This is a genomic window from Microbacterium sp. NPDC056736 (genome assembly GCF_042790415.1).
Classification (GTDB): domain Bacteria; phylum Actinomycetota; class Actinomycetes; order Actinomycetales; family Microbacteriaceae; genus Microbacterium.
Window position 1 is genome coordinate 1 of the sequence record NZ_JBHTZE010000008.1, and the last position, 55,111, is coordinate 55,111.

The following is a 55,111-nucleotide window of genomic DNA, read 5'->3' on the forward strand; positions in this document are numbered from 1 at the left end:
GGGGCGTCGGCGCGGCCGCGGGCGTCGTCGGCGCGTCCGCCGGCGCCGTCGGGTGCTGCTCGGCCGGGGCGGCCGAGGGAGCCGCCGGGGCAGCGGGAGCGGGAGCGACGGCCGGGACGGGAGCGGCGGCGCGGGCCGGGAGCTCGGCGGGCGCGGCATCCGCCCCTCTGGCGAGCACGCGGGCGACCATGAGCTCGAGCTGCAGGCGCGGCGAGGTGGCGCCGGTCATGTCGTCGAGCGTGCCCACGACGAGGTCGGCGATGCGCGACAGCCGCGACGAGCCGAAGGCGTCGGCCTGTCGACGCATGCGGGTGAGGTCGTCGACCGAGACGCCCCGCAGGACGGCGGCGGCGTCCTGGCCGGTCGCGGCGACGACGATCAGGTCGCGCAGGCGTTCCAGCAGGTCGTCGACGAAGCGGCGGGGGTCCTGACCTGTCTGCACGACCCGGTCGACGGCGGCGAACGCCGCCGAGGCGTCGGATGCGGCGAAGGCGTCGACGACCTCGTCGAGCAGCTCGGCGTGCGTGTACCCGAGCAGGGCGACGGCCCGTGCGTACCGCACGGTCATCGCCTCGGACCCGGTGCCGGGGTCGGAACCGGCGATGAGCTGATCCAGGAGCGACAGCGTGTCTCGCGGGGAGCCGCCGCCCGCGCGGACCACGAGCGGCAGAACGCCCTGCTCGACCTCGACGCCCTCCTGCGCGCACAGCTGCTCGACGTACTCGAGCATCGCCGCGGGAGGCACGAGCCGGAACGGGTAGTGGTGCGTGCGCGAGCGGATCGTGCCGATGACCTTCTCGGGCTCGGTCGTGGCGAAGATGAACTTGACGTGATCGGGCGGCTCTTCGACGAGCTTGAGCAGGGCGTTGAAGCCCTGCGGCGTCACCATGTGCGCCTCGTCGAGGATGAAGATCTTGAACCGGTCGCGGGCGGGCGCGAACACGGCACGCTCGCGCAGATCGCGCGCGTCGTCCACGCCGTTGTGACTCGCCGCGTCGATCTCGACCACGTCGAGCGATCCGCCGCCGCCGCGCCCCAGCTCGACGCAGCTGTCGCACGTGCCGCACGGGGTGTCGGTCGGACCTTGAGCGCAGTTGAGGCAGCGGGCGAGGATGCGGGCCGACGTCGTCTTGCCGCAGCCGCGCGGGCCCGAGAACAGGTACGCGTGGCCGACCCTGTCGCTGCGCAGGGCGGTCATGAGGGGTTCGGTGACCTGCGACTGCCCGATCATCTCGCCGAACGACTCGGGCCGGTAGCGGCGGTAGAGGGCGGTGGTCACTCCCCCAGCCTACGGCGTGCGTCCGACATCCCGGCGGCCGGATCGGGGGCGGTCCCGTCGGCACGCGGGATCTCGCCGCGCCGGCACGACGCGTCTCGGCGCGGGCTCAGACGTCGACCCCCTGCTCGAGGTCCGCCGCCCCCACCACGATCGGGATGGACGAGGTCACGGTGGGCACCGACGCCGACAGCAGCGAGCCGTCCTCGCGACGCGCGTCGCCCAGCTCGCGCAGCGTCGGGCGTCCCGAGATCACCGGGCCCTGCCCCTCCAGCGCCACCACGACCTGCTCTCCGGCGCCGACCACGTAGCCGACGCCGCGCACGCTGAAGCCCACCGGGTCGCCGGCCCCCGCGCGCACCCGCAGCTCGTCGCGCGTGACCGTCACGGTCAGCGGCGTGCCGTGCCAGTGCACCACGAATTCCAGCGACGGCCACGCCGCGGGCAGACGCGGGTCGAACGACAACTCGCCGAAGTGGTCGCGCATGCCGCCGAAGCCCGAGACGAGCGCCGTCCACACGCCGCCCGCCGACGCCACGTGCACACCGTCGGCGGCGTTGTGGTGCAGATCCCCGAGGTCGACGAAGATCGACTCGCGGAAGTACTCCAGCGCGAGGTCCTGGTAGCCGACCTCCGCAGCGAGGATCGCCTGCACGACCGCCGACAGCGTCGAGTCGCCCGTGGTCAGCGGGTCGTAGTACTCGAAGTCGGCGAGCTTGTCCTCCGCCGAGAAGTGGTTCCCCTGCAGGAACAGCGCGAGCACGACGTCGGCCTGCTTGAGCACCTGGTACCGGTAGATGACGAGCGGGTGGAAGTGCAGCAGCAGCGGCCGCTTGTCGGGAGGGGTGTTCTCGAGGTCCCAGATCTCGCGCTCGAGGAACACATGGTCCTGCGGGTGGATGCCGAGAGTCGGGCTGAACGGGATGTGCATCGCCTCTGCGGCCCGCTCCCAGGCGTCGGGCTCGCCGGGCTCCAGCGACAGGCGGTCGACCATCTGGCGGTACACCTCGCCGTCGATCTCTGCCATCTCGCGCACGGTGCGGGCCGCGAATCGGAGATTGAACCGCGCCATGACGTTCGTGAAGAGGTTGTCGTTGACGACCGTCGTGTACTCGTCGGGGCCGGTGACGCCGTGGATGTGGAACGAGTCGCCCTCGCCGTCGATGACGCCGTCGTTCGAGCGCCAGAACCCGAGCGTCGCCCACAGCCTCGCCGTCTCGACGGCGATGTCGACGCCCTCGCGGAAGAGGAACTCCTCGTCTCCCGTGGCGCGCACGTACTTCGCCAGCGCATAGCTGACGTCGGCGTTGATGTGGTACTGCGCCGTGCCGGCGGCGTAGTAGGCGGATGCCTCTTCCCCGTTGATCGTCCGCCACGGGAAGAGCGCCCCCGCCTCGTTCAGCTGGAAGGCGCGCCGACGCGCGGCGGGGAGCATGAGGTAGCGCATGCGCAGCGCGTTGCGCGCCCACAGCGGGGTCGTGTACGCGAGGAAGGGGAGCACGTAGATCTCGGTGTCCCAGAAGTAGTGGCCCGAGTACCCCGACCCCGTCATGCCCTTCGCCGGCACGCCCTGACCGTCGGCGCGGGCCGACGCCTGCGCGAGCTGGAACAGGCACCAGCGGGTCGCCTGCTGCAGGTCGTCGTGTCCGCCGATGCGCACGTCCGACCGCTCCCAGAACGCGTCGAGCCACGACCGCTGCTGCGCGCGGATCGCGTCCACGCCCTCGGCCAGCGCACGGTCGAGGGTGCGACGGCAGCGGTCGACGAGCTCGCGCGACGGCACGCCGCGCGACGTGTGATAGCTGACGAGCTTGGTGACGCGGATCGGCACGCCCGCCTTCGCCTGCACACGGAAGACGTTCTTGGCGATGTCGGGCTCGATGAGGGTGCGCGAGGTGTGCTCGTTGGCGGTCTCGACCAGGTGATCGGCGACGATCGCGATCGTCATGCCAGACTCCGTCGCGCGGTACGACAGCGCGGAGCGCAGCCGGTCCTGCCAGTACTCCTGCGGCTGCAGCACGCGCTCGTGGAACCGCTCCGTCTTGCGCGGATCGAACCCGGCGCGCTTGGGCGCCGAGGGCGTGCCGCCGTAGACGTCCTCGCCGTCCTGACGGTTGATCATCTGGCAGCTCACGGTCACCGGGGCGTCGGCGTTGAGGACGGTGACGTCGATCGTCATGACAGCGAGGTGCTTCTCCTCGAAGGGCACCATCCGCTCGAACTCGATCTGCACCTCCTTGCCGGACGGGGTCACCCAGATGAGATGGCGACGCAGCACGCCGTCGCGCATGTCGAGGACGCGCTCGTACTCGCGCAGGTCGGCCACGTCGAGCGACAGCGGCTCGTCGTCGACGTAGACGCGCATGATCTTCGCGTCGGGCGCGTTGATGATCGTCTGCCCCACCTCGGCGAAGCCGTAGGCCTGCTCGGCGTGGCGGATCGGGAACGTCTCGTGGAAGCCGTTGATGAACGTGCCGTGCTCATGGGCGAAGCGACCCTCGGGGTGGTTGCCGCGCATGCCGAGGTAGCCGTTGCCGACGGCGAAGAGCGTCTCGGTGACGCCCGCGTCGTCGATGTCGAACGACTTCTCGACGAACCGCCAGGGGTCGACGGGGAACCGATCGCGGTTGATCATCGCGCGAACTCCTCCAGGTCCTGCACCACCACATGGGCGCCGGCGTCCAGGAGGTCGTCCTCCCCGACACCGCGATCGACGCCGACGACGAGCCCGAATCCGCCGGACGCGGCCGAGCGCACGCCGCTGATGGCGTCCTCGACCGCGGCGCTTCGGGCGGGCTCGACGCCCAGCATCTTGGCGGCCTCGACGAAGACGTCGGGCGCGGGCTTGGACGCCAGGTGGTCGCGCTCGGCGATGACGCCGTCCATCACGACGGTGAATCGGTCGCGGATGCCGGCGGCGGCGAGCACCTCCTCGGCGTTCTTCGAGCTCGAGACGACCGCGACCGGAGTCCCGGCATCCGCCAGCAGGTCCAGCACCCGCAGCGACCCGGGGTACGGGGCGATCCCCTCGGCGCGCAGCACGCGTTCGAAGACCGCGTTCTTGCGGTTGCCGATGCCGCACACCGTGTCGGCGGAGGGATCGTCGGACGGATCGCCCCACGGCACCTCGACGTCGCGGGAGCGCAGCAGGCTCGCCACCCCGTCGTACCGCTTCTTCCCGTCCAGGTAGTCGAAGTAGTCGCGCTCCGTGTACGCCGGCGTGATGTCCCAGGCCGCGAACAGCTCCTCGAACATCGTCTGCCACGCGTGCATGTGCACTTCGGCGGTGGGCGTCAGCACGCCGTCCAGATCGAACAGCACGGCGTCGAAGGCGGTCAGATCGGGCAGGGCGTCGGGAGCCACAGGACCTCCGGGGAGCGAGGGGAGCGGGTGGATGCGTCGGCACTCCGTCGCGCCGCTCAGCAAAGCGTAATGCGGGCGGGAGCCCAGCCGACACCCCGTGACGTTCAGGGACGGGCGACGCCCAGCGTCTGCCGGGCGATCTCGAGCTCTTCGTCGGTCGGCACGACGAGGACGGTCACCGCCGAGGCATCCGTCGAGATGATCCGGATGCCGCGCTCCTGCGCCTCATTGCGGACCGGATCGATCTCGACTCCGGCGAAGCCGAGGGTCTCCAGCGCGCCCGCCCGCACGTGCGGCGCGTTCTCGCCGACGCCCGCCGTGAACGAGATGACGTCGGCGCCGCCGAGCTGCGCCAGGTAGGCGCCGGCATAGGCGCGCAGCCTGTGCACGTACACCTCGAAGGCGAGGATCGCCCGCTCGTCGCCGCGTGCGACGGCGGCGCGGATGTCGCGCAGGTCGTTGGAGCCGGCGAGCCCGAGCAGCCCGCTGCGCTTGTTCAGCAGGTCGTCCAGCTCGTCGATCGACAGACCGGCGCGACGGGCGAGCTGGAACAGCACGGCGGGGTCGATGTCGCCCGACCGAGTGCCCATGACCAGTCCCTCGAGAGGCGTGAAGCCCATCGAGGTGTCGATGGAGCGTCCGCCGTCGATCGCGGTGACCGACGCCCCGTTGCCCAGGTGGAACACGATCTGCTTGAGCTCGCCCAGCGGGCGCCCGAGGAAGGCCGCCGCCGCCTCGCTGACGAACTTGTGCGAGGTGCCGTGGAAGCCGTAGCGCCGGATGCGGTGGGATGCCGCGACCTCGGTGTCGATCGCGTACGTGTAGGCGGCGGGAGCCAGCGTCTGGTGGAACGCGGTGTCGAACACCGCCACGTGCGGGACGTCGGGGAACGCGTCGCGCGCTGCCGCGATGCCCGCGAGGTTCGCGGGGTTGTGCAGCGGGGCGAGCACGGCGAGCTCGTCGATGTTGATCTCGACGAGCGGCGTGATGAGGGTGGGCTCGAAGAACCGCGCCCCGCCGTGGACGACCCGGTGGCCGACCGCGACGGGCGGCGTGTCGGTCAGCGAGGGACCGTCGGAGGCGAACGCGTCGAGCATGACGGCGAAGCCCGCGGTGTGATCGGGGATCGGCAGCTCGCGCGTGCGGGTGGCGTCGAGGAAGGTCGGCGAGGCGCCGTCCGTCGGCGCGGCGTACACCGTGTGCCGCGCGACGCCGACGGTCTCGCCGATCCGCTCGACGAGGCCGGACGCCAGCGTCCGCTCGGTGTCCATGTCCAGCAGCTGGTACTTGAACGACGACGACCCGCTGTTGATGACGAGCACCGGTGTCATGCGTTCACTCCCCCTGCGCCTGGATCGCCGTGATGGCGATCGTGTTGACGATGTCGTCGACGAGCGCCCCGCGCGACAGGTCGTTGATCGGCTTGTTCAGCCCCTGCAGCACCGGTCCGATCGCGACCGCGCCGGCCGATCGCTGCACGGCCTTGTAGGTGTTGTTGCCGGTGTTGAGGTCGGGGAAGACGAAGACCGTCGCGCGGCCGGCGACCTCCGAGTCCGGCATCTTCGCCGCGGCCACGGCCGCGTCGGCGGCGGCGTCGTACTGGATGGGGCCTTCCACGAGCAGCTCGGGGGCGCGGGAGCGGACCAGGGCCGTGGCATCCCGCACCTTCTCGACGTCCGCACCCGATCCGGACTCCCCCGTCGAGTACGACAGCATCGCGACGCGGGGCTCGATCCCGAACTGCGCCGCCGTCGCGGCGGACGAGATCGCGATGTCGGCGAGCTGCTCGCTGGTGGGGTCGGGGATGACCGCGCAGTCGCCGTAGACGAGCACGCGGTCGGCGAGGGCCATGAGGAAGACGCTCGACACGACCGAGACGCCCGGCTTCGTCTTGATCACCTCGAACGCCGGCCGGATCGTGTGGGCGGTGGTGTGCGCCGCCCCCGAGACCATGCCGTCGGCGAGCCCGAGGTGCACCATCATCGTGCCGAAGTACGAGACATCGGTGACGGTGTCGGCCGCCTGGCTCACGGTGACGCCCTTGTGGGCCCGCAGCCGGGCGTACTCCTCGGCGAACTTGTGCACGTGGACGGCGTCCAGCGGCGAGAGCACCTCGGCGGCCTTGATGTCGATGCCGAGCTCGATCGCGCGGGCGCGCACCTCGAACGGCTCGCCGAGGATCACGAGGTCCGCGATGCCGCGCTTGAGGACCGTGGCTGCGGCGCGCAGCACGCGGTCGTCGTCGCCCTCGGGCAGGACGATCCTCTTGCGCTGCGCGCGCGCCCGCTCGATGAGCTGGAACTCGAACATGAGGGGCGTCACCACGGTCGCGCGGGCGACGCCGAACGCCGTGAGCAGCTCGTCGGTGTCGACGCTCTGCTCGAACAGCGCGAGGGCGGTGTCGTAGCGGCGCTGCGAGTCGGCGGCCAGGCGGCCGCGCGTGCCCATGATCCGCACCGACGTCTCGTACGTGCCGAGCTCGGTGGTGATGATGGGGACGCTGGAGCCCAGGCCCTCCAGGAGCCGCGTCACCGGCTCGGGGATCTCGAAGCCGCCGTTGAGGACGATGCCGGAGATGGACGGGAACGTGCCCGACGCGTTGGCCAGCAGCGTGGCGAGCAGGACCTCGGAGCGGTCGGCGGGGATGACGACCACCGCACCCTCCAGCAGGCGCGGCAGCACGTTGACCATGGACATGCCCGCGACCACGACAGCCAGCGCCTCGCGCGTGAGCCGGTCGGGGTCGCCGCCGATCAGCTCGCCGTCGACCGAGCGCATGATGCCGCGGATCGACGGGGCGACGAGATAGCGGTCCTCGGGGAGGGCCCACACCGGCACCGTCTCGCCCGAGGCGCCGGCGGAGGTCTCGTGGGAGTGCGCCTGGATCGAACGTCGCAGCGCGGCGATGGTCTCGTCGAGCCGCTCGGGATCGGCACGGTTCGCGACGACGGCGAAGAGCTTGGCGCGGCCGTGCTGGAGCTCGGCGAGCGCCAGATCGGCGATCTGCCCCACCTCCTCCGGCGTGCGCGGCAGCGACGAGCCCAGCTGCTCCGGCTGGGTCTGGTTCTGAGCCGACCGACCACCCAGCACGAGCAGCACGGGGGCGCCGAGGTTCGCCGCGATGCGCGCGTTGTACGCCAGCTCGGCGGGGCTGCCGACGTCGGTGTAGTCGCTGCCGAGGATCACCACCGCGTCGCACTGGGCCTCGACGGCCTTGTAGCGCTCGACGATCGTAGCGAGAGCGGCATCCGGATCATGGCGGACGTCGTCATAGGTGACGCCGAAGCAGTCGTCGTACGCGAGATCCACCCCGTCGTGGTCCAGGAGCATCTCGAGCACGTAGTCGCGCTCGATCGTCGAGCGCGCGATGGCCCGGAACACCCCCACACGCGGTGTCGCGTGGCTCAGCGCGTCGAGCACGCCGAGCGCGACCGTGGACTTCCCGGAGTGGCCTTCGGCCGACGTGATGTAGATGCTCTGCGCCACCGGTCCAGCCTACGGGCGGGCCGGAGTGCTCGGCCAGGCAGGCGGCCGCATCGGGCGCCGGGGCGGGGGCGCCGGTGCGCTCGGCTACCCTCGGGACATGGATGCGCCCCGGCCCGGTATCGACGTCCCCGACCACCGCGGCAGGACAGGGCTCGACCGCACGGGGCGCGACCTCGACCGCAACCCGGACGTGCGGGTGACCGAGGTGGAGGTCCTGGCGTCCGCGTGGCACGTGCTGCGGCGCACGACCCTGGACTACCGCACCCCGTCGGGCCGCTGGGAGACGCAGCAGCGCGAGACGTACGATCGCGGCAACGGCGCGACCGTGCTGCTCTACGACCCCGCCCGCCGCACCGTGCTGCTGACGCGGCAGTTCCGCTACCCCGTGTACGTCAACGACCACCCGGACGGGATGCTGATCGAGACGGCCGCCGGCCTCCTCGACGAGGACGACGCCGTGACGGCCATCCGGCGCGAGACCGCCGAGGAGACCGGTGTCGACATCGGCGAGCTCGAGCACGTGTGGGACGTGTACATGAGCCCCGGGTCGGTCACCGAGCGCCTGCATTTCTTCGCCGCGCCGTACGACGCCTCGACGCGGACGGGCGACCGCGGCGGCGTCGAGGAGGACGGCGAGCACATCGAGCTGCTCGAGCCGCACATCGACGAGGCGCTCGCGATGGTGCGCGACGGGCGGATCCAGGACGCGAAGACCATCATGCTGCTGCAGTGGGCGGTGCTCGACGGCCCCTTCGCCGCCGCAGGCGCCCGGAAAAATTAAGACTCTCCGCGAACCCGGCAGAGCCTGGTTACCCTTGCTACGTTTCCGTCCTGGGGGAGTTGGCCTGGATGCCGCCTCGCGGAGAGCTGCCTACAGTCTAACCCGCTCGCAGCATGACGCGAGCCACGCGCACGGCCGCTCAGTCGGCGAGCGGCACCACCCGCACGCCGCCGGCGGACTCGGCCAGGACGAGCACCCGCGGCGCGGAGACCTGCTCCAGCGCGGCGAGCACCGGCGCGGGGTCCGCTGCCAGGGTCGCCTCCCCGTCCGCCGCCGGCCACACCGACACCGCGGCCCCCGTCGCCGAGCGGACCGCGACGCCCAGCGACGACACGTCGCCGCCCGAGACGAGGATCACCCGCCCGATCCGGCGCCGCGCCGACCGGGGCGCCGCGGCACGGTCGCGTCGCCAGATGGCGAAGTGGTACGCGAAGACGACGGCGGTCGCACTCAGCACGCCGAGGGGCGCCCGGATGTACTCCAGCAGGCCGCCGGGCTCCCCCTCCCCCAGCGCGAACTCGAAGAGGCGGTAGCCGATGAGCAGGAGCGTCACCACGGCCGCGATGGCGCTGGCACCGAAGATCACCACGAGATAGACGCGCCGGCCGGCGTCGGCCGCATCCGCAGCCCCGCCGCGGTCGGGCCGCCATGCCGCCCACCACGCCGCTCCGCCCACGAGGAGGGCGCTGATGCCCCCGAGCAGAAGGTTCAGGCTCTCGTCGTCGACGAGCGACGAGGCGACGCTCGCCAGCAGCGCGTTGACGATCACGCCGAAACCGCTCGCGGCCTGGATGAGCGCGATCGCCGAGACCACGAGACGCCCGGCCTGACGTGCGCCGTCGGGGCGCGAGCCGAGGACGCCCGCGTGGTACACCCATAGGACGGCTCCGACCGCGGCAGCCGCGACGGCCATGTCCAGCGGGGCGAGCACGTCCGCGGTGGCGCCGGAGACGAGCATCCTCAACACGGTGTGGAGGGTGTTCGCCAGCGCGATGAGCGTGGTGGCCGCCGCGGCGCCCACCACGATGACCAGGAGCACGGCGGCGAACAGCCCGGGCGCACCGCGCGCGCCCTCGCGGTGCCAGTGCCACCACCAGATCCCCGCGCCGAGTGCGAGCCAGACGAGCGACTGCAGGACGGTCTGCCACCAGAGTCCGCCGCTCGCGAGCAGGCCGGCTCCGCCGGTGAGCGCCCGAGCGATCAGGGCCGCGATCGCGGCGACGGCCCCCAGGGCGCCGATCACGAGTCCCCAGACCGCGCTGAGCTGCACGGGGAGGTCGGCGAGCCGTGTCGGCGCCGTGCGGGCGTGCCGGCGCATCCGCCGGTGCCACACCCACACGCCGCCCCACACCAGCGCCGCAGCGGCGTCGTCGGGCCGCCATTCGCCGTCGATCCCCCCGTTCGCCGTCAGCGCGAGCGACACGGTCGCGGTCACGAGCGCCGTCAGCGTCATCGCCGTCAGGTACAGCGTCCACACCAGCGACGCCCGCTCCGCCGGCTCCGCGAGGCGCCGACGCTGCCACCACCACAGCGCTGCGGCGAGGGGGGTGCCGATGACGGCGAAGGCGAGCGAACGGGCGAGGGATGCCTCCCCCTCCGCGATCACCTGCTCGAAGCCGATCGCCCGCGCCAGCAGACCCGAGATCCCGATCGCCGCCACCGTGATGAGGGCGAACAGGAGCGACAGGAGGATGATCCGCCGCACGACGGCCCCGGCGCCGCCGCCGGCGCGCGCGGGCGCGGGTGCAGGTGCCGGTGCGGGTGCGCCGGTCACAGTCCGAGCTCCCCGCACAGCGACAGCTGCCACGGCGCGCGCTCGATGAGCCACTCGCCGTCCTCCTGCACCAGCAGGAAGCTGCCCTCGGACTCCGACTCCCCCGGGCCGAGCAGGCCCGACCCGTATACGGCGGTGATGAGCACGTCGACCGTCGTGCCCGACTCGCGCTCGGTCGTGCGGACGAGCGCCACCCGGTAATCCTCGGCAGCGAACCAGTCCCGCTCGCAGTCGTCGGCGATCTCGGGTACGACATACTCGAGCGCACCCTCGAAGTCCCCGTCGATCAGGGCCTGCGAGTAGCGCTGGACGACGCCTTCCGGCGTATCGGCCGGGTACTCCTGCGGGCCGCCGCGCGCGACGATGACCACGACGGCGATCACGACCACCAGGCCGATGCCGATCAGGAGTGCCGGGAGCGCCCAGCGGCGGCGAGGGGCGTCTTCGCTCATGCTCACATCATGCTCCCCCCGGCGGTCGTGCCGCACCTGCGCGGGATCCGGCGCGCGGGACGGTATCGCCGGGCGCGCGGCGTGGCTCCTCGAGCCCACGGCATCCTCCCAGTGCCGCCCCGCCTGCGCGCGGATAGGATCGAGCCGTGGGCGAGGGAGCCCGCTCTCACCCGCCGAACCGCTCGGACGAGCGGACCAGGAGGCCTCGATGGTCGATACCGCCATGACGGATGCCGGACCCGGCGCGCACGGGGCCGGGCTGACGGCGGACGGGTTCGCGCGCATCACGGACGCGATCCTCGACGCGGTCGGCAGCGTCATCGACGGAAAGCCCGAGGCGGTGCGCAGCGCGCTGGTCTGCCTCCTCGCAGAAGGCCACCTGCTCATCGAGGACGTGCCGGGCGTCGGCAAGACGATGCTCGCCCGGGCGCTCGCGACGTCGGTGGATGCGACCGTGCGGCGGATCCAGTTCACCCCCGACCTCCTGCCGGGTGACGTCACGGGGGTGAGCGTCTACAACCCGGTCGACCGGGAGTTCGAGTTCAAGCCGGGTGCGATCTTCGCCAACATCGTGATCGCGGACGAGATCAACCGTTCCTCCCCCAAGACGCAGTCGGCCCTGCTCGAGGCGATGGAGGAGCGGCAGGTCACCGTCGACGGGCGCACGCACTTCGTCCCCGAGCCGTTCCTGGTGGTCGCGACGCAGAACCCGCTGGAGATGGAGGGGACGTACGCCCTTCCCGAGGCCCAGCGCGACCGCTTCATGATGCGCATCTCCATGGGATACCCCGACCCCCGCTCGGAGGCGCTCATGCTCCGCCAGCGCGACACCGTGAACCCGCTCGACCAGCTCGCCGCCGTGGTCTCGGCCGACGAGGTCTCGGGCCTCATCGGATGGGCGCGCGCGGTGCACGTGGCGCCCGCCATCGAGGACTACGCCGTCGGACTCGCTCAGGCGACCCGCAGTCACAGCGACCTGCGTCTGGGCGCCAGCCCGCGCGCGACGCTGCAGCTCGTCCGGGCCGCCAAGGTGTGGGCCGCCCTCGACGGGCGGGCGTTCGTCATCCCGGACGACATCACGGCGCTCCTCGCGCCCGTGTTCGCGCACCGTCTCATCCCCACCCGTGCCGCCGGCGGCGCGCGCGGCGGCAATGCGGCCGACGCGATCGCCACGATCCTGGAGCGCATCGCGGCGAGCGTGCGAGTGCCGATCGCCTCACGTCAGTGAGTCCGCCGATGAGACGAGTGTGGCCGCTGACAGTCCGGGGCACCGGCGCGCTCGTCCTGGCGATCGTCTGCCTCGTCGTCGCGCAGGAGGCGAGCCTGGCCGAGCTGATGTACTTCGGCATCCTGCTGCTTGCCGTCGTCGCGGCGAGCGTCGCGTCACTCTATGCCGGCCGCCGCACCGAGTCGGTGACCCGCTCGCTCTCGCCCGACGTCGTCTCGGTGGGGTCGGAGGCCCGTGTGGCCGTGCGCGTCGGCGTGCGCACGGCGCTGCCCACCGCGCCGGGGACGTGGCGTGACGCGCTTCCGAAGGGACTTCGCGGCAAGGCCGCCGGCGCCTTCCCCGCGCTCGGGTCGGGGTTCCTCGGCGGCGAGCGCGGCGGCGCCAGGAGCATCGACCTCGTCTACACCGTCACCGGCGCCAGGCGCGGGGTGCACTCGCTGGGTCCGCTCACGGTGCAGTCGTCCGACCCGTTCGGGCTCGCGCGGCGCACGGTGGTGTTCAGCCAGCGCACCCCGGTGACCGTCGCCCCGGCGGTCGTCGACCTCGCCCCGCTGATCGACTACGCCGGCGCGACGGGCGGCCTGCTCCATACGACGACGGACCAGCTGGGTCAGGGCGCCGACAACCTCGTCGCCCGCCCCTACGCCTCGGGCGACTCCATGCGCCGCATCCACTGGCGCGCCACCGCTCACCGTGACGAGCTCATGGTGCGCCAGGAGGAGCAGGAGTCCACGCCCGAGGCGGCGGTCGTGATCGACCGGGCGGCACGTCGGTGGTCGCCCGATGCGCTGCAGGCGCCCGGCGCCGACCCCGGCTTCGAGGCCGCCGTCTCCGCGTGCGTGTCCGCCGTCGCCCGCCTCGTCCACGACGGCTACGCGGTGGAGGTGCTCGACACCGAGGGCACGGTGCTCATCGATCGCATCGACGGCGGCGACATGATGTCCGTCGACGGACTGCTCGTGCAGTTCGCGACGATGACGGCCCGACGCGACGATGATCTCGCCCGGCTGCCCCGGCTGTTCGCGGGCATCTCGACCGGACCGATCGTCCTCATCGTCGGCCGCTTCGATCCCTCCGACGCGGCGGCGGTCGGACCTGTCGCCCATCACAGCACGCTGCCGGTCCTCCTCGCCGCCGCCCCGGCCGCCGGCGCATTGGACCTCGCCGCCGACCACGGCTGGCACGTGGCGGCCATCGACGCCGAACGCGACCTGGCGCCCGCGTGGGCGAACGCGATCGGGCGGGGGGCGCACCATGTCGTCGGCTGACGCGGGCCGCGCGACGCGCGCACGCGGCGGAGAGAAGCTGCTGACCTTCTCGATCTTCGCGGCGCTGCTCGCGGCCCTGCTCCCGGTCGTGCGCGTCATCGACTCCGGCTGGTGGCTGCTGGCGGCGCTGCTGCTGGCCGCGCTCATCCTCGGCGCAGGCTACACCGCGCGCCTCTACCGCCTCCCGGCGGTCGCCGTGACCCTCATCGAGGCCACCCTGTGGGCCGTGTTCCTGACGCTGGTGTTCCTCAGGGACACCGCGCTGCTGTGGGTCATCCCGACCCTCGACACGATCCGCAGCGTGCCGCTGCTCGTGGAAGCGGCGATGGAGGAGATCAGGCTCGGCGCGGCGCCCCTCGAGGGCTCTCTTCCGCTGGCCTTCGTGGTGGTCGGAGCGATGGGCCTGCTGACGATCATCGTCGACCACGTCGTGGTGACGGCACGGATGCCGCTGCTGGCGTCGGTCGGCATCGTCACGGTGTCGCTGATCCCGGCGATCGCGGCGCCCGCTGCCGTCGACGTGATCGGGTTCGTCTTCCTCGCCGTGACGATCCTGTTCCTGATCCGCTCCGAGACCCGTTCGCGCGAGAAGCCGATGGAGCGTGAGGAGGAGCGCACCGCCGGCGTGCCGGCCACGGCGCTCGGCATCGGCGCGATCGCCATCGTGGTCGCCGTCGTGGTCGCGCCGGCGCTGCCGCAGCCGGGGGCCCGCGCGGGCACGGGACTCGGACCAGGGCCGGGGATCGATGCCACCCTGCAGCTCGGCGACGACCTGCGCCGGCCGCAGGAGGTGGAGGTCATCCGCGTCCGTACCGACTCGCCGTCGGTGCCGTACCTGCGCGCGACGACGCTGAGCCGGTTCGAGGGCGGCATCTGGGAGCCCGACCGGGCGCAGACCGTCTCGCTCGAGAGCGACCGGGCGTTCGGCGAGATCGACAACACGGACGAGATCCGGATCTCGGAGTACACCACCAAGGTCGACGTGGTGAACCTGGACTCGCCCTGGGCGCCGGTGCCGTATCCGGCGGTGGGGGTCGCCGGGCTCAGGGGACTGTGGGGGGCGGTGCCCTACAACCACACGGTGGCGACGACGAGCGACTCGACGATGGGCCAGTCGTACGAGGTGCAGTGGACCCTCCCCCGCCCCTCACTGGAACAGGTGCGGGCGGCGACGGCCGTCGGCTCGCAGGTCCGCGACGAGACGACCGAGATCCCCGCCGACATCCCCCCGCAGATCGCCGAGCTCGCCGTGGAGGTCACCGCCGCCGCGACCAACGACTACGACCGCCTCACGGCTCTGCAGCGGTGGTTCCGGGGCGGCGACTTCGCGTACTCCCTCGACGCACCGGTCGAGGAGGGCTTCGACGGCAGCGGTGCCGAAGCGGTGGCACGGTTCCTGGAGGTGCGCCAGGGCTACTGCGTGCACTTCGCCTCCGCCTTCGCACTGATGGCGCGCACCCTCAACATGCCGTCGCGCATCGTCGTGGGCTACCTCCCGGGCACGCCGACGACGGACAGCGTCGACGGGCAGCCGGTGTTCACGGTGTCGAGCTCGCAGCTGCACGCCTGGCCCGAGGTGTACTTCGAGGGCATCGGCTGGATCCCGTTCGAGCCGACCACGGGTCTGGGCACGCCGACGATGTTCTCGTCCGCGGCGACCGCGCCGGGCGAGACGACCGACCCCGGGAGCGTGGGCTCGCAGCCGACGGCGACGCCCACCTCCCCTGGGGACCGCGCCGAGATCGATGCGGAGGAGCAGCAGTCGGCGAATGGGATCGGTGCGGCGCGCGACACCGTCGACCCGCTCCCCCTGCTCGGCATCGTGACCGCTGTCATCGTGCTCCTCTCCCTTCCGCTCCTGGCGAAGGAGGTCCGCCGGCGCCGGCTGGATGCCGCGGCCCGCGCCGGTGACGCCGCCGCGGCCTGGCAGTCGGTGCAGGAGGCAGCCATCGACGTGGCCATCCCCGTGCCGGCCAGCGAAACGCCGCGCGCCTTCGCCCGGCGACTGGTCGAAGAGCACGGGGTGGCGGCATCCGACATCGATACCGTCCTCACCGCGATCGAGCGCGTCAGCTACTCCCGTGCGGGGACCCGCTCGTACTGGATGGGGGATGCCGCGGCCGACGCGGCCGCCGCGGTGCGCGCATCGCTGCTGACGTCGGTGCCGGCGTCGCGGCGGATCCTGGCGCTCGCGGCCCCCCGATCCCTCATCATCCGTCCCGGCAGCGTCTATGCCGGAGCGGCTCCGGTTCGGGTGCGGTAGCCGAGCAGGGTAGGATGGTCGGCGGCCCTTCGGGGCCTCCTGGAGGATTCGCCTAGTGGCCTATGGCGCACGCTTGGAAAGCGTGTTGGGTGCAAGCCCTCGGGGGTTCGAATCCCCCATCCTCCGCACCTGTGATCCCAGTGTTTTCAAGGGATCGCGACCCGTTCGAAATCTCGTGGCACAGTTCGTGGCACAGTTATCGTTCACATTTCGTCTCCGAGAGGCCCGGAATTCCGCGGATCTCGACCACGCTGATGCGACGGTGGTGACATGACTGCCTCATGTCACCACCGGCGCTAGCGGTTTTCGGACTCACACCTCGCGCTGACCGCCGCGCCCGCCTCCTGCGTTTCGCGCTAAGGCCACGTGCAAGCCGCCGCCCGATCGGTCAATAACTGTTCAGCGTTCAATGTATAGTCAGCGTGTGCTGACTATTGCTTCGCGGCTCGATGTGATGAACCGGCTTGGTCGGGCGATGGCGGATCCGACCCGCTCGCGGATCCTCCTGACACTGTTGGACGGGCCGGGTTATCCCGCGGAGCTCGCCCAAGCCCTGGATCTGTCTCGCACCAACGTGTCGAATCACCTCGCGTGCCTGCGCGGGTGCGGTCTGATCGTCGCCGCCATCGAGGGCCGCCGCACCCGCTATGAGATCGCCGACCCCCATCTCACACTGGGCCTCATGCATCTGCTCGACGCGGTCGTCGCGGTCGACGAAGGCGCGCCGTGCATGAACGAGACCTGCGAGTGCTGCGAATGAGCGAGGAGTGCTGCGGGCCGGACGAGCCCCGAAAGCCCTCCACGGTGCGGCGCATTGAACTCACCGGGATCGAGCCGAGCGCGGACGCGTGCTGCGCGCCCGAGCCGGCATCGGCGCCATCCACCGTCCATGTCGAGGGTGATGCCTGCTGCGGCCCCGCCGAATCGTCTGGCCCAGTTGCCGAGCATGAGGTCCGCCCGCCGTGGTGGCGCGACACCGCGCTGCTGCCCTCTGCACTCTCGGGCGTCTTCCTGCTCACCGGCTACGTGCTCGGGTGGACCGGCCTGCTCATTCCTGCGGTGGTGCTGCAGGCCGTGGCACTGCTCGCCGGCGCGTACACCTTCGTTCCGGGCGCGATCCGACGCCTGCTCCGCGGCCGGCTCGGCGTCGGATTGCTGATGACGATCGCCGCACTCGGCGCGGTTCTTCTCGGGCACGTCGGCGAGGCAGCGGCCCTCGCGTTCCTGTTCTCGCTCGCCGAGGCGCTCGAGGATCGTGCGATGGATCGTGCTAAGGAGGGGCTGCGAGCGCTGCTGTCACTTATCCCCGACACCGTCCGCGTCTCGCGGCTCGCGGGCGAAGTGACCGTTCCGGCCGCCGACGTCCGCGAGCTCGACATCCTCGTCGTGGGAGCCGGTGAGCGCGTCGCCACGGACGGTGTCGTCGTCGACGGCCGGTCGAGCCTCGACACCTCCGCGATCACCGGCGAATCGATCCCGGCCGAGGTCGGACCCGGGGATGCCGTAGCCGCAGGCTCGGTGAACGGCTCCGGCACGCTGCGCATCGAGGCGACCGCCGACGGGCGCGACAACTCCCTCACCCAGATCGTCACGCTCGTCGAGCAGGCCCACGCACGCAAGGGCGATCGTGCGCGGCTCGCCGACCGGATCGCCCGCCCCCTGGTCCCCGTCGTGCTGATCGCCGCCGCGCTCGTCGCCCTGTTCGGCATCCTCGTCGGCGATCCATCGACGTGGTTGGAGCGGGCGCTCGTCGTGCTCGTGGCGGCATCGCCGTGCGCGCTGGCCATCGCGGTCCCCGTCACCGTCATCAGCGCGATCGGCTCCGCGTCGAAATTCGGCGTCGTGATCAAGTCCGGCGAGGCCTTCGAGCGGTTCGGAACCATCCGCACCGTCGCGCTCGACAAGACCGGCACCCTCACGCGGAACGAACCGACGGTCGTCGACGTCCGCACGATCCCCGGTGTGAGCCGGGACGACGTGCTGTCGTGGGCGGCAGCGCTCGAAGCGTCGAGCTCTCACCCGCTCGCGGGTGCCATCGTGGCCGCAGCGCCGACGGTTCTCCGGGCGAACGACGTCGTGGAGCGGGCCGGGCACGGCATCACGGGCACCGTCGGCGCCAGCTTGATCCGGGTCGGCAACGACCGCGCCGTCGACCCCGCGGATCTCCATATCGCAGCTGAGGCAATGGCCGCCCAGGGCATGACGATCGTCGTCGTCGAAGCAAACGGGGTCGCCTGCGGCGTCATCGGCGTGCGCGACCAACTGCGACCCGAAGCGCCCGAGACCGTGCGGATGCTCGCGGCACAGGGAATCGACACCGTCATGCTCACCGGCGACAACGCACGCACCGCCCAGGCCATCGCTCACGAAGCCGGCATCGCCGACGTGCGCGCGGAACAGCTGCCCGCCGACAAGGCGACGGCGATCGAGAGCCTCGTCGCGCACCGACCGACCGCGATGGTCGGCGACGGCATCAACGACGCCCCGGCACTCGCGACGGCGACCGTCGGCATCGCAATGGGTGTGAGGGGGTCCGCTGCCGCCGTCGAATCCGCCGACATCGCATTCACCGGACATGACCTGCGCCTGCTCCCGGGCGCGATCGCCCACGCGCGGCGTGGGCGCCGCATCATGACCGTGAACATCGGCCTCGCCCTCGCGATCATCGTCGTACTGTTCCCGCTCGCGCTGTTCGGCGTACTCGGACTCGCGGGCGTGGTCCTCGTCCACGAGGTCGCCGAGGTCATCGTCATCCTCAACGGTGTCCGCGCCGCACGCCGCCCGGCATCCGTCATCAACACCAAGCCTCAGATCCCCGCACCCGCAGCGACCGCCGCATAACCCTCCCGCGCGGCGGACTCGCCGCAGCATCTGACCCGAGAGACCCGATGAAGACCCCTGTGAAGGTGACGCTGATCACCGCTGCCGTCGTCGTTCTGCTCATCGTCGCCACGATCGTGATGGTGCTGGTCAGCCGACCTGCCACGACCGACGCTTCGACACCCGCTGGCGAACTGCCGGCGACGCGGGCAGACACGCACGTCTTGGACGAGGTCGGGGCCGGCGCGCCGACGCTGGTCGAGTTCCTCGACTTCGAGTGCGAGGTCTGTGGCGCGCTCTACCCCTACATCGAGGAACTCCGCGCGCAGTACGCGGGCGATATCAATTACGCGTTCCGCTACTTTCCGTTGCCTGGGCACGCCAATTCCATGAACGCGGCCCTCGCCGTGGAGGCCGCTGCCCAGCAGGGGCGCGTTGAAGAGATGTTCCACAAGATGTTCGAGACGCAGTCCGAGTGGGGCGAGCAACGCGAATCGAAAGCGGCTTTGTTCCGCACCTACGCAGAAGAACTCGGGCTCGACGTGATGGCGTACGACGACGCGGTCGCCGACCCAGCGACCCGAGTCCGCATCGAGAACGACTTCAACGACGGTCGCAAGATGGGAGTGGGCGGCACCCCGACCTTCTACCTCGACGGTCAGCGGCTCGAACTGAACAGCCTCGACGACCTCACCACCGCCATCGATCGTGCCTTGGGGCGATGACGCCGAGGCTTGGCCGTGCGAACGGGGATCTAGTCCCGTCGCTTGACGACACCCTGCCCGCAATGTCGGCTTCGGAGCATGATGGCGTTGTGAAGGTTGAGCTGCTCTACATCGATGACTGCCCGAACTGGGTCGCCGCAGCTCGCAACCTGCGCAAAGCGCTCGATGCCGTCGGGCTGTCGCAACTCGAGATCAACTACCGCATGCTGGGGTCCGGAGAAGAAGCGGATCAGGTTCCGTTCGCCGGTTCGCCGACGATTCTTCTCGACGGTGCAGATCTGTTCTCCGCCGAGGGCAAGTCCTACATGGCGGCGTGCCGCCTCTACTCGACCCCCAGCGGCCCCGCCGGGTCGCCGACGACAGAGCAGCTCGCGGAGGCGATCGCAATTCATGGACGCTGACGCTCCCGTCCATTGCGCCTGTTGCGGCAGGACGCTGCCGCGCCGCAAGGTGCACGCGCTGGGCGACGGCGCGACCTTCGTCTGCCGGCGGTGCGGCCTGTGGATCGCGCTGCGCCTTCATTCGGACCCGGGCACCCGGCACAAGCGCGGCGATTCGTGACCGTGCCAAGCATCCCGTGAGCGCCATGTCTGATTGGCTGATCGTCGCGCTCGGAGTCGTCGCCGGAGTCCTGCTGCTGTGGGTTGTCCTGATCGGGCTGCTGTGGATCCAGCAGCGTCGGACCGGATCGACCGTCGACTGGCGCGCGATGATGCGGCTGGTCCCCGACGTGATCCGGTTGGTGAAGCGGCTCGCGACCGATCCGACGGTGCCCCGGGGAACGCGATGGTGGCTGCTGGCGCTGCTGGGCTACTTGCTGATGCCGTTCGACCTGGTACCTGACTTCATCCCGGTGCTCGGATTCGCCGATGACGCAGTGGTCGTCGCGATCGTGCTGCGGTTCGCGATCCGCCATGCCGGAATCGATGCCATCCGGCGCCACTGGCCAGGTACCCCGGATGGGCTCGCCAGTGTGCTCACCCTCGCCGGCCTTCCCTCCACACCGCCGCCCAACTGACCAGGAGTGTGAGGGGCCTGCCTCCGACAGTGAGAGGGTGGCAGACGTCGAACGCCTCCGGTCCCTCCGCTCGCTCTTTGCAGACTCCGCCCTCCGCTGCGCTGCGGGCTGCGCATAGCAACCGCTCACAGCGGGCACTGCGCCGCCCCCCGCCTGCGCGATTGCTGATTGTCGGAGCGAGGGTCAGAACCGAGCCGAGGCCGAACTAGACCGGTTGGTCTACCGCCACCGGCGCGAGGAGCGCGCCCACGAGGTCTGCGGCGCCGCGCTGCAGCGTCTTCACGGCGTGCGAGTACGTGTTGAGGGTCGTCTGAATGTCCGCGTGCCCGAGGCGTTCCGACACGATCTTGGGATGCACGCCGGCGCGCAGCAGCAGCGTCGCGTGGGTGTGCCGCAACTCATGCAGGTGCAGAGCATCGAGATCCGGGTGCGTCTCGACAGCTTTGGCGACCCGCTCCCGCCACTGGCGCGAAAACTGCGTCGGATTGTGCGGCTCCCCGTATCGATTGCAGAAGATCAGGTGTTCGCCTCGGGCATGCTCTGGCGAGACGGCACGGAGCATCTCGTGCTTCGCGCGGAACGCGTCCGCAAGGCGGGCATCGATGTCGACGTTGCGGACACGACCGCTCTTGGTTGCTCGGAAGTCGATCACCGGCCTGCTGCCCGCCTCCTTCACGTACGACATGGCGCGGGCGATCGTGATCACGTTGTTGTCGAGATCGAGATCCTTCCATCGGAGGCCGAGGATCTCGCCACGCCGCATCCCGGTGCCGAGAAGCGTCAGCCAGGCCAGCCACAGGTAGTCCCCCGACGACTCGGACCAATCGAGGAAGAGCCGTGCATCCTCCGCCGACCACGTCGTCATCTCCGGTGGCGCGGCCTCGAGCTTCGTCGGCGGCGACGCACGCTTCGCAGGGTTGAAGCGGATCAACCCGTCCTCGAGCGCGTGCTGCAGGACTTGCGAGATCAGCACATGGACATGCCTGACCGTCGCAGCGCCAAGAGGGTCCCCAACGTGACCGCGATCCTTCCGGCCTGTCCGCTCGAGCTGTCGATAGAAACGGTTGAGCTGGTCCTTGGTGATGTCGGCGATGGGCGCCCGACCGACCGACGACGGAAGCACGTGGACACGGAAGTGCTTGCGGTAGCCGGCGAGGGTGGTCGGGCGCACGCGCAGCGAGTCGAAGTACTTCTCGGCAAAGGCGTTGAAGGTCTCGCGCGTTTCGTCGACGTGGACGCCGCGACGGATGTCGACTTGCACCTCGACGAGCGCATTGAGCGCGTCTCGCTCGTTAGCGAACCCGCGCCGGAATCTGCGGACGGAGTCGCCATCGGGACGCTCGACCCAGTAGGCGACTCGGTATCTCGTCTCCCCCGACTGCGTCGTGTACGACGACACCGTGCCGTCCTGATTCGATCGCCGCTGCATCCGTCTTCCCTTCAGCCGATCGTCGGACCACCCGGAGTCGGCGCGTTGATCACCGGCCCCGTCGCCGACGGGTCAGGGAGATCCACTCCCGGCGCGAGACCCGCAAGACGAGCTCGGTTCATCAGCCGTGTCGCGGTGCTCTGACTGACGCCGAGGCAGTCGGCGACGGCCCTCAGCGGTGGCAGATTTATGGTGGCCGCTAGTCGGTACGTCGTTGATGCGTCCACCACGCTCGCAATGAGGTCGCGCCCCTCGCGTCTACGCATGCGCCGAATGTAGTCCCCGCCCGAGCAGATCGCGTGGTCCGGCTCCTCAACTGTGGAAACCTTCAGGCCACTCACTTGCAGAGCGGTTTGGACACGAACCTCTCGTAGGGTGAGGCTCGTCACCTCGTCACCTTGACCACTGCGAGTCACGCTGACCTCTGTCGCCACGATCCGGCCGAGGGCTGCATCGTATGCGGCGCTGACACGGATCTCGCCAGGGACGTCGGGCTCACTCCGCAACACGACGGTCCAACTCGCCGGGACGCTGACGCCGTTGCCCACCGCGACGCGTTCGTCGCTGACGTCGACGTTCTCGAGGTCCACCATGCACGCCAGTATCGCAGGCAGGAATTCGCTGAACAAGGTACGACATGACGCATTCATGACTTAACTGGCTCACGTTCGTGCTACCGTGTGCGCATGCGATGACATTGGTGGCTCACGAAGGAGAAGCAGATGAACCGCTCGCCGAACTCACTCGCTCTCACGTACAAGGACGCGGCCGCACTGGTCGGCGTCGAGTACCGCACCATCAAGCTCGGCGTCGAACGGGGCACGATCCCCACCGTGCAGCTCGGGCCGCGCCGGATGATCCCTCGCGCCGCGCTGCTCAGGGTATTCGGCGTCGAGCCCTGACCTCGGCGGATCCGATCGTCATGGTCGACGCCCGCCTTCCCGCCGAGTGGCTGGGGAGCATTCGCATCGACAATCTGAGTGACCGCGCCTTCCGCGTGCTCGCCGGCGCGCTGATGTGGTGCAACGGGCAGGGCACGGATGGCGCGGTACCTGCTCGGTACCCCAGATACCTGCACCCCGACGGCGACGACCCGGCCGCGTTCGAAGAACTCGAGCGGGCGGGCCTCTGGGAGCACACAGACGATGGCTACCACCTCGTCGGCTGGACGAGCGCGCTCCGACAGTCCACGGCCGAGGAGGTCGAACGGTACCGCGATGGCGCGAGACGTCGACAGAAGGAGTATCGCGACCGGCAGCGCGCAACGACGGCCACTTCCCCGCCTCGCGGGATCGGTGGGCGATCGAGGCCGGACGTGACGCATAACGCGACGCGTGACGTGACGGCGAACGTAGGCTCAGGCTCGTTAACCGAGGCGATGAAGCAGAAGAGCGCCTACGCGACGCGTGACGCGACGGGCCACGTCACGCATAACGCGGACTCGCCGTTCTGCGCGAAGCACCCGGGCGGCACCTCCGAGCCCTGCGGCGCGTGCGCCCGCGCCAGGACCGCGCAGGAGGCGCGCCAGAACCGGCTCACGATCCGCGGCTGGGACTGCACCGTCGACGGTCACAAGCTCGTCACCGACGGAACCTGCGCTGTCTGTGCCTTCCGCCCAGACAGGTCAGTGGCATAGCAGGCCTGGTGTGGCTACCCCGGACCCTGCTGGGCCGGATCAGCCGAGGGAGCCAACTCGGCGCCGAGGGCTGCCGAGAAATCGAGGGACCAGCGCAACCATGACGACCATCGCGACGAGCTCGACGAGCGTCTGAGTAACCACGACCAGTGGGGCGACCGCGAATGACGATGGCAATGCGAGAGCGAGAGGGAGCACGACGAGCGAGTTGCGGGTGACACCACTGAACACGACTGCCCGCATGCCAGGAACGTCCAGGCGTGCAACCGATCCGACGAGCACGCCGAGCGGCCCAGCGAGCAGCACGAAGGCGACATAGATCGGAACGACACTGATCAGCTGACCAAGGGCACCAGCGACCGCGTACACCTGGGAGCCCACGACGACAGCGAGTGTCAGCATCATGAGCGGGACCATCGCGGCTAGTGCAGCGTGTTCGACGGCGCGGGCGGCTCGCCACCGCTTCGCGAGCAGTTGCGTGATCACGGCCATCGCGAGCGGCAACACGATGAGATGCAGGAACGCCTCGACGAACGGCCGGACCTCGAACGCCGAAACGACGTCCGGTCCCGCCATGAGCCACAAGTACACGGGCAGGAGCAGAATCTGCAGGAACATCAGAAGTGGCGTCGCCGCGAGCAATCGCTCCTTGGCACCACCCGCTAGCCCGGCGAAAACGATCACGTAATCGACACACGGCGTCAGCAATACGAACAGCACGCCAACGAGCAGGGCCTGATCGGTCGCCACGAAGCGACTGAGCGCGAAGACGACGACCGGTATGAGCACGAAGTTCAGCGCGAGCACGGCGGCGAGGAATCGCACATCCCGGAACGCCGCCCCGATCGCGGTGAACGGAACCCCGAGGAACGTCGCGTACAGCAGTAGGCCCAACGTCGGGTTGATCGCGAGTTCCAGCGGTTGGGCGAGGCCAGGCAGAACCAACCCCACGCCAACGCCGACGAGGATAGCGCCGATGTACAGCGCAATCTGACGGCGCTCCCACCAGGCGACGGCTCTCCTCATCTCCCCACCCTGCCGGGCCCGCCCTCCGCATTCAAATCTGCGGGATCACTCAACAGTTGCATCCCGCGTCACCGCAGCCGGAGGCGGCTGCCCGCGCGCGACGACGTGCGTGCAGCCACCACAGCCCCAGAGCAAGTGCGGCCGATCCCGCCGCTGCAGCGATGAGCATCTGCTGGGCGATGGCCGCGCCCGCAACGGTGAGGAATCCGGCCACGATCAGATAAGGCAACGCGCAGCAGCCGACGCACGCGACAAGCGCGAGCGCCCCGGCCAGCTTTGCGGGCAACGGTGCCCCAACCGAGACCTGGGTTCGCTCACATCGTGACGGGTTCGAACTCATACCTGGCCGCTCTCGGCGATCTCGACGAACGGAATGGGGCAGTCAGGGCAGGTGCAGCCCTCGAGACTGGTGCATCCCGCTACGACGACCTGCTGCAGCGCGTCACGGATCGTGACGAGATCGTCGATCCGGTGCTGAACCTCGAGGATCTTCGACTCAGCTCGCGCACGGAGATCGGGCGTGACATGTCCGCGCCGACGGGTGTCGATCAGCTCGGCAACTTCGTCGAGGGTGAACCCGAGTCGCTGTGCTGCCTTGATCACGCCCAGCAATTGGACAGTGTCGTCCGGGTACGTGCGATGTCCGCCCAGCGTGCGCAACGGCGGCGCGAGCAGGCCGCGCCGCTCGTAGTAGCGGAGCGTCTGAAGGTTCACTCCCGCACGACGAGCGACCTCCCCGCTGCGCATCGTCACCGCGCGCTCCCGGCAAGACTCGTAAGTGCGGTGAGCAGGTCGCTGTACTGTGCGGGAACGCGGATGGTCATCGCGGTGTGATCGCCATCGGGATCGACCGTGAAGTCGAAGAACGAGCAGCACGCCGCCTCTCGTGCGGCCAGATCCCGCGCCGTCTCTAGCCGGTCTCGCGGAAGCAGCACCCGAGCAACCGTTAGCGAGGTTCGCTCGACCCCCTCGACGGCTGTGGCGAACAGCTCGGCGAACTCGGTGACACGCAGCGGCCGCGCCGCCGTCGGCAGAGTGCACGCGTCCGGTGACTGCGCGAGGAGGTTCTCGAACTCGATCATGCCTCAACGGTAAACCTGTACCTGAGTACCGGATACAAGCGGGGTTCTCGAGATTGTCAGCCATGGTCTGGCGCGACGGCGGCGAGTAGATCCGCGCCGAGCTGCGAGCGCCTGGCGTTGTGCTCGCAGACGAATAGCACGGTGGGAGAGTTGGTTATGCGGGAGCCCAGCGGGGAAGGGTGGGCTCCGAACCACGCCTGCGTCGCCGACCGTGCGACGCCCCGTGTGACCCAGCCGGTGTGATGTAAGGCAGATCGTTGATCTGTCGATGGCCGCCGCACGGGTGGCTAGGACTCTGGGATCCCGCGCATCGATGGCGTTCGCGGTGGTAGTGGTTCTGCTCGTACTCGCGGCGGGATTCTCGTCATGCGCCGCTGATCCGTTTGTAGCTCCACCAACCGTGAGCCTGGCGCGAATCGGGCGCGCCTTCGGACCGTGCATCGGTGAACCTCACGGAGAGTTGATCTGCCGTAGGTGGTCGGCGAAGTCTGCGCGCGCGTTCCGTGCTCGAGATTCAACCGCGACGAAGCCGTCAGGCCTGACGAGGTAGCACCCGTCGGGGCGAAGTCTGTGGTTTCGTACGACGGGAAAGAACAGCACCCGCAGCCCGAGACGGGCGCCGACGCGGCGGAGCGCGCGGCGATCGACGCCGCCGTATCCGTGCACCTGCCAGGTCATCGTGCGCAGCGACTCGTAGTTGTCGCCGTTCCATGGGAGGCGACGGCCGACTACCCGTCCCCGCCGTCCGCGCGCGGCGGTTCGCTGCTGCTCACTCATCCAGTAGTGGATCCGTGTCTGCGACAGATACTCGAAGATGCGCGGCGATCGGACGACTCGTGGCACGAGCGACGCGCCGATGGGTGCTGCGAAGCGGACGACGAATCTCCGGAGAGCTCTCGCGACCGGCCGGTCGGATGTGATCATCGCGAACATGGCATCGGTCGTGGAGACGAGCCTTCGCGCAACCGGCCTGCGCTCAGCGGAGTACCGGTCGAGATAGGCATCGCTCGCCCTGCCCGCAACGACGTCGGCGATCTTGCAGGCGAGGTTGTGAGCGTCCTGGAGGCCCGTGTTCATTCCCTGAGCACCCACCGGGGAGTGGACGTGGGCCGCATCGCCTGCGAGGAACACAGGGCCGTCGCGAAACCGGGCCGCTACGCGGTGGTGGACGCGGTACGTCGAGAACCACCGCGAAGACCCGTACGTGACGGCAAAGACGCGCCGAAGCATGCTTCTCGCGGAACCCTCGGTGACGGCCTCTGCGGGGCCGCGAACCACGCCGAGCAGTCGATGGTCGGCCTCGCCGCCCATCGGAAAGGCGAGGAGGAAGTCGTCCACCCCGAATCGCAGATTGATCGCATCCGCGGGCAAGCCTTCGACCTGGGTGGCATCGGCGACGTAGAACGTGTGCACGTTCGTCTTGCCTTCGAACGGGATGTCCAACAGTTCCCGCACCGCCGACGACGCACCGTCCGCACCGACACAGAATCTTGCACGGACCACGCCCACCTCGTCCCCGTCGGTCACGCAGTCCAGACGGCCGTCGGCCGTCACTGTCATCGACTGAAGCCGATGGGACCACCACACGTGCCTGCCGGCCCGCTGGAGGTGGTCGACCAAGAGGCGCTCATTCCTGCTCTGCTCGAGCACGTAGAGGTGGGGATACGGCGTCGTGCCGGTCGCGAGTCGCTGAAGGTTGATCGCCCGAAACCTCCGGCGCTCGAAGCCGGGAACGATCTCGCTCGCGATCTCCGCCTCGGCAAGCACCTGATCAACGAGACCGATCTGGTCGTAGATCTCCATCGTGCGGGCCTGCAGGACGAGCGCGCGAGACTCGCGCGTCGGAGCCGACTTGCCATCGATGATGATGCAGCGCACACCTAGCGTCGCGAGGCAGGTCGCGAGCATGAGCCCGGTGGGGCCGGCGCCGACGACGAGCACATCCGTTTCGAGTGCGTCCGTCATGCCCGCCTCCTCCCTCGCGTCTCGCACAGCAAGTCAAGCGTGCTCCGGCGATGCGTGAAAGAACCCAGCGGCGGACCTCGGCGCTACTACGAGCCAACCGATCCAGCCAGCCCAACCGACGAATTGACCCACGTCGGCAGATGCGACTGATCACGAACGATCCTGGGAAGCGATTAGAGGCAATGCACGCAGGCACTCTGGAGTGGCACGCTCGGATACCTTGAAAACACTGGAATCGCATGTCAACCTGGTTACATGGCTCGCGGACGCCGGAACGCAAAGCGAGAGGCAGCCCTCGTCCGCAAGACCGAGGACGAGGAACATGCCGTCGCGGAGCGACACGCTGCTGACGCCAGAGCCGTGTTGGAACGGCGACTCCTCAAGCGCTGGGGTAGCGCACGCGGCGCTCTGGAGCGGCTCGGATCTGTCTCACGAGAGTTGGAGCGCCTGCACCGCGAAGAAGCATCGCTTCTGCGAGAACGCGATGACCTAGTCGATCTCCTCCGCTCGACTGGCCAGAGCTGGAACGTCCTCAGCGCACGAACCAGGCTCAGCCGCCAGGCTCTGATGAAGAGAACCACTAAGGCCTCGCCACCGGCAGGGTAGGACACAGCCGTCGGGAGCGTCCGGGGATCCATCCAACCCTGTCCGACTATGCAAGAATCTACGTATGAATGCAGATAGTCGACTAAGCAGCGGACTGGCCGATGGCGAATTCGTCGAACTGGCAGTGGAAGTGTTCGCGATGCTGGCCGATGCGACCCGGGTTCGCGTGATTCTCGCGCTGCGCGAGGCGGAAGAGCTATCCGTTAACGAACTGGCTGATGTCGTCGAGAAGAGCCCGGCGTCTGTGTCGCAGCATCTGGCAAAACTCCGGCTGGCGCGGATCGTCTCCACCCGCCAGGACGGCACCCGCGTGTTCTACCGACTCGAGAACGAACACGCGTCGCAACTGGTACGCGACGCCATCTTCCAGGCGGAACACAGCCTTGGTGGGGTCCCACGCCACCACCGCGGCGACGAGGCGAAGCAAGAATCAGGCGTGACCGCGTGAGGCTCGTCGCTCTCCGCAACGTCGGCGTGCAGGCTGCACTGGCCTCTGCCGTGCTGTTCGGCGCCAGCACGCCGCTCGCGAAGATCCTGCTCGGCGACGTGAGCCCCTTCATGCTTGCCGGACTGCTCTACCTCGGATCCGGCGCGGGTCTCGGCCTATACCGGCTCGCGCGACGCGCGCCCCGAGTGCGGATTCATCGACGTGAATGGCTGCCGCTGGCCGGGGCGATTGCCAGCGGCGGAATCGTCGCGCCCGTGCTCTTGCTGGTGGGCCTGAGCGCGATGCCCGCATCGGGCGCATCACTCCTACTCAACCTCGAGGGAGTGTTCACCGCGGTACTCGCTTGGGTCGTGTTCAGGGAGAACGTCGACCGCCGCGTGCTGCTCGGCATGATCGCTATCGTGGCTGGTGCCGTCGTGCTCAGCTGGGACGGCAGCGCATCCTTCGCCGACGTCTGGCCATCCCTCGCGGTGATCGCCGCGTGCCTGGCATGGGGTCTCGACAACAACCTCACCCGAAAAGTTGCCCTGAACGACGCCACCTGGCTGGCCGCAGCCAAGGGGATGGTCGCCGGGCCGGTGAACCTGGCCCTGGCGTTTGCGCTCGGCGCCAGCCTGCCGGCGATGGGTGTCGTGTTCGGGGCGATGGCTGTCGGGGTGATCAGCTACGGAATCAGCCTGGTGTTGTTCATCGTCGCGCTGCGACACCTCGGGACGGCCCGCGCGGGGGCTTACTTCTCAATCGCTCCTTTCGTCGGCGCCGCGATCGCACTCGGCTTCGGCGCACCCCTCACATGGCAACTCGGTGCCGCCGCCCTTCTCATGGGCATCGGTGTTTGGTTGCACCTGACCGAACGGCACGACCACATCCACACCCATGAGCCCATCGAGCACAGCCACTGGCACACGCACGAGGACGGCCATCACGAGCACGCCCACGAGCCACCGGTACCGGTCGGCACCAGCCACCGGCACGCTCATGTCCACGAAGCCGTCACTCACAGTCACCCGCACTACCCCGACGCCCATCACCAACACCATTAGCTCCCCATACCCCTGAGGGGTATGGTGAGGATGGGAGAGATGACTTGAGTACTCGAGCCGCACGACGCGTTCCACTGCCGAACCTCGGGCAGTGGGCGTTGACCGTGTTGTTCGCCGCAGCAGTGATCATCGGGCTGTTGGGCATGCATTCGCTGACATCGGGGCACTCGGGGTCGGTGGCAGCGTCGAGCATGTCCATGGCAGCCGAGCATGGTCACGTTGCCATCTCCCACTCGCCTGTGACAGCGGAACCGGCATGTGCGGACTGCGGATCCGGTGGGGCGCACGAGGCGATGATCATCGCGTGCGTGCTCGGGTTGCTGGCTGCGATCGTGTTGATCGCCCGCTCGACGCCGAGCGTCGTACGAAGCCGAGGCCGCACCAGCGTCCCCGCGATGCCGTACCCGTTGATCGATGCCCCGACGCGTCCCCCCTCCCTGATGGAACTGTCGATCAGTCGTAGGTGAATCCCGACTCTCCCGGCCTCCACGGGCCGGGCCTGAGCCATGCCCGCTCGCGGGCAGTATTCACCGTTTCGATTGAGAAGGACAGATTGCTATGAAGAACTTCCGTACGTCCGGGTTGGCGGCCGTTCCGCTCGCCCTCGCCCTCGCTTTGGCGGGATGCTCTGGGGCCGGCGACAATTCGATGCCCGGAATGGACCACGGCGAGGGAGACAACACGTCGTCGGCGTCACCCTCGGTCGAGGCACACGGCGAGTTCAATGCTGCGGACTCCACGTTCGCGATGATGATGATCCCGCACCACCAGCAGGCGGTGGAGATGAGCGAAATCATCCTCGGCAAGAGCGAGGTCGATCAGCGCGTGTTGGAACTCGCACAGCAGATCAAGGACGCGCAGGCTCCTGAGATCGAGCTGATGCAGTCGTGGCTCCGCAGCTGGGGGACGCCATCGGCGGGAGACATGGATCACGGTGACGGGATGATGTCCGAGGACGACATGACGGCGCTGGAAGCCGCGAATGGCGCCGGGGCGGCGCGGATCTTCCTCGAGCAGATGATCGTGCACCACGAGGGTGCGATCGAGATGGCGCAGGCCGAACTCGAGGACGGGATCAACCCCGATGCCCTCGCACTCGCGCAGACGATCATCGACGCGCAGACCACTGAGATTGCGACCATGCAGGACCTGCTGACCCAGATCTGACGCGCCCGCGAGGGGTGCCGCCGCCGTGCGGCACCCCTCGCTCATCTAGAGCGGCGAGTCGAACCGCGTCCGCATTGCTCGGTGTCCGCCCGTCGCTTCGGCTCGCAGACGGTGCATGCAGCGACACCGCACATGTTGACGTCAGAAGGCAGTACCAACAGCTGCACTCCTACCTGTTGGCATCGACTTCAGTCGAACAACGGTCCGCGCGATAGCGCGCCAGTTACGGTCCTGCTCGCAGACCGCAACAGTTACCAACACTTATTGCTATAAATGTTGGTATACTGACGAGATGCCTACACGTGCCACCGACACGATAATCCCCATCGACGGGGTCTCCCACGAGACCTACGACTGGATGCCCCGGGCGCCAGAGATGCACTCGCGCGCCGAGGTGCTTCGCCAGACGGGACCGTACGACGCGATCGTCACGGCACCGATCCTGGACTGGGATCCTCAAATTTCGAGCAGTGTCTCCGCCGATGTCGAGGACGCGACCCGGGAGCTCGTTGCGTTCGACAGGCACGCGCGGAGCCGGTTGGGCACGGACAACCCCGCGCTAGGGCCAATGACGGCGATCCTGCTGCGTACAGAGTCGGCGTCGAGCTCGCAGATAGAACAGCTGACAACGTCGGCGAAGCAGCTCGCCCTCGCGGAGATCGACGAAGGCGACAAGGCGAATGCGGTTACCGTCATCGGCAACGTACGTGCCATGGAGGCCGCACTGCGACTGTCAGACGACATCAGCGAGGACTCCATCCTCGCGATGCACAAGGCACTGATGCTCCACCAGCGGGGCTTCGAGCAGGACGCTGGTCGCTACCGCTCCGAGCAAGTATGGATCGGCCCCGGAGAGGCTGGCCCCCGCCTAGCGGAGTTCGTAGCGCCCCATCACGACCGCATTCCGGGTGCCATCGCGGACCTTGTGGGCTTCGTGAAGCGCCAGGACATCTCTGTTCTCGTGCAGGTCGCCGTCGCACACGCCCAATTCGAGACCATCCACCCATTCCCCGACGGCAACGGCAGGACCGGGCGCGCGCTCGCCCAGTCGATCCTCCGCAACAAGGGACTCGTCGCGTCGACCGCGGTGCCGATCTCGGCCGGGCTCCTCGTCGACACCGACCGCTACTTCGCAGCGCTGACAACGTTCCGTTCCGGAGACGCAGGGCCGATAGTCAGCGAGTTCGCCTCGGCGAGCCGAATCGCCGCCGCCACGGGTACCCGGCTCGTCGACGATCTCGTGGCGCAACTGGAAGACTCTCGCCAGAAGATGAACGGCCTACGCTCGGATGCCGCCGCGTGGAAGGTCCTTCCCGTTCTCGTAGGTCAACCAGCGATGAACACGAAGTACCTCATGAGCACCCTCGGCTTGGGTGAGATGACGGCGCTTCGCGCGTTGGACGCTCTCGCCGATCGGGGGGTGCTGACGGAGAGCACGGGCAAGAGCCGCAACCGCGTGTGGCAGCACCGCGGGATCTTCGACGTGCTCGACGGCTACGCCGAGACGATCAGGCGGATGTCGGCGCGCTGAATTTCGACGTCGTCGTCGACGACGACGACGACATCATCATGATCGTCGTCTTCATCGCGATCATCATGATCGTCATCTTCGTCGCGATCATCATGATCGTCATCTTCGTCGCGATCATCATCGTCGTCATCACCATCATCGACATCGCCGCAACGGCAGCGGCATCCCCTCGGAGGCTTCGCGGCGGCCTCGGCGTCGGCGGTCTCGGCGCCGGCAGCCCCGGCACCGGCAGGCTCGGCGTCGGCAGCCTCGGCGCCGGCGTCGGCGCCGGCGTCGGCAGCCTCCGCGCCGCAGGTCTCGCCGTCGGCGGCTCTGCTCGGCGTTCGACCAGGTTGCGTCCCAACAGCGCTCGGTGCAGGGCACGCAATCAGGCGACCGCGGGCAGCAGATCAAAAGTCGACGGAGTCACCGCGCGGACCCCATCGAGGCCGGAGAGCGAATTCGACAGCGCACCCCACTCTCCGCAGCCCGGGCAGGACCCGCACGCTCGCACCTGCTCAGCGAGCGATCGAGTTCGTGGCACAGTTAAGGCACATTAACCGGCGACACGCCGTGCATTTCGATGAAGGAACATGCTGGCGACCGTCAGTGGCGGCATCCCGAAAAGCGCGGAATTCCGCGGCAAAACGGCCCATTCGCGCCTCAGAGAATGAGAGTTCGAATCCCCCATCCTCCGCACCTGCGATCCCAGTGTTTTCAAGGGATCGTGCCTCATTCCAACTCTCGTGGCAGAGTTATGGTTCACTTTCAGGCGTCGAGAGCCCCGAATTCCGCGGATCCGGACCGACTTACTCGGAGACAGCGCCGTGTGCGCACGTCGGGTCGCGCCAACCCCTCGCCGACTCACGATTCGGGAGTGCTCGACGGACTCGGCGCTGGGCTCTCTGTCGGCTCCGCTTCTGCGAAGTCCGCGAGTGCTTGCTGGAAAGCGCTGACGGTGGCGGCGTCCACGGCACCCGTGGGCTCGACGCCCAACTCGATCTGGAAGGCCTTCACCGCCTCCGTCAGGGCGGGAGTCCACACTCCGTCGACGGGTCCATCCCAGAACCCGACGAGCTTGAGAGTCTGCTGAACGGCTGCGGTGGTCGCGATCGACTCCTGCGCGGCGGCACCTCCGAGCGCCAGCAGTTCCGCCTGGAGAGCGGCGGAGGTCGCGGCATCCATCGTGCCGGTGATCGGCAACCCGTTCGCTTCCTGCAGTGATTCGACCGCCCCGACGGTCTCCGGCCCGTACACGCCGTCGACGGCACCGGCGTAGTATCCGGTTTCGGCGAGATCCTGCTGCAACGCCGTTGTATACGCACTCGCCGCTGCCTGCGCGTTCACTGCTTGCTCGTCCGAGATGCACCCGGCATCCACGAACAGTCGCAGCCATGCGAACTCGAGAGCGACCGCGGCGCTGTTGAACTGCTCGGCTGCGTCCGCCAACGGCGTGTCGTCGGTGATCGCGCCCTGCGCGTCCGCGAACTCCGACTCCGCCTGCATGACCCGCTCGACGCTCAGGGCGGGGGCCAACGGGGCCGGCGTCGCCGGCGACGAATCGGATGGACTGGGTTCGCCCGAGGGGCTGGCCTTCACGCGCTCCAGCTCCGCGCGCGCCTGCGCCAACTCGTCCTCTGCGATCGCGACCTGCTGCTGGGCTTCGACGGCCGCCTCCGCCCCTTCGAACGCCTCGTCCTTCGGCTCCGCGAGATCCGCCCCCGCGTCTCTGACGTCGCCGACTGTGGGTGCCGTGTCGTTGAGCACGTCCCCGTAACGGTCGAGCGCCATCACGTACGTCTTGCTCGCGGCGCAGAAGTTCGCCGAGGCGTCGGCGAACTGCGCCTGAGCCTCGGCCAGCGCGTCCTCATTTGCAGCGACCCTCGACTCCGCAAGGTTGACGCCCGATACCTCGGCCTCGCAACCGGCGAGTCCGATCGTCAGAACCGCGATGCCGATCGCGATGGCGCCCGGAACAATCCGCCGCCTCATGCTCTCCGTGCTCACAGCAGCCTCCATCGAAGCGGTCGGTCCTTCAGCGAGTGGGCCTTTGCATCGGCGCTCCGTTCGTCGACCCTCAGCGTCGAGGATCGAGAGGCCGTTGAGATCAGACGATACCCAGCGCACTCCCTGACGCGCCAGGTCCGTTCCCCGCATACCCGCGGACGGCGCTCGTCGCAGATCTGCCCCTATCGCGGTGGATCTCCACGATGCCAGCATGGGTGGTTGATGGCGTGGATGCGCACGGACTTCACGCGCCGCGAGCGCAGGATCTTGTGGTGCGCCGCGGCAAGCGCCGAAGTCATCCTGCTCATTGGCGCCGGCGCGGCGGCGTCGGCATCCCAGCCCCCTTCGTACGCGACGGCGCAGACAGCGCTCGCGGTTGCGGACACGCCCGTCCCCTCGCCGTCCCCGTCGCCGAGCGACGAGCCGGCACCGACGCCCACGCCGACCCCCACACCGACAGCGGCAACCCCGCCGCCCGACGTGGAGCCGACCGCCTCCCCCGACCCGACGCCGGCGCCCTCCGCCACCGCGACCCCGGATCAGACGGCGACGCCGCAGCCGACGCCGACCCCGACGCCGGCGACCGTGCCGGCGATTCCGCCGGCCGTGGCCGGCTCGACGGCCACGCTGCCCACGCTGCTGATCGCACTCGGCGTGCTGCTCGCCGCCGCCGTGATGCTGTGGCTGCTGCTGCGGCGTGAGCGAGCGCAGGGCACTGCGGAGGCCGGCGATCGCGTGGTGGGCACGGATCCGCCCCCGGTTGTGCTCGATGCGATGGCGTCACTGGGCACTGCGATGATCGACAGCGGCTATCCCGTCGGGCTGGTGCGCAGCGCACTGGACGATATGGCGAAGGTGAGTGGTCTCACCGCGGCAGAAGCGGTCGTGTTCCCCACTTCCATCCTCGTGTCATCGGGTGACGGCGGCTCGGTGGAGACGCGTGCCGTCACCGCCGGCGACAGCTCGGCGTTGCTCTACCAGGTCGACGCGGTGGATCGCATCGCCGGGGTGGCGCGCACCCGCGCGAACAGCGCGACCTGGGTACGCAGGCAGCTCGCTCGCGTCAAGACGCTGCCGCCGCCGTTCACTCGTGTGCAGCGGATCGGTGCGTACGCGCTGCTGTCGGCCGCGCTCAGCGTCCTGCTCGGCTCCTCGTGGCCCGGGGTGCTCCTCGCGGGGGCGCTCGGCATCGGCGTGGGCGCATTGCTGCTCGCGACGGAACGCCTCGAAGCCGCGTACCAGGCGCTCATCGTGGTCGCCGCGTCTCTCGGCGTGGCCAGCGCCGTCCTGGCCGTGGCGCATCTCTTCGATGCGGGAGTGCTTCCTGCGATCGTCGCACCGCTGATCATGCTGCTGCCCGGCGGGCTGCTGACGATCGGTGTGATCGAACTGGCGACCGGGCACATCATCTCGGGCGGTGCCCGCCTCGCTGCGGGAGGGATGCGGCTCATTCTGCTCGCGACCGGGATCGTGGGCGCTGCCGCTCTGCTCGGCGTGCCGCCGCTCACCACGACTCAATGGCCGATCGGACCCGTCGCCCCGTGGGTGGCGGTCGCCGCCTTCGGCGTCGGCATCGGCATCTACCAGTGCGCCAAGCCTTTCTCCATCGGCTGGATACTGATCGTCCTGTACGTCGCGTACGGCGCCCAGGTGATCGGCGACGTGCTCTTCGACGGCGTGCTCTCGGCACTCGTCGGCGCCGCCGCGATGACGCCGGTCGCCGTCGTCGTCGCTCGTCAGCGCACCGGCCCGCCCGCGCTGGTGAGTTTTCTGCCCGCGTTCTGGCTGCTCGTGCCGGGGGCGCTCGGTCTCATCGGGGTGGCCAACGCACTCGAGGGCGATTCGTCGGGGACGAGTGCGATCATCACCACGATCGCGACCATGGTGTCCATCGCACTAGGCGTGCTGCTGGGGCTGGTCGCCTCGGGCTCCACCCGCGGATTCCGAAGCGCTCCCCTCGCGGATTGGATGCGCGAAGACACCGACGAACTGAAGTGACGGCTGCTCCGCCGCGGAAGTCGGCGCTGTACCGCTACGCGCGGGACGGACTCCGACTCAGCTGGACTTCCCGTACGCGCGGAGGAAGAGCGCCTCCGCGACCGCGAGCTTCTCGATCTCACTCGGGTCGACGCTCTCGTTGGGTGCATGAATGAGGGCGAGCGGCTCTTCGACCCCCATCAGGATGATCTCGGCTCCTGGGTAGGCGTCGGCGAATACATTGCACAGCGGGATCGACCCACCCTGCCCGAGAGTCGTCGGCTCCACGCCGTACGCCGCTTTCAGCGAGTCGGAGAAGATCCGATACGCCGGACCGTCGGTCGCCGCTCGAAAAGGCTCCCCGATGGCCTCGGTCTCGACGTCGACCTGCACATTCCACGGCGCCTGCCCGCGAAGGTGAGAGACGAGCGCGTCATGGGCATCCCGTGCGCCCATCCCCGGCGGCACCCTCAGATTCAGGCGGGCGGAGGCGCGCGGAACGATCGACGCCGTCGACCCCACGACCGGTGGGCAGTCGATGCCGAGAATCGTCAGAGCCGGGCGGGCCCACAGCTCGTCGGCGACGGAACCGTTCCCGAGGAGGTCGACCCCCTCGAGGACACCCGCGTCCGCCCGGAACTGCTGAGCGTCGTAGGGGGCCCCGGGCCAGGTCTGAGCGCTGTCGAGCCCTTCTACGACGGTGTTGCCGTCGCCTGTGCGCAAGGATGCCAGGATCGCCACGAGCGCGGCCAAGGCGTCAGGAGCCGGGCCTCCGAACATGCCTGAGTGGATCTCGGACTTCAGCGATTCGACGTGGACGACCACGTTCGCGAACCCTCGGAGCGAGATCGTGGCCGCCGGACGCCCGACAGCGGCGTTGCCCGTATCGCACACGAGGATGACGTCGGCGGCCAGAACCTCCGGACTCGCCTCGACGAAGCGCTCGAGCCCGCCCGTCCCCTGCTCTTCGCTGCCCTCGACGACGAGTTTGAGGTTCACCGGGACGTCATCGCCGAGTCCGCGCAACGCAAGCAAGTGCATGAGGATGTTGCCCTTGCAGTCCGCCGCGCCACGGCCCGCCCACCGCCCGTCGACGTCGGTGAGTTCGAACGGCGGAGTCCGCCAGGCGGACTCGTCCAGTGGAGGCTGCACGTCGTAGTGCGCGTACAGCAACACGGTCGGAGCATCCGGATCAGACGTCGAACGGGTACCCACCACCGCGTCGCTCCCGTCTGGGGTGCGCACCAGCCGCGCGTCGGCGAAGCCGACCTCTGCGAATCGGGCACGCACCCATTCCGCTGCTTTCGCGCACTCCTCCGGCGGGAACTGGCGGGGATCGGCGACCGATCGAATCGCTACGAGCTCGGCGAGTTCGTCGCGCACGGCCGGCATCATCGCGCGGATGCGGTCGCGGATCTGCTCGGTCACGTCCCGTCACCCACCGTTTCGAGGCTGTCGACGAATTGCTGGAACTCCTCCGCCTCCTCAGGACAGTACGTCTCGATGATCAGCAGCTGGCCCTGAAGCAGCCGGGACTCCACGATCGTCGCACGAAGCCCCGGTCCGCCCGCGCCGTTGGACAGGCTCGCGAGGAGCGTCGAGCGGGCCAGCGCGGAGTTCGGGTCGGCGCACGTCGCACCCCCGTCGTCGCCCAGAACCTGCGCGACCTGCTCGGGTGTGAACGACACCGCTATGCCGGCATCCGCGAAAGAGTCCAGCAGCTGCTGCGCCTTGTCCACGTCGCGGGCCTCCTGGCGCGCCCCGACAAACAGCACCGTGGCGATCACGGCCAGTGCCACGAGTACGACGATGGCCACGATCGTGATGACCGAACGCTCACGTGGGGTCTGGGTCTCGTTGGCGGTGCTCATGATTCACTCGCCTCCGCGTGCGCAGGCTGTTTCCACGACGGCTTGCGGAATCGGTAGAAGAGGAACGGCACCAGCAGCCCGAGCCCGAGCGCACCCCCGCCGACGATCAACAGGTAGGTCCACGGACTGTCACCACCGAACTGCGACGGCGGAATGAATCCGACCAGCAGCGCGGCGAGTGAGGCCGCGAAGCCGACCCCGCACAGTGCCACCAGCATCGGGGCGCGGTATCCCCGCGGGTGGTCGGGGTGCTTCCGCCGCAACCGCACCGCGGCTACGAACATCAGCAAATACATGATCAGGTACACCTGCGTGGTGATGACCGAGAAGATCCAGTACGCACTCGAGACGTTCGGAATGAGCGCATAGCCCAAGGCGATGATGGAGGTGATCACGCCCTGAGTCACCAGCAGGTTCTGCTGCACGCCGTTCTTGTTCAGCTTCTGCAGAAACGGCGGAAGGTAGCCCTCTTCGCGGGAGATGAGCAGCAGACCCTTCGACGGACCTGCGAGCCAGGTGAGCATTCCGCCGAGGGAAGCGGCGACGAGCATGATCCCGACGATCGGTGTGAGCCACGTGATGTCGAACGTCGCGAAGATCGCATCGAACGCCTGCATGATCCCCGCCGTGAGCGAGATCTGTTCGGCAGGGACGATCCAGCTGATCGCGAGCGCGGGGAGGATGAAGATGAGCAGGACCAGGCCCATGGCGAGGAAGATCGCCTTCGGGTACTCCTTGCCCGGATTCTTCAGCGACGACACGTGCACCGCGTTCATCTCCATCCCGCTGTAGGAGAGGAAGTTGTTCACGATGAGCACGAGACTTGCAAGGCCCGCCCACTGAGGAAGCAGATTGTCCACGGTCATCGGCGCGGCCGATGGGTTGCCCTGCCCGAGGAACAGCGCGCCCAGCAGCACGAGCACGGCGCCGGGGATCAGGGTGCCCACGATCAGCCCCCAGCTCGCCAGGCCCGCGACGCCTTTCGTCCCGCGCGACGAGACGAACACGCCGGCCCAGTAGCAGACCATGATCACGAGCGCCGTCCACACACCGTTGGACGCCAGTTCTGGATTGATCACGTACGCGAGCGTGGACGCGACGAAACCGAGCAGAGTCGGGTAGTAGAAGATCGTCATCGCGAACTGACACCAGATCGCGAGGAAGCCCATCGGCTTCGAGATCCCCTCCGACACCCACTTGTAGACCCCGCCCTTCCACCCCGACGCGAGCTCAGCGGCCACGAGCGATGTGGGCAGCAGGAAGACGATTGCGGGGACGATGTAGAGGAAGATCGAGGCCAGCCCGTAGACGGCCATCGTCGGCGCCGGACGCAGACTTGCCACCGAGCTCGTCGTCATCAGAGCGAGCGCGATCCACGAGATCCAAACGGGCGCGGGAATCCCCGTCGCCCGAGAACTGACGGGCCGGGAGCCCACCCCGGACGAACTCATGATTCGCCACCGCGGTAGTTGTCCTTCTTCGACATCACAACTCCTCCCAGCACCGTTGCCTTCGTGAACCCGATGTACCTCGTGCCGAGAATAGCGCCGGTTCGCACCGGATTACATGGCATCCCGCTCGCGAGTTCAACACCCCGCTGCGCGGCCTTGCGCTCCGCCCCGGAACGGTGGAAGGTGTCGGCCATGCACTCGTTGCCTGATCCGACGACCGCCCGCGGACCGGCCACCCCGACCGCCAAGGGGACCCTCTACGCGACCTGCTTGTCGACCCTCGTAGTGAACGCGAACACCTCGGCGGTGAGCATCCTGCTCCCTGCAATCAGCGAGGACACCGGCACGTCAGTCGACACGCTGCAATGGGCGGTCACGGGCTACTCCTTGATGGGCGCGGCGGTCATCGTCACCGCGGGGGCCATGGGCGACGTCTTCGGCCGCAAGCGGGTGTTCCAGCTCGGCCTGCTGCTCTTCGTCGCCTCCTGTGTGTTCATCGCGTTGTCGACCACCGGTACAGCTGTGATCGCGGGGCGGATCATCCAGGGCGCGGCTGGCGCAACGATCCTCGCCTGCGGGCTCAGCCTGCTCACCGTGGCGAACAAGGGTCAGGAGCAACTGCGCGCTGTCTCATTGTGGGGGGCCGCGGCCGCAGTCGGCGCAGCGGCAGGGCCGCTGCTCGGTGGCGTGCTCGTGGACGTCAGCGGGTGGCAGGGTCTGTTCTGGATCGACGCGGCCGTCGCGGTCGTCTGCATGGTGATCGCCTACCGAGGAGTGCAGGAATCACGAGACGAGAACCGCTCACGGTCGATCGACTATCTCGGCGCGGTGCTCATCGCGCTGACCCTGAGCCCGATCCTGCTGGCCACCAGCATGGGCGCAGAGTGGGGCTGGTTCTCGGCGCCGACCCTCGCCTGTCTTGCGGTGGCAATGGCCAGCGGTGTCCTGTTCGTCGTCGTCGAGCGGCGGGTGGCGGTTCCGCTGCTGGATCTCAAGCTGCTTCGCAACGTGGTGCTCGTGGCGTCGACCGTCGCGATCCTCATCGGCGCCGGCACGATCAACGGACTGATGTATCTGCTCAGCCTCTACTTCCAGAACTCCGACGGCCTCGGGTTCACGCCGCTGCAAGCAGGGCTCGCGACACTCCCCGCGACGGTGGGGCTGGTCCTGATCGCACCCGCGGTGCCGAAGCTCGCGGGCAGGATCGGAGGTCGCCAGGTGGTCGGGATCGGCTTCCTCCTGACCGCGATCGGGTTCGTTGTCGTCGGGTTCGTCGAATCCTCGTGGAACTACGCGATGTTCGTTCTGCCCCTGCTGGCGATCGCCGTCGGTATGGGGCTCTCCAATGGCCCGTCCTCCTCCGCCGCGACAGCCTGCGTGCCCCAGGAACAGGTCGGCTCCGCATCCGGGGTCTCCAACATGGCGCGGTACGTCGGCGCGGCTGTCGCCACCGCGCTCGCTGCGAGCATCAATGCATCCGTCGTACAAGCCAACACCGCCGCGGGCGCGGCGATGTCCGATGCCCTGGCGTCCGGTCTGGCGGCGGCATCCTGGGTCATGGCCGGGCTGAGCTTCGCGGGCGTCGTCATGGCAGTGCTCATGAGGCGTCATAAGCTTGCGCGGGGAACGCTCCAAGATGTCGCAGCATCCGCTGCCGCTCACACCCATACGCTCCCGACGACGGCATCGGGATCCGGTGCGGCAGCCTGAGCCGTTCCCGGTCCGCGCGCCTCGTCACCCGACGATGACGAGCCCGCGGTCGGTGTTGTTGAATCGTTCTCCGCCATCGGCTGTGACGGTGACGATGTCCTCGATCCTGACGCCGAATGAGCCCGGAAGGTAGATGCCGGGTTCGATGGAGAAGCACATGCCAGGCACGGTGAGTCGCTCCTCACCCTCGACCATGTACGGCGGCTCGTGGGTCGTCATCCCGATCCCGTGCCCGGTGCGATGGATGAAGTTCTCGCCGTAGCCTGCCTCGGTGATGATCCGGCGGGCGGTGCGGTCGATCTCCTGGCAGGCGATCCCCGGACGCACGGCATCGAACGCGGCCTGCTGCGCCGAGCGCACGATGTCGTGCACCTCGCGCATCTGCGTGGTCGGTTCCCCCACGCAGACGGTGCGCGAGGTGTCCGAGCCGTAGCCGTTCAGCAGTCCACCGAAGTCCAGGACCACCATGTCGCCGGGGAGGATGGTGCGATCGCCCGCTTCGTGGTGAGGATTGGCGCCATTCGGTCCGGACCCGACCACCGTGAAATCAACCTGCTCATGCCCGAACTCCCGGAGCAGCCGCGCAAGGTCGGCGGCCACTTCGGTCTCCTTGCGTCCGGCGAACAACACATTGACGATCTCCCGGAAGGCGGCGTCTGCCGCTGCCCCGGCTGCCGCCATCCTCGCCAGTTCGTTCCCGTCCTTCACCGCCCGCAGCATCGGGATGCGTTCGGTGACGGAGGAGAACTGCGCCCGCTCCAGCCGCCGCTGCAGACCGAGCAGATGCATCGCCCACGCCGAGTCGGACACCGCGTACTTCCCGCCGGCTGCGAGCAGGCGGGCGGCCGTCTGGTAGGGATCATCGCCGTCACGCCAGTCGGTGATCGTCATCGCTTCCGCGCCTGGTGCCGCCTCGGCATCCGGCCGCTCCAGCTTCGGCACCAGCAGGCGAGGATAGGCGTCGCTGCTGAGCACGAGCAAGGTCAGTCGCTCGGTGATCGCGGTGGGCTGGTAGCCGGTCAGCCACAGTAAGTCGGGCCCCGGTGTCACAAGCAGCCCATCGAGGCCCTCCGCCGCGGCGTCTTGCGTTGCCCGCGTCATCCGAGCCCGGAAGTCTTCCGCGGTGAAAGCAATCGGCGTGAGAGTCATGACGCACCTTCTTTCCGCGGTGACACCCTGCACCGGTGAGATAGCCCCGGTCAATGAGGTGACGGTGAGCCAGGACAGCGCGAGGCTGGACGTCGGCCCGCTGCCCGACCGGTCGACGCAGCTGCGGCTAAGAGTTGATCTGCTCGACGACGTCGTCGGCCGACTCCTCTATTGCCTTGCGCAGCTTCTCATAGTCGTCGGTCTCGATCGCCTTGCTGATGCGCTTGTCGGAACGCTCCAGCGCCTTCTCGACATTGTCGGCCCACTTGTCGTCGACGACAGCCACGACCGCCGACGTGCCGGGCGCGAGGTATTCGTCGACATCGACGCCGAACTCCTTCTCCTCGTGGTTCTTCTTGATCTTGCCCAGGACGGCACCGATGCCGGCGCCGACGGCGGTCGCGGCCAGCAGCGGGGGCGCGAACAGGCCGACCACGACTCCGGCGCCAGCGCCCCACGCGGCACCCTTGCCTACGGACTTGTCACCGTGCTCCTTCACCTGAACCTTGCCGTCCTTATCGCGGACCAGCACGACGGCGCCGACGATTTCGTATCCTCCTGCGTCTTGACCGCTTCGGAGGGCCTTGTAGTCGTCGGAGGCTGCCGCGGTGTCATCGTACGAGCCGACGACCAGCGCAAGGTTCTTCATACCCATCGATCCGTCTCCTTCAGTTCATTCGCGAGGCGACCGGTCGGTCGCTTCAGGACTCTGAGTCATCAGGGTGCTGTGATCCTATGCCTGACTTCAGCGCGCCAGCCAGGCTCAAGACGATGAACGTTCCTCGACCTTCGATGACGTGGTCGCCCCGCTGCGAGCGTCGCGCCGGGCGCTCTAGGATCAGTCGCGACATCGTTTGCGAACGAGTCGCGACTCAGGACTTTTTCGGGGTCAGTCGTGGGTCCGCTCCAACGACTCGAAGACGACGCGCTCGACGGTCTCTTCGTTCACCATCCCCGCGAACTGCTGGGCGAGGCGCTCAGCGGCCCGGTGAAGCACCGAGTCCGGCGACACCAGCGCGCCTTGGCCTGTCGGGTTGATCATGCCGCCCCGCGCGCCGGGAGGATCTCGGAGATCAGCGACTCCACGCGAGCCCGGATCTCGTCTCTGATCGGACGCACCGCGTCGATGCCCTGGCCGGCGGGGTCGTCCAGCTCCCAGTCCTCGTAGCGCTTGCCGGGGAAGATCGGGCACGCGTCACCGCAGCCCATGGTGATGACCACGTCGGATTCGCGGACCGCATCGACCGTCAGCACCTTCGGCGTGTTCCCGGCGATGTCGATACCCTCCTCCGCCATCGCTGCGACGGCGACCGGGTTGATGGTGTCCTTCGGCGCCGAACCCGCCGAGAGCACCTCGACGTCGTCCCCGCCGAGTGCACGGAGGTAGCCGGCGGCCATCTGGGAGCGACCCGCGTTGTGCACGCAGACGAACAGGACGGTGGGCTTGTCAGCCATGTGCGGCCTCGCTTTCTCTTCACAGAAAGCATAGACCGTGATCTATCTAATCGGGAACCTTACCAGGTGAACTGTCGGCCAACAGTTCTCCGAGAAGTCGGCGGACGTGCGCTTCGATGTCATCGCGAATCGCGCGGATCTCCTCGGGCGACTTTCCGACGGGATCCTCCAGATCCCAGTCGAGGTAGCGGCGGCCGGGATAGATCGGACAGGCGTCGCCGCAGCCCATCGTGACGACGACATCGGCCGCTCGCACCACGTCGTCGGTGAGCGGCTTCGGGAACTCACCCCCGATCGAGACCCCGATCTCATCCAGAGTCGCGAGGATGCTGTGGCGCACATCGCTCGCCGGCTCGGAGCCCGCCGTCCGCACGCTCACCTTCCCGCCCGCCAGTTGCCGCAGGATCCCCGCGGCCATCTGCGAGCGCCCGGCGTTCTGGACGCAGACGAAGAGCACATTCGGGACACCGGACGGAGCGGCATCGGCGCGCTGCAGCGCCTCCAGGCGCGCCGCGGCGAATGTCGCCGTGCGACTGGCGAGCATCGGCGAGCGGGAGCGGCTCGCGAGGAGGAGGTGGCTCTCCTCGACATAGGCGCGCACGCTCTCGGGACTGAACACGCCGGCGAATCGGACGGCGAGATCCCTCGTGATGCGCTCGAGGTCCGGCTCCGGGGAGGGCAAGTCTGTCCCGCCCAGCAGAGCATCGACTCGCGCAGCATGGTCGGGTGCGATGGAGTACCAAACCCGGCGCCCCTCGGGCTGGCGAAGGACGATCCCCTCGTCATGCAGGGCCTTCATGTGATGGCTGACCGTGGGCTGCCGCAGGTCGAGGGTCGCAGCCAGGCGCCCGACCAGCTCGCGCCCGTTCTCCGCCCCGCGGATCAGCCGGAGGATCCGCGCGCGCGTGGGGTCACCCAACGCCGTCAGATCCGCCGCCTGATTCATAGATCGAAGTCTATCTCTCGACGACGAGTGATGGCCCGTGCCAGCTCCCCCCGATCTCATGCACTGTCAGCCGGCTCCACGGTGGCGCTGCGGCGCTCGATGAGGACGGTGTCGCGCCAGGCACCGGCGTGCGGGCCGACGGTCGATCGCGCGATGCGCTCGCGCCGTCCGACGACCCGGAACCCGGCCGCCTCATGCAGCCGAAGGCTCGCGGCATTCTCGGGGAAGATGCTCGACTGGATCGTCCAGATCCCGGACCGCTCTGCAGCCTGGATGAACGCGTCCAGCAGTACGCGCCCGATCCCCTGCCCGCGGGCGCCACGGTCGATGTAGACGGAGTGCTCGACCACGCCACGGTAGGCCGGTCTCAAGGACACGGCAGATCCAGCGACCCAGCCCACAACGACATCGGCCGAGTCGACGGCCACGAAGCGCATGCCGGGCAGCCTCCCCGCGTCGAAGGCCGACCAGTCGGGCGTCGCGGCCTCGAAGGTCGCCTCGCCGTCCTCGATGCCCTGTGCGTAGATCCGCTCGACCGCCGGCCAGTCGTCGGGCGTCATCTCGCGTACAGCCGTCATGAGCAGCATCCGCCGCCATTCCCGGCGTCGGTCGAGCACACGCCCGTGGCGGGAAGGACGAGCTCGACGTTCGAGGCGGATGCCGTGTCACCGGCGAGCCACGCCGTCACCGAGCGCACCTGCTCGTAGCCGGTCGCGAGGAGGAAGGTCGGCGCGCGCCCGTAGGACTTCATGCCGACGATGAAGAACCCCTGCTCGGGGTGGGTGAGCTCGCGGAAGCCGTGAGGCTCGACCGTGCCGCACGAGTGGACGTTCGGGTCGATGAGCGGGGCGAGGCGCTTGGGCGCCTCGACGATCTCGTCCAGCTCGAGACGGATCTCGCGCAGCATCCGAAGGTCGGGGCGGAACCCGGTGGCGTTCACCACGATGTCGGTCTCGTGGGTCATCACCTCACCCCCGCGGTGGCCGACCAGCTCCACGGCCTCGCCCGCGCGGCGCGCGCGGATGATCTCGAAGCCGTCGACGACGGCGACGTCGCCGCGTTCGACGGCTCGGTCGACGCGACTGCCCAGGTTCGCACGATCGGTCAGCTCGTCATCGGGCGAGGACGAGACCCGCACGGCCTTGGCGTTGCGGATCAGCCAGGTCACCGTGGTGCCGGCCTCCTCCCGGGCGAGCTGCACCAGGGCGAGAAGCGTGTTCGCCGCGGAGTGGCCGGCGCCCACGACCGTCACGCGGCGGCCCGCGAATTGCGCGCGATCCCTGCCGAGGACATCGGGAAGCGCGGCCGTCACCCGGTCGGCGATGTCGGACATCCCCAGCAGCTCGAGCCCGCTGGAGGAGAGTGAGTTCGGTGAGCGGTATGTTCCCGACGCGTCGATGACAGCGCGCGCGGGGACGTCCTCGATTCCGCCTCCGGCCGTGCGGATGCGCACGGCGAACGGGGTGGCGTTGCGCCGTGCCGTGCGGGTGCGATCCATCCCCTCGCGCGTCACGCCGATGACTTCGACACCGGTCCGGATGCGCGGGGCGAGTTCCTCGAGGGCGGCCAGCGGCGCCACATACCGCTCGACGAGCTCGGCCCCGGTCGGCGCCCGCTCGGGGTCGGGCAGCACCCATCCCGACTCCTCGAGGAGACGACGGGAGGCGGGGTCCACCAGGTGCTTCCACGGGGAGAAGAGGCGGGTGTGCCCCCACGAGCGCACGCTCGCCGCAATCTCATCGCCCGCTTCGAAGACGACGAAGTCGATACCGCGCTCCAGCAGATTGGCAGCGGCGGCAAGCCCGATAGGGCCGGCACCGATGATCGCAACCGGCAGCGTCGAGAGCCGGCCGGCTTCAGCGACGCGGGGTGTCAGGTCGAGCAGGGTCACAGCATCCTCCACAAGATATCGACGAACTTCGATGCCCTGATTCTGAACCCATCTATCGACATCTGTCAATATCGAATACTCTCGATGCATGACCACGATGCTCGACGTCACCGACATCACCGCCGGCGTGTGCTGCGCCCCCCTCGTCCGCGAGCCGCTGACCGCCGAAGAGGCCGATCAGCTCGCCGCCACCATGAAGGCCCTTGCCGACCCGACTCGCCTGCGCCTGCTGTCGATCGTCGCCGCATCCGAGGACGCCGAGGCCTGCGTCTGCGATCTGATCGAGCCGGTCGGCCTCAGCCAGCCCACGGTGTCGCACCACCTGAAGATCCTCACCACCGCCGGATTCCTCACGCGCAGCAAGCGCGGCACGTGGGCGTACTTCAAGCTCGTGCCCGGCGCGCTCGACCGCGTCTCGCAGCTCCTCGTCGCCTCGTGACGCACACCGTTCGCGCCGCTGCCGGTGAATTCCTCGGCAGCGCGGGGCTCGCCGCTGTCGTCATCGGCTCGGGGATCGCCGCCCAGCGCCTCTCCCCCGCCGACGTCGGCCTCCAGCTCTTCGAGAACGCCTTCGCCACCGCTCTGGGGCTCGCCGTCCTCATCCTCGTCTTCGCGACAGTGTCCGGATCGCACTTCAACCCCGTGGTCACGCTCGTCGACATCGCGCTGCACCGACGGAGCTGGACCATCGCCGCGGTCTACCTGCCCGTGCAGGTGCTCGGATGCATCGCCGGCGCGGTGCTCGCCAACCTCATGTTCGCAGCCCCGGCGATCGCCTGGAGCACGACCGACCGCTCGGCATCACCCCTGCTGCTGTCCGAGGTGGTGGCGACCGCCGGACTCGTGCTACTGATCTTCGCGCTCGTGCGAACCGGCCGCTCGCATCTCGCGGCCCTGGCGGTCGGTGCCTACATCGGTGCGGCCTACTTCTTCACGTCGTCGACGAGCTTCGCCAACCCGGCGATCACGATCGGGCGCATGTTCACGGACACCTTCGCAGGAATCGCCCCGGCGTCGGCGCTGCCGTTCATCGCCGCACAGCTCGTCGGCGCGACGCTGGGATTCGGGGCGGTGCGGGTGCTCTTCCCCGTAGCGGCGCCTGAGCCCGCTGTCTCGCGAGGCTGATGGAAGGACCTCCGCGCAGCGGCGCCCGGCTGACGGCGCTCGCTTTCGCACAGATCGTCGCATGGGGCGTGCTCTACTACGCCGTCCTGGTGGCCGCACCCGCGATCGCCGCCGATACCGGCTGGAACGAAGAGGCCGTCTTCGTCGCCATCACGCTGGGACTGCTGGCATCCGCCGTGTGCGCGATCCCGGTCGGCCACTGGCTGGATCGTCATCCGAGACGAACGATGGTGATCGGCGCACTCATGGGAGCCGTGGCACTGATCGCAGCAGCGGCGGCACCCACGATCCAGGTCTTCGCCGCGGCGTGGATCGTCTGCGGCGCTGCTCAATCCGCCGTGCTCTACCAAGCCGCCTTCACGGTGATCACCCATCGCTACCGATCCGCTCGACGCGGGCCCCTCACCCTGGTGACGCTCGCCGGAGGGCTCGCATCCACGATCTTCGCTCCACTCACCGGCTGGCTCGTCGTGGAGTCCGACTGGCGGGCGACGTTCGTCATCCTCGCCGGGATCCTGATCCTCGTGCCGCTTCCCACGTACGCGCTCACCGTGGAGCGCGGCTGGCACCACCTCGATGCGCGAGCTGCCGGCAACGGCGGCGCGGCACGAGTGCTGCGCACTCCGCGGTTCTGGATCGTCGCGGGCTCGTTCGCGCTCATGTCGTTCTCACTCCATGCGGTGACCCTGTCGGCGGTCCCCGCCTCGGTCGAGAAGGGCCTGGATCTTCAGACCGCCGCCTGGGTGCTGGGAGTCATCGGCGCCGGCCAAGTGCTCGGCCGACTCGTCTACCTGGCGATCCCCCACACCGCCGCGCCGTGGATCGCGCCCGCATCGGTCGGTGCCCTCGGGGCGGCCGCCCTGACCACGTACGGGATCGCTTCGGGCCCCGCGCTCATCATCGCCACCGGGGTCGTCGCCGGCGCCATCCGCGGCGCGCTCACACTCATTCAGGCGTCCGCCGTCGCGGATCGGTGGGGACCGGAGTCCTACGGCACACTCAACGGCGTGCTCGCGGCACCGGTCACGGCGGTCGCTGCGCTGGCCCCTGGAGCGGCGGCGCTGCTGGCCGAGTCCCTCGGTTCGTACAGGTGGATGGCGCTCGCGATGGCGGTGGTGTGCCTGCTGGGCGGCGTGCTGGCGATTCGCCGCTAGCGGATCGCATCCCCTGCACATGGCCTCAGATGAAGAGCGTCGTGCCCGACTTCTCGGCCTCACCGATGCGGGCCGAAGGTACCGCGTGACGCGACTCGACTTTGTGAGGGGGGACGAAGGTCCTCGTGCGTTCCGTCGCCGGCGCTTATGTTCGGCTCACGGCCTGGAACAGGAAGGTACGGAGCGGGCATGGAGGGGCTGAGCCGGCGCGGCGTCCTGATTCCGTCAGGGGGAATGATCTTTCACCCGAGATGAGAAGCGACATGAGATTCCTCGAGCACCTTCCCCGATTCCTCTTCTTCACCGGAAAGGGCGGCGTAGGCAAGACCTCGGTCGCATGCGCGAGCGCGGTCCATCTCGCAGACGCCGGCAAGGACGTGCTGCTCGTCAGCACCGATCCCGCATCGAACATCGGCCAGGTCTTCGGTCTGGCAGTAGGTAACACCATCACGCCGATCCCGGCGGCGCCAGGCCTGTCAGCGCTGGAAATCGATCCGGAATCCGCCGCGGACGCCTACCGTGAGCGGATCATCGGGCCCTTGCGCGGCTCCCTTGCGGACGCCGAACTGGACGGTGTCCGCGAGAGCCTGTCGGGATCGTGCACGACTGAGATCGCCTCTTTCGACGAGTTCGCCGAGCTGCTGACCGATGACACGCGGTACGCGGCCTACGATCACGTCATCTTCGACACCGCGCCGACCGGTCACACCATCCGCCTGCTGCAACTGCCGGGCTCCTGGAGCGAGTTCCTCACCCGCGGCGGTGACGCATCCTGCCTAGGTCCGCTCTCCGGGCTGGCGCGGCACAAGTCGACGTATTCGAAGGCGGTGAGCGCCCTCACCGACGCGACCCTCACCAGGCTCGTGCTCGTGACTCGCGCCGAGCGTTCGGCCCTGGCGGAACTCGAGCGCACCTTCGATGAGCTTCACGCCATCGGCATCCCGGACGGACACGTGGTCGTCAACGGGATCCTGCCCGACCACGCCGATGACGAGCCGCTCTCACGCGCCGTGCGGCGCCGGGAGGCGGCAGCCCTCGCTGCGATGCCGGCCGGTGTGGCAGCGCTGCCGCGAGACTTCATCGAGCTGAGGCCGGACAACGTGGTCGGGATCGAGGCCGTCCGGGCGCTCCTGAACGACGCGACCAGCGCCCCATCCACCGACGTCGGCGAGAGCGATCCCGTGGCCCAGGACGCACCGCTCTCGGCGCTCATCGACGCGATCGAGGCAGACGGTCACGGCCTCGTGCTGTGCATGGGCAAGGGGGGCGTCGGCAAAACCACGATTGCGGCCGCCATCGCGAACGGCCTTGCCCGGCGCGGCCACGACGTGCTGCTCACCACCACTGACCCCGCCGCCCACCTCACGCACACATTGGACGGCGCCGCGGTCGACCGCCTGACGGTATCGCGCATCGATCCGGACGCGGCGATCCAGGCCCACCGCGCCCGGGTCATGGCTTCGAAGGGCAAGAACCTCGGCGAGCAGGCGCGGGCCGCTCTCGCCGAGGATCTGATGTCACCGTGCAACGACGAAGTCGCCGTCTTCCATGAGTTCTCGCGCGCGATCTCGGAATCGCGTCGCACCTTCGTGATCATCGACACGGCCCCGACCGGCCACACCCTGCTCCTCCTGGACGCCACCGGCTCCTACCACCGGGAGATCACCCGGCAGATGGGCGGCGGACTCGATATCGTCACGCCTCTCATGCGATTGCAGGATCCCGGCCTCACAAAGGTTGTGCTCGTCACGCTCGCCGAGACCACTCCCGTCCTCGAGGCCGAGGAACTCGCCGGCGACCTCCGCCGAGCAGGCATCGAGCCATGGGCGTGGGTCGTCAACAGCTCGATCGCGGCCGCGAACCCGACGTCGCCCTTCCTGCGGCGGCGCGCGCGGAATGAACTCGAACACATCCACCGCGTGAAGGAGCTCTCGTCCCGGGTGGCCATCATCCCGATGCAGAGCGAGGAGCCGATCGGACCATCGCGGCTGACGGCGCTCAGCGAGCCGGCCGGCGAGCAGATACACGCCTCGCGGTCCTGAAGACCGGCGTCTCCGGCGACGTCCACCGGAGGGCGCAGACTTTCGGCGCCTCCGTCATCGCACGTGGATGGTCTCTGGCTCCCAATACCGCCGATGGCGGATGGCCCGCCTCCGGATGGCCAGGCCGCCGATCGCCGCCACCACCGCGACGGCGAGGAGCACTCCGACCGCGCCGGGCAGGCTGACCGCGCCGACCCAACCGGCCAGTGGATAGGTGATCAGGAAGCACGCGTGCGAGAAGGCGAACTGTGCGGTGTAGACGAGATTCCGGTTCCCGGGCGTCGACGCGTCGGCGAGCAGCCGTGACGACGGTGTGTTGATCAGCGAGATGCCCGCCCCGAGCACGATCCACGTGAGCAGCAGCATCCACCATCCCGCTCCGCGCGCGACGGCGGCGACCGTCACCCCCACCGCGACAGCGAGTCCGACGACCACCGTGCCGAGGCCTGCGACCAGGACGCTCGTCACCCCGAACCGGTCCACGAGCCAGGGGATGTTCAGCGCGACGAGCAGCGAGCCGACACCGTACGCACCCAGTGTCACCGCCAGCGCGGAGTCTCCGAGCCCGAACACGCTCTTGGCGTACACGACCGAGTTCACCAGCACGAGCGCCGTGCCCGAGGCCACGACCACATTCGCGAACAGCACGAACCGAAGACTCGGTGTCGCGACGAACACCTTCGCGCCCATCGGCAGCCGCTGCCAGAACGTCGACGTCGACTCCTCGGCCGGCTGCGGCGGGATCGCCGAGATCAGCACGAGCAGCGCGGAGCCGGCGAACCCGGCCGCCGTCCCCACGAACAGGTCGTTGTAGCCGATGACCGTCAGCAGGGCCGCCGCGATCACTGGGCTCAGCAGCGCTTCGAGGTCGTACGCGAGCCGGGACAATGCGAGTGCGCGGGTGTAGTCCTTCGGGTCGGGCAGCACGTTCGGGATCAGCGACTGGAACGCCGGGGTGAACGTCGCCGAGGCCGACTGCAGCACGAACACCAGCGCGTAGATCTGCCAGACCTCTGAGACGAACGGCAGCATCAGCGCGATCACCAGCCGGATCGCATCCGCGCCGATCAGCACCGCCTTCTTCGGCAGCCGGTCGACCAGCGCCGCCACCAGCGGCGCGACACCGACGTAGGCGACCATCTTGATGGTGAGCGCGGTGCCCAGCACGGAGCCCGCCGCCGCGCCGGCGAGGTCGAACGCGAGAAGGCCGAGCGCGACCGTGAGCAGACCCGTCCCCAGCAGCGCGACGACCTGCGCCCCGAACAGCGTCCGATACGTCCTGTTGCGCAGCACGCCGATCATGCGTGATGCCGCGGCGTTTCGTCGCCGGCGTGCTCGGCCTGCATGATCTCCTCTCGAGGGCCCGCGCCGTCCGTCGGCGCCGCCTGCCCACCCCCGCAATACGCCTCTTCGGCCGAAATTTCCAGGGGGTCCCCTGACGAGAAGCGGCTTCATAGCGTGGAAACCGGAGCGATCACCCGGATCGCCTCCGCATCACCCCTCGCATGAGACGAAGGAGCGATCATGTCCTCAGCTTGGGACGCATGGGAGTACCGAGAATCTGTCAACCGCGACGCCGGTTCGCGCAGCCTCGTGGGATATCACGTGCACGCCACCGACGGCGACATCGGCAAGATCGACGAGGCGAGCGACGACGTCGGCAGCAGCCGCCTCGTCGTGGACACCGGCCCGTGGATCTTCGGGCGGAAGGTGATCCTCCCCGCAGGCACGGTCCAGCGTGTCGACGACGCCGACGAGAAGGTCTACGTCGACCTCACCAAGGACCAGATCAAGAACTCTCCGGAATGGGACCAGAGCACCGCCGGCACGGATGACGACTACCGCGGTCGCCTCGACACCTACTACGGCGGCTTCTACCGCTGATGATCATGAGGGCGCCCGGCCGACGGCCGGGCGCCCTTCGTCGGCCCGGTTCGCGGGAGGCTCGGCGAGACGCTAGCTTCGCGTGTCGTTCGGCGTGATGTCCGTTCCGGCGACGCGGATCCGGTCGACGTCCAGGCTCTCGACCCGCACCTCGCCGAGCGTCACATCGGCACCCTCACCGGGGCTGGTGGGGACCGGCCCCGTGTCGATGTTCTCCTCCACCAGGGTGATCCCGCCGGAGCTGTTCGCCGACGACGCGAGATCCTCGATCCACCTGCGACTCAGCTCGGGCTGCTCGGGGTCCTCGAAGACGAAGCGCAGCGGGATGGAGGGATGCAGCCAGATGGTGCTGCGTCCGCCCGGCTGGTCATCGGGATGCCTCCACGACAGCGTGAAGCTCTCGCCGCGACGCAGCTTGGTGGCGATCACGACCTTCAGGTGCGCCAGCGCGCGGTCCTCGATGTGGATCGGCGTCGCCGAGCCGCCGTAGAACATCGTCCCCATGGCTCGAAGCATAGACCTGCCGGATCCGCGGGCGTCTCGGTGCGCCTATCCTGGCCGAGCAGCCCCCTGACGCGATCGAAGGTCCTCATGAAGCTCGGCCCGCACCTGCACCGCATCGGCAACGACATCGTCGCCGCCTACCTCGTCGTCACGGATGACGGGGTAACCGTCGTGGACGCCGGCCTGCCCGGCCACTGGAAGGATCTGGTCGACGAGCTCACATCGCTCGGCCTCTCCCCCGCCGACGTGAAGGGCGTCGTGCTGACCCACGGCGACGCCGACCACATCGGGTTCGCCGAGCGCCTCCGCCGCGATCACGGTGTGCCGGTGTTCGTCCACGCGGCCGACGCAGAGCGGGCCCGCACCGGCGCCAAGCCGAAGGTCGCGGCAGGGCCGATGCGACTCGTGCCGACGCTGGGCTTCTTCGCCTACGCCCTGCGCAAGCGCGCCGTCCCGACGACCTACGTGTCGGAGGTCGTCGAGGTGCACGACGGCGACGTCCTCGAGCTGCCGGGTGCGCCGGTCGTCATCGGCCTGCCGGGCCACTCGCCGGGAAGCATCGCTGTCCATGTTCCATCGGCGGATGCCGTCTTCGTGGGCGACGCCCTCACGACGCGCCACGTCCTCACCGGCAGGGAAGGAATGCAGCCCGCGCCCTTCACCGACGACCCGGCCGCCGCCCTCGCGTCGCTCGATCGGCTCGCGGGCGTGCAGGCCTCCTGGGTGCTCCCCGGCCACGGCGCGCCCTGGCGGGGTTCTCCGGCCGACGTGGCCGCTGCGGTCCGGGCGGGCGCAGCCTGACGCCGCGCCGGCGACGGACCGGTCAGGCCTCGAAATCCTCCGGCTCGACGTCGTCGAGGAAGCGCTTGAACTCGTCGAGCCGTTCGGTCGCGTCCGTCTCGGTGAGGACGTCGGGCACACCGGCGTCCGCCATGACCTCGTCGGCCACCCACATCGGGGCCCCGGTGCGCGATGCCAGCGCGATCGCATCGGAGGGTCGCGCGTCGACCACCCGATCGCCGAGGGGCGTCGAAAGCGTGATCGCGGCGTAGAAGGTCCCGTCGTCGATGCGCGTCACCTCGACGCGCGAGGTCGATGCGTCCAGCGCCTCGAGCATCAGTCGCATGAGATCGTGCGCGAGGGGGCGCGGCACGTCGGCGTTCTCGACCGCGACCAGGATGGAGGTGGCCTCGAGCTGTCCGATCCAGATCGGCAGCACCAGCCCGTCGCCGGGAAGCTGGTCGACCGGCTTGAGAAGGAGAACGTGCTGGCCCGAGGCATCCAGAGCCACACCCGCCACGCGAACCTGGACCACGATCGTCACCCCTCTCCGCACCGTCTCCGCAGACGCCCTCACGAGGCATCCGATGCCATCGTAAGCACGGCGCGCACACCCAGGACAGGGGGTCGGCTCCTCGTCGCCTCACGGGTCGGGGGGGGGGGGCGCGGGGGGGGGGGGGGGGGTTTGGGTTTGGGTGGTTTGCGCCACGGCCCGTTTTTTTGGGGCCCGGGGGGGGGGGGGTCTACCGCGAGCGGCATGAGGACCGGGAAGACCTGCGCCTGGAAGTACTCGTAGAGC

52 protein-coding genes, 1 tRNA gene, 1 other RNA gene and 1 pseudogene are annotated in these 55,111 nt (G+C 69.0%); 26 read left to right on the top strand and 29 right to left on the bottom strand.

Annotated features, from left to right (window positions below; genetic code table 11):
• The 5 genes from ACFRAL_RS14925 to pta all read right to left on the bottom strand — a co-directional run.
• A partial coding sequence (locus ACFRAL_RS14925) for a DNA polymerase III subunit gamma and tau (protein ID WP_378884320.1) occupies positions 1 to 1,279 on the bottom strand: 1,279 nt, incomplete at its 3' end.
• Positions 1,280 to 1,385: 106 nt separating this feature from the next.
• On the bottom strand, positions 1,386 to 3,911 hold the full coding sequence (locus ACFRAL_RS14930; protein WP_378884324.1) for a glycoside hydrolase family 65 protein: 2,526 nt from the start codon (positions 3,909 to 3,911) through the stop codon (positions 1,386 to 1,388).
• Positions 3,908 to 4,639, bottom strand: coding sequence for an HAD family hydrolase (locus tag ACFRAL_RS14935; protein ID WP_378884327.1), 732 nt, complete (start codon positions 4,637 to 4,639; stop codon positions 3,908 to 3,910). The genes ACFRAL_RS14930 and ACFRAL_RS14935 overlap by 4 nt, the downstream gene beginning before the upstream one ends.
• A gap of 104 nt (positions 4,640 to 4,743) precedes the next feature.
• On the bottom strand, positions 4,744 to 5,970 hold the full coding sequence (locus ACFRAL_RS14940) for an acetate/propionate family kinase (protein WP_378884329.1): 1,227 nt from the start codon (positions 5,968 to 5,970) through the stop codon (positions 4,744 to 4,746).
• Between the two features lie 4 nt (positions 5,971 to 5,974).
• Complete coding sequence (pta, locus tag ACFRAL_RS14945) at positions 5,975 to 8,125, bottom strand: phosphate acetyltransferase (protein ID WP_378884331.1); 2,151 nt, start codon at positions 8,123 to 8,125, stop codon at positions 5,975 to 5,977.
• Positions 8,126 to 8,222: 97 nt separating this feature from the next.
• On the opposite strand from pta, the gene ACFRAL_RS14950 reads away from it, so the two are divergent.
• Positions 8,223 to 8,906, top strand: coding sequence for an NUDIX domain-containing protein (locus ACFRAL_RS14950; RefSeq protein ID WP_336394998.1), 684 nt, complete (start codon positions 8,223 to 8,225; stop codon positions 8,904 to 8,906).
• On the opposite strand, the gene ffs is transcribed toward ACFRAL_RS14950, so the two are convergent.
• The 3 genes from ffs to ACFRAL_RS14965 form a co-directional block, all read right to left on the bottom strand.
• Positions 8,901 to 8,997: signal recognition particle sRNA small type (ffs, locus tag ACFRAL_RS14955), an RNA gene on the bottom strand. The genes ACFRAL_RS14950 and ffs overlap by 6 nt on opposite strands.
• Positions 8,998 to 9,045: 48 nt before the next feature.
• Positions 9,046 to 10,680, bottom strand: coding sequence for a DUF5671 domain-containing protein (locus ACFRAL_RS14960; RefSeq protein ID WP_378884334.1), 1,635 nt, complete (start codon positions 10,678 to 10,680; stop codon positions 9,046 to 9,048).
• A complete protein-coding gene (locus ACFRAL_RS14965; RefSeq protein ID WP_336394996.1) occupies positions 10,677 to 11,132 on the bottom strand; it encodes a hypothetical protein in 456 nt (151 codons plus the stop codon). The genes ACFRAL_RS14960 and ACFRAL_RS14965 overlap by 4 nt, the downstream gene beginning before the upstream one ends.
• Before the next feature lie 208 nt (positions 11,133 to 11,340).
• Between ACFRAL_RS14965 and ACFRAL_RS14970 the strand changes: the two genes are divergently transcribed.
• The 9 genes from ACFRAL_RS14970 to ACFRAL_RS15010 all read left to right on the top strand — a co-directional run bounded on the left by ACFRAL_RS14970 (position 11,341) and on the right by ACFRAL_RS15010 (position 20,454).
• Positions 11,341 to 12,360: an AAA family ATPase gene (locus tag ACFRAL_RS14970; protein WP_336394995.1), complete on the top strand. Its 1,020-nt coding sequence runs from the start codon at positions 11,341 to 11,343 to the stop codon at positions 12,358 to 12,360.
• An 8-nt stretch (positions 12,361 to 12,368) separates the two neighbouring features.
• Positions 12,369 to 13,628 (top strand): DUF58 domain-containing protein, encoded by a 1,260-nt coding sequence (locus tag ACFRAL_RS14975; protein ID WP_378884338.1) that lies wholly within the window; start codon positions 12,369 to 12,371, stop codon positions 13,626 to 13,628.
• Complete coding sequence (locus ACFRAL_RS14980; RefSeq protein WP_378884340.1) at positions 13,615 to 15,891, top strand: DUF3488 and DUF4129 domain-containing transglutaminase family protein; 2,277 nt, start codon at positions 13,615 to 13,617, stop codon at positions 15,889 to 15,891. Before ACFRAL_RS14975 ends, ACFRAL_RS14980 begins: the two co-directional genes overlap by 14 nt.
• Before the next feature lie 41 nt (positions 15,892 to 15,932).
• Positions 15,933 to 16,017: transfer RNA gene (locus ACFRAL_RS14985), tRNA-Ser, on the top strand.
• A 298-nt stretch (positions 16,018 to 16,315) separates the two neighbouring features.
• Positions 16,316 to 16,651, top strand: coding sequence for an ArsR/SmtB family transcription factor (locus ACFRAL_RS14990; protein WP_378884343.1), 336 nt, complete (start codon positions 16,316 to 16,318; stop codon positions 16,649 to 16,651).
• On the top strand, positions 16,648 to 18,732 hold the full coding sequence (locus tag ACFRAL_RS14995; RefSeq protein WP_378884634.1) for a heavy metal translocating P-type ATPase: 2,085 nt from the start codon (positions 16,648 to 16,650) through the stop codon (positions 18,730 to 18,732). The genes ACFRAL_RS14990 and ACFRAL_RS14995 overlap by 4 nt, the downstream gene beginning before the upstream one ends.
• Before the next feature lie 65 nt (positions 18,733 to 18,797).
• Positions 18,798 to 19,436 (top strand): DsbA family protein, encoded by a 639-nt coding sequence (locus tag ACFRAL_RS15000; protein WP_378884346.1) that lies wholly within the window; start codon positions 18,798 to 18,800, stop codon positions 19,434 to 19,436.
• A gap of 62 nt (positions 19,437 to 19,498) precedes the next feature.
• A complete protein-coding gene (locus ACFRAL_RS15005) occupies positions 19,499 to 19,837 on the top strand; it encodes a thioredoxin family protein (protein ID WP_378884349.1) in 339 nt (112 codons plus the stop codon).
• A 185-nt stretch (positions 19,838 to 20,022) separates the two neighbouring features.
• Positions 20,023 to 20,454 (top strand): YkvA family protein, encoded by a 432-nt coding sequence (locus tag ACFRAL_RS15010; RefSeq protein ID WP_378884637.1) that lies wholly within the window; start codon positions 20,023 to 20,025, stop codon positions 20,452 to 20,454.
• Positions 20,455 to 20,659: 205 nt separating this feature from the next.
• Here the strand turns inward: ACFRAL_RS15010 and ACFRAL_RS15015 are convergent, their stop codons facing one another.
• Both ACFRAL_RS15015 and ACFRAL_RS15020 read right to left on the bottom strand, forming a co-directional pair.
• A complete protein-coding gene (locus ACFRAL_RS15015; protein ID WP_378884351.1) occupies positions 20,660 to 21,883 on the bottom strand; it encodes a tyrosine-type recombinase/integrase in 1,224 nt (407 codons plus the stop codon).
• Between the two features lie 11 nt (positions 21,884 to 21,894).
• Positions 21,895 to 22,476, bottom strand: a complete 582-nt coding sequence (locus ACFRAL_RS15020; RefSeq protein ID WP_378884354.1) for a hypothetical protein — start codon at positions 22,474 to 22,476, stop codon at positions 21,895 to 21,897.
• Between the two features lie 129 nt (positions 22,477 to 22,605).
• Here ACFRAL_RS15020 and ACFRAL_RS15025 point away from each other — a divergent pair, with 129 nt between their 5' ends.
• Positions 22,606 to 22,785, top strand: a complete 180-nt coding sequence (locus tag ACFRAL_RS15025) for a helix-turn-helix domain-containing protein (RefSeq protein ID WP_378884357.1) — start codon at positions 22,606 to 22,608, stop codon at positions 22,783 to 22,785.
• A 20-nt stretch (positions 22,786 to 22,805) separates the two neighbouring features.
• Positions 22,806 to 23,519: a hypothetical protein gene (locus ACFRAL_RS15030; protein WP_378884360.1), complete on the top strand. Its 714-nt coding sequence runs from the start codon at positions 22,806 to 22,808 to the stop codon at positions 23,517 to 23,519.
• A gap of 39 nt (positions 23,520 to 23,558) precedes the next feature.
• Here the strand turns inward: ACFRAL_RS15030 and ACFRAL_RS15035 are convergent, their stop codons facing one another.
• The 4 genes from ACFRAL_RS15035 to ACFRAL_RS15050 all read right to left on the bottom strand — a co-directional run bounded on the left by ACFRAL_RS15035 (position 23,559) and on the right by ACFRAL_RS15050 (position 27,592).
• Positions 23,559 to 24,545 carry an arsenic resistance protein gene (locus ACFRAL_RS15035; protein ID WP_378884363.1) on the bottom strand — a complete coding sequence of 329 codons (987 nt, stop codon included), beginning with the start codon at positions 24,543 to 24,545 and terminating at the stop codon, positions 23,559 to 23,561.
• A 336-nt stretch (positions 24,546 to 24,881) separates the two neighbouring features.
• Positions 24,882 to 25,292, bottom strand: a complete 411-nt coding sequence (locus ACFRAL_RS15040) for a MerR family transcriptional regulator (RefSeq protein ID WP_378884640.1) — start codon at positions 25,290 to 25,292, stop codon at positions 24,882 to 24,884.
• A gap of 2 nt (positions 25,293 to 25,294) precedes the next feature.
• Positions 25,295 to 25,627, bottom strand: coding sequence for a hypothetical protein (locus ACFRAL_RS15045; protein ID WP_378884366.1), 333 nt, complete (start codon positions 25,625 to 25,627; stop codon positions 25,295 to 25,297).
• A 450-nt stretch (positions 25,628 to 26,077) separates the two neighbouring features.
• Positions 26,078 to 27,592, bottom strand: a complete 1,515-nt coding sequence (locus ACFRAL_RS15050; protein WP_378884369.1) for an FAD-dependent monooxygenase — start codon at positions 27,590 to 27,592, stop codon at positions 26,078 to 26,080.
• Positions 27,593 to 28,262: 670 nt separating this feature from the next.
• Here ACFRAL_RS15050 and ACFRAL_RS15055 point away from each other — a divergent pair.
• The 6 genes from ACFRAL_RS15055 (at position 28,263) to ACFRAL_RS15080 (ending at position 32,926) form a co-directional block, all read left to right on the top strand.
• Positions 28,263 to 28,646, top strand: a complete 384-nt coding sequence (locus tag ACFRAL_RS15055; protein WP_378884372.1) for an ArsR/SmtB family transcription factor — start codon at positions 28,263 to 28,265, stop codon at positions 28,644 to 28,646.
• The gene (locus ACFRAL_RS15060; protein ID WP_378884375.1) at positions 28,643 to 29,689 is read left to right on the top strand and encodes an EamA family transporter; all 1,047 of its coding nucleotides are present in this window, start codon (positions 28,643 to 28,645) and stop codon (positions 29,687 to 29,689) included. Before ACFRAL_RS15055 ends, ACFRAL_RS15060 begins: the two co-directional genes overlap by 4 nt.
• Positions 29,690 to 29,811: 122 nt before the next feature.
• On the top strand, positions 29,812 to 30,156 hold the full coding sequence (locus ACFRAL_RS15065) for a DUF6153 family protein (protein WP_378884642.1): 345 nt from the start codon (positions 29,812 to 29,814) through the stop codon (positions 30,154 to 30,156).
• 91 nt (positions 30,157 to 30,247) lie between these two features.
• Positions 30,248 to 30,856 (top strand): DUF305 domain-containing protein, encoded by a 609-nt coding sequence (locus ACFRAL_RS15070; RefSeq protein WP_378884378.1) that lies wholly within the window; start codon positions 30,248 to 30,250, stop codon positions 30,854 to 30,856.
• A 292-nt stretch (positions 30,857 to 31,148) separates the two neighbouring features.
• A complete protein-coding gene (locus ACFRAL_RS15075) occupies positions 31,149 to 32,387 on the top strand; it encodes a Fic family protein (RefSeq protein WP_378884381.1) in 1,239 nt (412 codons plus the stop codon).
• Between the two features lie 65 nt (positions 32,388 to 32,452).
• Positions 32,453 to 32,926 carry a hypothetical protein gene (locus tag ACFRAL_RS15080; RefSeq protein ID WP_378884383.1) on the top strand — a complete coding sequence of 158 codons (474 nt, stop codon included), beginning with the start codon at positions 32,453 to 32,455 and terminating at the stop codon, positions 32,924 to 32,926.
• A 304-nt stretch (positions 32,927 to 33,230) separates the two neighbouring features.
• Here the strand turns inward: ACFRAL_RS15080 and ACFRAL_RS15085 are convergent, their stop codons facing one another.
• On the bottom strand, positions 33,231 to 34,373 hold the full coding sequence (locus ACFRAL_RS15085) for a peptidoglycan-binding protein (protein WP_378884386.1): 1,143 nt from the start codon (positions 34,371 to 34,373) through the stop codon (positions 33,231 to 33,233).
• Between the two features lie 480 nt (positions 34,374 to 34,853).
• Between ACFRAL_RS15085 and ACFRAL_RS15090 the strand changes: the two genes are divergently transcribed.
• A complete protein-coding gene (locus ACFRAL_RS15090; RefSeq protein ID WP_378884388.1) occupies positions 34,854 to 36,371 on the top strand; it encodes a threonine/serine exporter ThrE family protein in 1,518 nt (505 codons plus the stop codon).
• A 57-nt stretch (positions 36,372 to 36,428) separates the two neighbouring features.
• Here ACFRAL_RS15090 and ACFRAL_RS15095 read toward each other — a convergent pair whose 3' ends face one another.
• From ACFRAL_RS15095 to ACFRAL_RS15110, 4 genes are read right to left on the bottom strand one after another with little or no spacing between them, the layout of a single operon-like run.
• A complete protein-coding gene (locus tag ACFRAL_RS15095) occupies positions 36,429 to 37,778 on the bottom strand; it encodes a dipeptidase (RefSeq protein WP_378884391.1) in 1,350 nt (449 codons plus the stop codon).
• Entirely contained in the window at positions 37,775 to 38,221 is a 447-nt protein-coding gene (locus ACFRAL_RS15100; RefSeq protein WP_378884394.1) for a hypothetical protein, read from the bottom strand. The genes ACFRAL_RS15095 and ACFRAL_RS15100 overlap by 4 nt, the downstream gene beginning before the upstream one ends.
• Positions 38,218 to 39,672, bottom strand: coding sequence for an APC family permease (locus ACFRAL_RS15105; RefSeq protein WP_378884396.1), 1,455 nt, complete (start codon positions 39,670 to 39,672; stop codon positions 38,218 to 38,220). The genes ACFRAL_RS15100 and ACFRAL_RS15105 overlap by 4 nt, the downstream gene beginning before the upstream one ends.
• Complete coding sequence (locus ACFRAL_RS15110; protein WP_378884399.1) at positions 39,669 to 39,866, bottom strand: hypothetical protein; 198 nt, start codon at positions 39,864 to 39,866, stop codon at positions 39,669 to 39,671. Before ACFRAL_RS15110 ends, ACFRAL_RS15105 begins: the two co-directional genes overlap by 4 nt.
• Here ACFRAL_RS15110 and ACFRAL_RS15115 point away from each other — a divergent pair.
• Positions 39,865 to 41,382: an MFS transporter gene (locus ACFRAL_RS15115; protein ID WP_378884645.1), complete on the top strand. Its 1,518-nt coding sequence runs from the start codon at positions 39,865 to 39,867 to the stop codon at positions 41,380 to 41,382. The two genes, ACFRAL_RS15110 and ACFRAL_RS15115, sit on opposite strands and share 2 nt — an antisense overlap.
• Before the next feature lie 24 nt (positions 41,383 to 41,406).
• Here ACFRAL_RS15115 and ACFRAL_RS15120 read toward each other — a convergent pair whose 3' ends face one another.
• The 7 genes from ACFRAL_RS15120 to ACFRAL_RS15150 all read right to left on the bottom strand — a co-directional run bounded on the left by ACFRAL_RS15120 (position 41,407) and on the right by ACFRAL_RS15150 (position 46,823).
• Entirely contained in the window at positions 41,407 to 42,531 is a 1,125-nt protein-coding gene (locus tag ACFRAL_RS15120) for an aminopeptidase P family protein (RefSeq protein ID WP_378884402.1), read from the bottom strand.
• A 127-nt stretch (positions 42,532 to 42,658) separates the two neighbouring features.
• Positions 42,659 to 43,186, bottom strand: coding sequence for a DUF1269 domain-containing protein (locus ACFRAL_RS15125; RefSeq protein ID WP_378884405.1), 528 nt, complete (start codon positions 43,184 to 43,186; stop codon positions 42,659 to 42,661).
• 234 nt (positions 43,187 to 43,420) lie between these two features.
• Positions 43,421 to 43,573 carry a hypothetical protein gene (locus ACFRAL_RS15130; protein ID WP_378884408.1) on the bottom strand — a complete coding sequence of 51 codons (153 nt, stop codon included), beginning with the start codon at positions 43,571 to 43,573 and terminating at the stop codon, positions 43,421 to 43,423.
• A complete protein-coding gene (locus ACFRAL_RS15135) occupies positions 43,570 to 43,986 on the bottom strand; it encodes an arsenate reductase ArsC (RefSeq protein WP_336394970.1) in 417 nt (138 codons plus the stop codon). Before ACFRAL_RS15135 ends, ACFRAL_RS15130 begins: the two co-directional genes overlap by 4 nt.
• A 46-nt stretch (positions 43,987 to 44,032) precedes the next feature.
• Entirely contained in the window at positions 44,033 to 44,932 is a 900-nt protein-coding gene (locus ACFRAL_RS15140) for a metalloregulator ArsR/SmtB family transcription factor (RefSeq protein WP_378884412.1), read from the bottom strand.
• A 56-nt stretch (positions 44,933 to 44,988) separates the two neighbouring features.
• Positions 44,989 to 45,510 (bottom strand): N-acetyltransferase family protein, encoded by a 522-nt coding sequence (locus ACFRAL_RS15145; RefSeq protein ID WP_336394968.1) that lies wholly within the window; start codon positions 45,508 to 45,510, stop codon positions 44,989 to 44,991.
• A complete protein-coding gene (locus ACFRAL_RS15150; RefSeq protein ID WP_378884416.1) occupies positions 45,507 to 46,823 on the bottom strand; it encodes an FAD-dependent oxidoreductase in 1,317 nt (438 codons plus the stop codon). Before ACFRAL_RS15150 ends, ACFRAL_RS15145 begins: the two co-directional genes overlap by 4 nt.
• 88 nt (positions 46,824 to 46,911) lie before the next feature.
• Between ACFRAL_RS15150 and ACFRAL_RS15155 the strand changes: the two genes are divergently transcribed.
• The 4 genes from ACFRAL_RS15155 (at position 46,912) to arsA (ending at position 51,144) form a co-directional block, all read left to right on the top strand.
• A complete protein-coding gene (locus ACFRAL_RS15155) occupies positions 46,912 to 47,262 on the top strand; it encodes a metalloregulator ArsR/SmtB family transcription factor (protein WP_336394966.1) in 351 nt (116 codons plus the stop codon).
• Entirely contained in the window at positions 47,259 to 47,948 is a 690-nt protein-coding gene (locus ACFRAL_RS15160; protein WP_378884419.1) for an aquaporin, read from the top strand. Before ACFRAL_RS15155 ends, ACFRAL_RS15160 begins: the two co-directional genes overlap by 4 nt.
• Positions 47,948 to 49,102 (top strand): MFS transporter, encoded by a 1,155-nt coding sequence (locus tag ACFRAL_RS15165; protein ID WP_378884421.1) that lies wholly within the window; start codon positions 47,948 to 47,950, stop codon positions 49,100 to 49,102. Before ACFRAL_RS15160 ends, ACFRAL_RS15165 begins: the two co-directional genes overlap by 1 nt.
• Positions 49,103 to 49,365: 263 nt before the next feature.
• Entirely contained in the window at positions 49,366 to 51,144 is a 1,779-nt protein-coding gene (arsA, locus tag ACFRAL_RS15170) for an arsenical pump-driving ATPase (RefSeq protein ID WP_378884648.1), read from the top strand.
• A gap of 54 nt (positions 51,145 to 51,198) precedes the next feature.
• Here the strand turns inward: arsA and ACFRAL_RS15175 are convergent, their stop codons facing one another.
• Entirely contained in the window at positions 51,199 to 52,446 is a 1,248-nt protein-coding gene (locus ACFRAL_RS15175; protein ID WP_378884424.1) for an MFS transporter, read from the bottom strand.
• Positions 52,447 to 52,668: 222 nt separating this feature from the next.
• Between ACFRAL_RS15175 and ACFRAL_RS15180 the strand changes: the two genes are divergently transcribed.
• Positions 52,669 to 53,028, top strand: a complete 360-nt coding sequence (locus tag ACFRAL_RS15180; RefSeq protein ID WP_336394961.1) for a PRC-barrel domain-containing protein — start codon at positions 52,669 to 52,671, stop codon at positions 53,026 to 53,028.
• A gap of 201 nt (positions 53,029 to 53,229) precedes the next feature.
• On the opposite strand, the pseudogene ACFRAL_RS15185 reads toward ACFRAL_RS15180, so the two are convergent.
• Positions 53,230 to 53,532 (bottom strand): annotated as a pseudogene (locus ACFRAL_RS15185) (hypothetical protein); the annotation flags it as partial.
• 87 nt (positions 53,533 to 53,619) lie between these two features.
• On the opposite strand from ACFRAL_RS15185, the gene ACFRAL_RS15190 reads away from it, so the two are divergent.
• On the top strand, positions 53,620 to 54,333 hold the full coding sequence (locus ACFRAL_RS15190) for an MBL fold metallo-hydrolase (protein ID WP_336394960.1): 714 nt from the start codon (positions 53,620 to 53,622) through the stop codon (positions 54,331 to 54,333).
• Positions 54,334 to 54,355: 22 nt separating this feature from the next.
• Here ACFRAL_RS15190 and ACFRAL_RS15195 read toward each other — a convergent pair whose 3' ends face one another.
• Positions 54,356 to 54,889: a bifunctional nuclease family protein gene (locus ACFRAL_RS15195; RefSeq protein ID WP_378884428.1), complete on the bottom strand. Its 534-nt coding sequence runs from the start codon at positions 54,887 to 54,889 to the stop codon at positions 54,356 to 54,358.
• Between the last annotated feature and the right edge of the window lie 222 nt (positions 54,890 to 55,111).

Bases quoted from the DNA above. Each gene is read 5' to 3' on its own strand.
- arsA (WP_378884648.1), top strand. From the start codon at position 49,366: ATGAGATTCCTCGAGCACCTTCCCCGATTCCTCTTCTTCACCGGAAAG.
- ACFRAL_RS15045 (WP_378884366.1), bottom strand. From the start codon at position 25,627: ATGATCGAGTTCGAGAACCTCCTCGCGCAGTCACCGGACGCGTGCACT.
- ACFRAL_RS15145 (WP_336394968.1), bottom strand. From the start codon at position 45,510: ATGACGGCTGTACGCGAGATGACGCCCGACGACTGGCCGGCGGTCGAG.
- ACFRAL_RS15100 (WP_378884394.1), bottom strand. From the start codon at position 38,221: ATGAGCACCGCCAACGAGACCCAGACCCCACGTGAGCGTTCGGTCATC.
- ACFRAL_RS15110 (WP_378884399.1), bottom strand. From the start codon at position 39,866: ATGGCCGACACCTTCCACCGTTCCGGGGCGGAGCGCAAGGCCGCGCAG.
- ACFRAL_RS15140 (WP_378884412.1), bottom strand. From the start codon at position 44,932: ATGAATCAGGCGGCGGATCTGACGGCGTTGGGTGACCCCACGCGCGCG.
- ACFRAL_RS14980 (WP_378884340.1), top strand. From the start codon at position 13,615: ATGTCGTCGGCTGACGCGGGCCGCGCGACGCGCGCACGCGGCGGAGAG.
- ACFRAL_RS15055 (WP_378884372.1), top strand. From the start codon at position 28,263: ATGAATGCAGATAGTCGACTAAGCAGCGGACTGGCCGATGGCGAATTC.
- ACFRAL_RS15025 (WP_378884357.1), top strand. From the start codon at position 22,606: ATGAACCGCTCGCCGAACTCACTCGCTCTCACGTACAAGGACGCGGCC.
- ACFRAL_RS15015 (WP_378884351.1), bottom strand. From the start codon at position 21,883: ATGCAGCGGCGATCGAATCAGGACGGCACGGTGTCGTCGTACACGACG.
- ACFRAL_RS15165 (WP_378884421.1), top strand. From the start codon at position 47,948: ATGGAAGGACCTCCGCGCAGCGGCGCCCGGCTGACGGCGCTCGCTTTC.
- ACFRAL_RS14930 (WP_378884324.1), bottom strand. From the start codon at position 3,911: ATGATCAACCGCGATCGGTTCCCCGTCGACCCCTGGCGGTTCGTCGAG.
- ACFRAL_RS14970 (WP_336394995.1), top strand. From the start codon at position 11,341: ATGGTCGATACCGCCATGACGGATGCCGGACCCGGCGCGCACGGGGCC.
- ACFRAL_RS14940 (WP_378884329.1), bottom strand. From the start codon at position 5,970: ATGACACCGGTGCTCGTCATCAACAGCGGGTCGTCGTCGTTCAAGTAC.
- ACFRAL_RS15120 (WP_378884402.1), bottom strand. From the start codon at position 42,531: ATGACTCTCACGCCGATTGCTTTCACCGCGGAAGACTTCCGGGCTCGG.
- ACFRAL_RS15035 (WP_378884363.1), bottom strand. From the start codon at position 24,545: ATGAGGAGAGCCGTCGCCTGGTGGGAGCGCCGTCAGATTGCGCTGTAC.
- ACFRAL_RS15180 (WP_336394961.1), top strand. From the start codon at position 52,669: ATGTCCTCAGCTTGGGACGCATGGGAGTACCGAGAATCTGTCAACCGC.
- ACFRAL_RS14995 (WP_378884634.1), top strand. From the start codon at position 16,648: ATGAGCGAGGAGTGCTGCGGGCCGGACGAGCCCCGAAAGCCCTCCACG.
- ACFRAL_RS15030 (WP_378884360.1), top strand. From the start codon at position 22,806: ATGGTCGACGCCCGCCTTCCCGCCGAGTGGCTGGGGAGCATTCGCATC.
- ACFRAL_RS15080 (WP_378884383.1), top strand. From the start codon at position 32,453: ATGATCGTCATCTTCGTCGCGATCATCATGATCGTCATCTTCGTCGCG.
- ACFRAL_RS15005 (WP_378884349.1), top strand. From the start codon at position 19,499: ATGTCGGCTTCGGAGCATGATGGCGTTGTGAAGGTTGAGCTGCTCTAC.
- ACFRAL_RS15010 (WP_378884637.1), top strand. From the start codon at position 20,023: ATGTCTGATTGGCTGATCGTCGCGCTCGGAGTCGTCGCCGGAGTCCTG.
- ACFRAL_RS15130 (WP_378884408.1), bottom strand. From the start codon at position 43,573: ATGATCAACCCGACAGGCCAAGGCGCGCTGGTGTCGCCGGACTCGGTG.
- ACFRAL_RS15050 (WP_378884369.1), bottom strand. From the start codon at position 27,592: ATGACGGACGCACTCGAAACGGATGTGCTCGTCGTCGGCGCCGGCCCC.
- ACFRAL_RS15155 (WP_336394966.1), top strand. From the start codon at position 46,912: ATGACCACGATGCTCGACGTCACCGACATCACCGCCGGCGTGTGCTGC.
- ACFRAL_RS15075 (WP_378884381.1), top strand. From the start codon at position 31,149: ATGCCTACACGTGCCACCGACACGATAATCCCCATCGACGGGGTCTCC.
- ACFRAL_RS15175 (WP_378884424.1), bottom strand. From the start codon at position 52,446: ATGATCGGCGTGCTGCGCAACAGGACGTATCGGACGCTGTTCGGGGCG.
- ACFRAL_RS15020 (WP_378884354.1), bottom strand. From the start codon at position 22,476: ATGGTGGACCTCGAGAACGTCGACGTCAGCGACGAACGCGTCGCGGTG.
- ACFRAL_RS14950 (WP_336394998.1), top strand. From the start codon at position 8,223: ATGGATGCGCCCCGGCCCGGTATCGACGTCCCCGACCACCGCGGCAGG.
- ACFRAL_RS15115 (WP_378884645.1), top strand. From the start codon at position 39,865: ATGCACTCGTTGCCTGATCCGACGACCGCCCGCGGACCGGCCACCCCG.
- ACFRAL_RS15040 (WP_378884640.1), bottom strand. From the start codon at position 25,292: ATGCGCAGCGGGGAGGTCGCTCGTCGTGCGGGAGTGAACCTTCAGACG.
- ACFRAL_RS14965 (WP_336394996.1), bottom strand. From the start codon at position 11,132: ATGAGCGAAGACGCCCCTCGCCGCCGCTGGGCGCTCCCGGCACTCCTG.
- ACFRAL_RS15125 (WP_378884405.1), bottom strand. From the start codon at position 43,186: ATGGGTATGAAGAACCTTGCGCTGGTCGTCGGCTCGTACGATGACACC.
- ACFRAL_RS14975 (WP_378884338.1), top strand. From the start codon at position 12,369: ATGAGACGAGTGTGGCCGCTGACAGTCCGGGGCACCGGCGCGCTCGTC.
- ACFRAL_RS15135 (WP_336394970.1), bottom strand. From the start codon at position 43,986: ATGGCTGACAAGCCCACCGTCCTGTTCGTCTGCGTGCACAACGCGGGT.
- ACFRAL_RS15105 (WP_378884396.1), bottom strand. From the start codon at position 39,672: ATGAGTTCGTCCGGGGTGGGCTCCCGGCCCGTCAGTTCTCGGGCGACG.
- ACFRAL_RS15190 (WP_336394960.1), top strand. From the start codon at position 53,620: ATGAAGCTCGGCCCGCACCTGCACCGCATCGGCAACGACATCGTCGCC.
- ACFRAL_RS15070 (WP_378884378.1), top strand. From the start codon at position 30,248: ATGAAGAACTTCCGTACGTCCGGGTTGGCGGCCGTTCCGCTCGCCCTC.